The 53,486-nt window shown below is 64.9% G+C and carries 43 protein-coding genes; 36 read left to right on the top strand and 7 right to left on the bottom strand.

Going from position 1 to position 53,486, the window contains the following annotated elements:
* The 8 genes from IAE24_RS14925 to IAE24_RS14890 form a co-directional block, all read left to right on the top strand.
* Window positions 1–1,189, top strand: a 1,189-nt coding sequence (locus IAE24_RS14925; protein ID WP_325100533.1) for a secretin N-terminal domain-containing protein, incomplete at its 5' end; no start/stop codon positions are given.
* A 25-nt stretch (window positions 1,190–1,214) separates the two neighbouring features.
* Complete coding sequence (locus IAE24_RS14920) at window positions 1,215–1,652, top strand: hypothetical protein (RefSeq protein ID WP_233630770.1); 438 nt, start codon at window positions 1,215–1,217, stop codon at window positions 1,650–1,652.
* A 231-nt stretch (window positions 1,653–1,883) separates the two neighbouring features.
* Window positions 1,884–3,566 (top strand): cell surface protein, encoded by a 1,683-nt coding sequence (locus IAE24_RS14915; protein ID WP_199961756.1) that lies wholly within the window; start codon window positions 1,884–1,886, stop codon window positions 3,564–3,566.
* A gap of 179 nt (window positions 3,567–3,745) precedes the next feature.
* Window positions 3,746–4,600, top strand: coding sequence for a peptidylprolyl isomerase (locus tag IAE24_RS14910; protein WP_233626329.1), 855 nt, complete (start codon window positions 3,746–3,748; stop codon window positions 4,598–4,600).
* Between the two features lie 158 nt (window positions 4,601–4,758).
* Window positions 4,759–5,559, top strand: a complete 801-nt coding sequence (locus tag IAE24_RS14905) for an ABC transporter permease (RefSeq protein WP_199961758.1) — start codon at window positions 4,759–4,761, stop codon at window positions 5,557–5,559.
* Entirely contained in the window at window positions 5,556–6,845 is a 1,290-nt protein-coding gene (locus IAE24_RS14900; RefSeq protein WP_199961759.1) for an ABC transporter ATP-binding protein, read from the top strand. Before IAE24_RS14905 ends, IAE24_RS14900 begins: the two co-directional genes overlap by 4 nt.
* Before the next feature lie 54 nt (window positions 6,846–6,899).
* Window positions 6,900–7,796 carry a class I SAM-dependent methyltransferase gene (locus tag IAE24_RS14895; protein ID WP_199961760.1) on the top strand — a complete coding sequence of 299 codons (897 nt, stop codon included), beginning with the start codon at window positions 6,900–6,902 and terminating at the stop codon, window positions 7,794–7,796.
* 40 nt (window positions 7,797–7,836) lie between these two features.
* On the top strand, window positions 7,837–8,697 hold the full coding sequence (locus IAE24_RS14890) for a class I SAM-dependent methyltransferase (protein ID WP_199961761.1): 861 nt from the start codon (window positions 7,837–7,839) through the stop codon (window positions 8,695–8,697).
* A 26-nt stretch (window positions 8,698–8,723) separates the two neighbouring features.
* Here IAE24_RS14890 and IAE24_RS14885 read toward each other — a convergent pair whose 3' ends face one another.
* Together IAE24_RS14885 and IAE24_RS14880 are read right to left on the bottom strand one after the other, a co-directional pair.
* A complete protein-coding gene (locus IAE24_RS14885; RefSeq protein WP_199961762.1) occupies window positions 8,724–11,282 on the bottom strand; it encodes a DUF7657 domain-containing protein in 2,559 nt (852 codons plus the stop codon).
* A 136-nt stretch (window positions 11,283–11,418) separates the two neighbouring features.
* Window positions 11,419–15,243, bottom strand: a complete 3,825-nt coding sequence (locus tag IAE24_RS14880; RefSeq protein ID WP_199961763.1) for a methyltransferase domain-containing protein — start codon at window positions 15,241–15,243, stop codon at window positions 11,419–11,421.
* A gap of 344 nt (window positions 15,244–15,587) precedes the next feature.
* Here IAE24_RS14880 and IAE24_RS14875 point away from each other — a divergent pair, with 344 nt between their 5' ends.
* The 6 genes from IAE24_RS14875 to slmA all read left to right on the top strand — a co-directional run bounded on the left by IAE24_RS14875 (window position 15,588) and on the right by slmA (window position 21,615).
* Window positions 15,588–16,361, top strand: a complete 774-nt coding sequence (locus IAE24_RS14875) for a glycosyltransferase family 2 protein (protein WP_199961764.1) — start codon at window positions 15,588–15,590, stop codon at window positions 16,359–16,361.
* A gap of 5 nt (window positions 16,362–16,366) precedes the next feature.
* Window positions 16,367–17,470, top strand: coding sequence for a glycosyltransferase family 4 protein (locus IAE24_RS14870; protein WP_012203250.1), 1,104 nt, complete (start codon window positions 16,367–16,369; stop codon window positions 17,468–17,470).
* Window positions 17,471–17,580: 110 nt separating this feature from the next.
* Window positions 17,581–18,471 (top strand): acetylglutamate kinase, encoded by an 891-nt coding sequence (argB, locus tag IAE24_RS14865; RefSeq protein ID WP_012203251.1) that lies wholly within the window; start codon window positions 17,581–17,583, stop codon window positions 18,469–18,471.
* Between the two features lie 121 nt (window positions 18,472–18,592).
* Window positions 18,593–19,312 (top strand): response regulator transcription factor, encoded by a 720-nt coding sequence (locus IAE24_RS14860; RefSeq protein WP_012203252.1) that lies wholly within the window; start codon window positions 18,593–18,595, stop codon window positions 19,310–19,312.
* Between the two features lie 37 nt (window positions 19,313–19,349).
* Window positions 19,350–20,837: a sensor histidine kinase gene (locus IAE24_RS14855; protein ID WP_199961765.1), complete on the top strand. Its 1,488-nt coding sequence runs from the start codon at window positions 19,350–19,352 to the stop codon at window positions 20,835–20,837.
* An 82-nt stretch (window positions 20,838–20,919) separates the two neighbouring features.
* Window positions 20,920–21,615, top strand: a complete 696-nt coding sequence (slmA, locus tag IAE24_RS14850) for a nucleoid occlusion factor SlmA (RefSeq protein ID WP_012203254.1) — start codon at window positions 20,920–20,922, stop codon at window positions 21,613–21,615.
* 102 nt (window positions 21,616–21,717) lie between these two features.
* On the opposite strand, the gene IAE24_RS14845 is transcribed toward slmA, so the two are convergent.
* On the bottom strand, window positions 21,718–22,224 hold the full coding sequence (locus IAE24_RS14845; RefSeq protein WP_199961766.1) for a Mor transcription activator family protein: 507 nt from the start codon (window positions 22,222–22,224) through the stop codon (window positions 21,718–21,720).
* 146 nt (window positions 22,225–22,370) lie between these two features.
* Between IAE24_RS14845 and IAE24_RS14840 the strand changes: the two genes are divergently transcribed.
* The 18 genes from IAE24_RS14840 (at window position 22,371) to IAE24_RS14755 (ending at window position 44,173) form a co-directional block, all read left to right on the top strand.
* A complete protein-coding gene (locus IAE24_RS14840) occupies window positions 22,371–22,985 on the top strand; it encodes a S24 family peptidase (protein WP_013804208.1) in 615 nt (204 codons plus the stop codon).
* Window positions 22,986–23,425: 440 nt separating this feature from the next.
* Window positions 23,426–23,911: a hypothetical protein gene (locus tag IAE24_RS14835; protein WP_199961767.1), complete on the top strand. Its 486-nt coding sequence runs from the start codon at window positions 23,426–23,428 to the stop codon at window positions 23,909–23,911.
* A 129-nt stretch (window positions 23,912–24,040) separates the two neighbouring features.
* A complete protein-coding gene (locus tag IAE24_RS14830; protein WP_034390302.1) occupies window positions 24,041–24,967 on the top strand; it encodes a phage tail tube protein in 927 nt (308 codons plus the stop codon).
* A gap of 43 nt (window positions 24,968–25,010) precedes the next feature.
* Window positions 25,011–25,466 (top strand): hypothetical protein, encoded by a 456-nt coding sequence (locus tag IAE24_RS14825; protein ID WP_199961768.1) that lies wholly within the window; start codon window positions 25,011–25,013, stop codon window positions 25,464–25,466.
* Window positions 25,467–25,495: 29 nt separating this feature from the next.
* Window positions 25,496–25,786: a DUF1799 domain-containing protein gene (locus IAE24_RS14820; protein ID WP_012203260.1), complete on the top strand. Its 291-nt coding sequence runs from the start codon at window positions 25,496–25,498 to the stop codon at window positions 25,784–25,786.
* A gap of 70 nt (window positions 25,787–25,856) precedes the next feature.
* On the top strand, window positions 25,857–30,821 hold the full coding sequence (locus tag IAE24_RS14815; protein WP_199961769.1) for a tape measure protein: 4,965 nt from the start codon (window positions 25,857–25,859) through the stop codon (window positions 30,819–30,821).
* Window positions 30,821–31,528, top strand: coding sequence for a collagen-like protein (locus tag IAE24_RS14810; RefSeq protein ID WP_080736793.1), 708 nt, complete (start codon window positions 30,821–30,823; stop codon window positions 31,526–31,528). The genes IAE24_RS14815 and IAE24_RS14810 overlap by 1 nt, the downstream gene beginning before the upstream one ends.
* Before the next feature lie 7 nt (window positions 31,529–31,535).
* Window positions 31,536–32,453: a hypothetical protein gene (locus IAE24_RS14805; protein ID WP_199961770.1), complete on the top strand. Its 918-nt coding sequence runs from the start codon at window positions 31,536–31,538 to the stop codon at window positions 32,451–32,453.
* Window positions 32,453–33,133, top strand: a complete 681-nt coding sequence (locus IAE24_RS14800; RefSeq protein WP_034390312.1) for a hypothetical protein — start codon at window positions 32,453–32,455, stop codon at window positions 33,131–33,133. Before IAE24_RS14805 ends, IAE24_RS14800 begins: the two co-directional genes overlap by 1 nt.
* A gap of 970 nt (window positions 33,134–34,103) precedes the next feature.
* The gene (locus IAE24_RS14795; RefSeq protein ID WP_013804200.1) at window positions 34,104–34,811 is read left to right on the top strand and encodes a TetR/AcrR family transcriptional regulator; all 708 of its coding nucleotides are present in this window, start codon (window positions 34,104–34,106) and stop codon (window positions 34,809–34,811) included.
* A gap of 63 nt (window positions 34,812–34,874) precedes the next feature.
* The gene (locus IAE24_RS14790) at window positions 34,875–36,680 is read left to right on the top strand and encodes an acyl-CoA dehydrogenase C-terminal domain-containing protein (RefSeq protein WP_199961771.1); all 1,806 of its coding nucleotides are present in this window, start codon (window positions 34,875–34,877) and stop codon (window positions 36,678–36,680) included.
* Window positions 36,681–36,760: 80 nt separating this feature from the next.
* Window positions 36,761–37,201, top strand: a complete 441-nt coding sequence (locus tag IAE24_RS14785) for a DUF2147 domain-containing protein (protein WP_199961772.1) — start codon at window positions 36,761–36,763, stop codon at window positions 37,199–37,201.
* 53 nt (window positions 37,202–37,254) lie between these two features.
* Complete coding sequence (locus IAE24_RS14780; protein WP_199961773.1) at window positions 37,255–39,657, top strand: 3-hydroxyacyl-CoA dehydrogenase/enoyl-CoA hydratase family protein; 2,403 nt, start codon at window positions 37,255–37,257, stop codon at window positions 39,655–39,657.
* A gap of 139 nt (window positions 39,658–39,796) precedes the next feature.
* Window positions 39,797–40,993 (top strand): acetyl-CoA C-acyltransferase, encoded by a 1,197-nt coding sequence (locus tag IAE24_RS14775; protein WP_016446429.1) that lies wholly within the window; start codon window positions 39,797–39,799, stop codon window positions 40,991–40,993.
* Window positions 40,994–41,097: 104 nt separating this feature from the next.
* On the top strand, window positions 41,098–42,000 hold the full coding sequence (locus tag IAE24_RS14770; RefSeq protein WP_016451807.1) for an alpha/beta hydrolase family protein: 903 nt from the start codon (window positions 41,098–41,100) through the stop codon (window positions 41,998–42,000).
* Window positions 42,001–42,037: 37 nt separating this feature from the next.
* Window positions 42,038–42,868, top strand: coding sequence for an acyl-CoA thioesterase (locus tag IAE24_RS14765; RefSeq protein WP_034365068.1), 831 nt, complete (start codon window positions 42,038–42,040; stop codon window positions 42,866–42,868).
* A gap of 16 nt (window positions 42,869–42,884) precedes the next feature.
* Window positions 42,885–43,679 (top strand): enoyl-CoA hydratase, encoded by a 795-nt coding sequence (locus IAE24_RS14760; RefSeq protein ID WP_013804194.1) that lies wholly within the window; start codon window positions 42,885–42,887, stop codon window positions 43,677–43,679.
* Window positions 43,673–44,173, top strand: a complete 501-nt coding sequence (locus IAE24_RS14755; protein ID WP_012203274.1) for a thioesterase family protein — start codon at window positions 43,673–43,675, stop codon at window positions 44,171–44,173. Before IAE24_RS14760 ends, IAE24_RS14755 begins: the two co-directional genes overlap by 7 nt.
* Before the next feature lie 41 nt (window positions 44,174–44,214).
* On the opposite strand, the gene IAE24_RS14750 is transcribed toward IAE24_RS14755, so the two are convergent.
* Both IAE24_RS14750 and IAE24_RS14745 read right to left on the bottom strand, forming a co-directional pair.
* Window positions 44,215–45,594 (bottom strand): MATE family efflux transporter, encoded by a 1,380-nt coding sequence (locus tag IAE24_RS14750; protein ID WP_199961774.1) that lies wholly within the window; start codon window positions 45,592–45,594, stop codon window positions 44,215–44,217.
* Window positions 45,591–46,058, bottom strand: coding sequence for a MarR family winged helix-turn-helix transcriptional regulator (locus IAE24_RS14745; protein ID WP_199961775.1), 468 nt, complete (start codon window positions 46,056–46,058; stop codon window positions 45,591–45,593). Before IAE24_RS14745 ends, IAE24_RS14750 begins: the two co-directional genes overlap by 4 nt.
* Before the next feature lie 218 nt (window positions 46,059–46,276).
* Here IAE24_RS14745 and IAE24_RS14740 point away from each other — a divergent pair, with 218 nt between their 5' ends.
* On the top strand, window positions 46,277–46,942 hold the full coding sequence (locus IAE24_RS14740) for a bactofilin family protein (protein WP_012203277.1): 666 nt from the start codon (window positions 46,277–46,279) through the stop codon (window positions 46,940–46,942).
* 75 nt (window positions 46,943–47,017) lie between these two features.
* On the opposite strand, the gene IAE24_RS14735 is transcribed toward IAE24_RS14740, so the two are convergent.
* On the bottom strand, window positions 47,018–47,422 hold the full coding sequence (locus tag IAE24_RS14735) for an acyl-CoA thioesterase (protein ID WP_233630769.1): 405 nt from the start codon (window positions 47,420–47,422) through the stop codon (window positions 47,018–47,020).
* Window positions 47,423–47,463: 41 nt separating this feature from the next.
* Between IAE24_RS14735 and IAE24_RS14730 the strand changes: the two genes are divergently transcribed.
* Entirely contained in the window at window positions 47,464–49,290 is a 1,827-nt protein-coding gene (locus IAE24_RS14730) for an ABCB family ABC transporter ATP-binding protein/permease (protein ID WP_199961610.1), read from the top strand.
* A gap of 44 nt (window positions 49,291–49,334) precedes the next feature.
* On the opposite strand, the gene IAE24_RS14725 is transcribed toward IAE24_RS14730, so the two are convergent.
* Entirely contained in the window at window positions 49,335–51,227 is a 1,893-nt protein-coding gene (locus tag IAE24_RS14725; protein ID WP_199961638.1) for a S9 family peptidase, read from the bottom strand.
* A gap of 230 nt (window positions 51,228–51,457) precedes the next feature.
* On the opposite strand from IAE24_RS14725, the gene IAE24_RS14720 reads away from it, so the two are divergent.
* A complete protein-coding gene (locus IAE24_RS14720; protein WP_012203281.1) occupies window positions 51,458–52,216 on the top strand; it encodes a GntR family transcriptional regulator in 759 nt (252 codons plus the stop codon).
* Between the two features lie 105 nt (window positions 52,217–52,321).
* On the top strand, window positions 52,322–53,413 hold the full coding sequence (locus IAE24_RS14715; RefSeq protein ID WP_013804187.1) for an aromatic ring-hydroxylating oxygenase subunit alpha: 1,092 nt from the start codon (window positions 52,322–52,324) through the stop codon (window positions 53,411–53,413).
* Window positions 53,414–53,486: the final 73 nt, after the last annotated feature.

Below are 53,486 nucleotides of genomic sequence, written 5' to 3'. Positions count from 1 at the left end.
GTTCGGTAACAGCGGGTTCGGTAACAGCGGGTTCGGTAACAGCGGGTTCGGCAATAGTGGCTTCGGTAACAGCGGCTTCGGCAGTAATGCGGGCACCGGCCTTCGAGTGGGCGGCACGGGCTTTGGCCAGACCGGAACCACGGGGCAGGCGCAGGGCACGGGTTCCACGGTGGCCAATGTGGGCGGTATCCGCGTCATGGCCGATGAACTCAACAATTCGGTCTTGGTCTGGGGTACGCCTGCCGAGTTCGAGCGCATTGAAGCTGCGCTGAAGAAGCTGGATTTGCCGCCCACACAGGTGTTGATCGAAGCGAGCATAGTAGAGGTCACACTCAACGATACGCTGCGGTATGGCCTTCAATGGGCTTTTAGTGGCGATGTGGGCAACAAGGGATACTCGGGCAACGGGGGGGTGCTTGAAGCAGGGGGAACTAATGCTGGGCCTGGCGCTTCGTCAATGACGGATAGTGGGCTTGGCAGCGTTCTCCTGGGGCAGGGTTTCAACTACACCCTCAAGAATTCCCTGGGAAATATTAAGGCTGTTCTCACAGCCTTGGCAGGTAAGACCCAGGTCAAAGTGGTTGCCAGCCCCACTCTGATGGTGCTTGACAATCACCAAGCCGCGATTTCCGTGGGTACACAGCAGCCCTACCAGTCAGGTACTACGGTCGTAGGAACATCGGGTACTCCCATCAGCAACTATGCTTTCAAAGATACGGGTGTCAACCTTCAGGTCACACCATCGGTCAATGCTGGAAATCTTGTCACCATGACGGTCAATCAGTCGGTGACAGACGTGGGAGCAGAGGACAAGGTCACTGGCCAGCGCTCATTCTTGCAACGTCAAATAGCAAGTCGCTTGGCTGTGCGGTCGGGTGAGTCCATTGTCATGGGGGGGTTGATCCAGGAGAACTCCAGTTCTGGACGAGCCGGTATTCCTTACCTGTACGACATGCCAGTGATCGGAAATCTATTTGGTTCCACTAACAACTCTGGCGCACGTACCGAACTGATCGTCATCATCACGCCCCGCGTGGTGCGCACCGATGTGGACGTGCGCGAGGTCACGGAAGGATTGCGCGACTATATGCAGGCGCTCACTCCATTGTTGAAGTCTCCTTCGTCGTCAGCGCCTGCACCTTCGGGGGAACTTGCAGACGTTCCCGCGCGTCAGTCAACCCAGCCTTGAGGCCTGGACGTTTCAAGGCCTTGAGATGCAACCAACGGAAAAAAGTAAGATGAAACAATCAATAAATGTAAGATTTCATGGCGTTTGTGCGGTTTTGTTCGCTGCTGGGGTGCTTGCAGGTTGCGCCAGCATGGGGGATGCGCAGGCTCCCGAGGCGGCCGTGACCCAGCGTTCTGCCGACTACTGGAAGGCCCGCCTGTCGGGCGATGTGGACAAGGCCTATGCCCTGACCTCGCCGGGCTACCGGGCCATCAATGATCGCGAGAAGTATCGCCTGTCCTATGGGGCCGTGCCTGTGCTCCAGGGTGGCGAGGTGGTGACGCTCGAGTGTCAGCCAGACCGTTGTGACGTTCGCAAGAACTTTGTGACCTATGTCCCGCTGATGAAGGACACCCCTGTTCCCCTGATCGTCAAGGAGATCTGGATCAAGGACGAAGGTCAGTGGTGGCTGATGCCGCAGTGAGGCCGTGATTCCTTGCGCCAGGCCAAGTTCCCCTCTGCTGTGTCCAGGTGTACACTCGGCGCCCTGCATCAGAATCAGGCAGGGTGTTGTTTTTTTTCAAAAATGCTTGGCAGTCCCTTGGAAAGCGATGCAGGTGGACGAATAAGCTGTGCTACGATTCCTCGGCGATCTTTCGTGGTGGCGGCTTTAGATGAACAACGCCCCTTTCTTTTCTTTACTGGAGATAGTTTTATGAAGAAAAATGTTCTGGCCCTGAGCATTGCCGCCATGGTTGGTGGCCTGGGCTTCGCTGGCGCCGCTTCGGCTGCCGTGATCCCTGGTACCGGTGCTAACCTGACGGCTACCGACGCTACCGAACTGCAAGTCGACCCCTCCAACATGGGTCACATGCTGCTGGTGCCTTACTTCAATGCTCAAGCTGGCAACACGACCGTGTTCCACGTGGTCAACACCGACACCAAGAACGGCAAGGCCGTGAAGGTGCGTTTCCGCGGCGCTAGCAACTCCGACGATATTCTGGACTTCCAGCTGTTCCTGTCGCCTGGCGACGTGTGGACCGGCGCCGTGTCCGAAGGCGCCAGTGGCGTGGCCCAACTGGTGACCAACGACGGCACCTGCACGGCCCCCGCCATCGCCAAGGGCGCAGCTACGCCTTTCAACACCCAGCGCCTGAACAGCAGGCTCAGCACCGGTGAGAAGGCCAACCAGACCCGCGAAGGCTATCTGGAAATCTTCAACATGGCTGACATCCCGGCGACTGCCAGCGGGACCAAGGACCTGTACAACGCCATCAAGCACGTCAAGGGCAATGCTCCTTGCGCCGTGGACGGCTCGGATGCACGCAAGCTCCTGAACGGCATCGCTGTGCGTGACTTCTCGGTTGTGCCCGCAGGCAGCACCAACACGGTGGAGCAAGAAGCTCGTGCCGCTGGCTTTGATACGCCTACCGGTGGCCTGATGGGTGACTGGTACATCATGAACGTGGCCCAAACCACCACGTTCACTGGTGCTGCCACCGCTGTTGCTGCCAAGACCCCTGCTGGCGTGAATGGCCGCGGCAACTTCGTGCACTTCCCTCAAGCGAACTCGGTCATTGCCACCGGTAACATTGCTAACTACACGTCCGATCCGCTGCTGGCTGCTGGTTTCATCTATGATGCGACTGCGAGCACTTACTCGCCTAAGCCCTCTACGGCTACGGTTGTTGCTCGCAACTATGACCTGCCCGACATGTCCACCCCTTACACGGTGAGCGCTGGCACGTCTACCCCTGTGGTTCCTGCTGTGCAGGCTGACAACCTGACTTCGGCCATCGCCGTGACGTCGGTGACCAACCAGTACGCTATGGACACCGTGGTGTCGGCCAAGACTGACTGGGTGTTCTCCATGCCCACACGTCGCTACCAAGTTGCTGCCAACTACGAAGCTGCCACGAACGCTAACGCTTACCGCGTGTTCGCCAAGCAAATCGTTTCTCCCGCTGTGCCTGGCGCTACCAACTGGTTCCACGGTGCCAACACTTCGGTGGACACCGCCGGCAACATCTGCGTGAAGGCTGATGGCCAGCAGTTCTGGGACCGTGAGGAAAACACTCCGGAACCTGGTGCTGAAGAGCCCGTGTTCTCGCCTAGCACCCCCGGTGAAGCTGCTGTCGTCCGTTTCTGCGGCGAAGTCAGCGTGCTGACCTTCAAGGACGCTAACACCTCGGTGCTGGGCGCTGCGGTTGCCCGTCAGAACGTGGATGAAGGCCCGTACGAAAACGGCTGGGCTGTGGTCTCCACGGCCAACGGCACTGCTGGCCTGCCTATCCTGGGTAGCTCGTTCATCAAGCTGACGAACCCCCAAGCTGCTGCCGGCACCGTTGGTACCTACGGTATCACTTGGCCCCACCGTTTCACGCGCAACGTTCCTTAATTCGCGGGAAACTTAATCACGCCTAAGTGATCTCAAAAAGGCGGGAGGTAACTCCCGCCTTTTTTTATTGTTGATGTTGTGTGACCATGAGTAACTCCATTCGCCGATTTCGCCATCTGACCCTTGCGTCCCTGGTTGTGCTGACAAGCCAGTTGCTTCTGCCGGCTCATGCTACCCCCTTGATCCAAGGAGAGGGTGTTGCCGTTACGACCGATGACCTCAAGGCCGACGCCGTACTGCGCGTGCCCGAGCACATGCGTGCCGAGGTCTATTCCAAGCCCCAGTCCGTGGGGCAGATTGCCGGCAATCTGCATGTGCGGCGCGTCATGGCGGAGCAGGCCCTCAAGTCAGGCCTGGGCGACCGGCCGGAAGTGAAGGCCGCAATCCAGATCATGCGCGACAAGGTGCTGTCCGATGCAATGCTGGCGGACTTTGACCTCAAGCATGCGCCTTCGGAGCAGGATGCCGAGCGCCTTGCCCGCAATCTTTATGCCGCCCATCCCGAGCGTTTCAAGACGCAAGAGGAAGTTCGCGCACGCCATATCCTGGTGTCCGGCCAGGATGACGCAGCCAAGGCCAAGGCCGAGCAACTGCTCAAGCAACTGCGCGATGGCGCCGATTTCGCCAAGCTGGCAGAGCAGGAGTCCGCAGACAAGAGCAACGCCAGCAAGGGGGGTGATCTGGGCTTCTTTGGCAAGGGCAAGATGGTGCCTGCGTTCGAGAATGCCGCTTTCGACCTCAAGAACAAGGGTGACATCAGCGATGTGGTGGCCACCCAGTTCGGCTTTCACATCATCCAGTTGGAAGAGCGGCGTGCTGCCGGCACCAAGCCTTTTGAGGAAGTGCGCGCTGCCCTGGTGCGCGAGGTCCGTAGTTCCGCCCTGCGTGATGCCCGCCAGGATATGGTGCAGCGCATTCAGAAGGATGCCAAGCTGGATCAGGCCGCAGTCGATGCCTATGCGGCCGGTTTCCAGAAGCAGCTTGATGCTGCCAAGGCCGCTGCCGGCGCCGCAGCAGCAACAGCCAAGCCCTGAGTTGGGTACACTTGACAGTTTGCTTTGACCGGCTTCATGTGCCGGCTTGGCCTGTCTGTTGCTTGCTGAATTGACGGGCCCCGTGCCGCATATGCTTGCGGACGGGGCCTTTGTACTGCCCGAGTCTTTCTTCCTATCTTCAAGAATCGCAGGGACCGATGCGCTTTTTAGCCGATGAATTTGCGGCGCTGTGGCGTGCCCGCAGCCTGCTGTGGGTCATGACCCGGCGCGAGGTGGCCGCACGCCATGCCGGTACGGCCGCGGGCGTGCTCTGGCCCTATCTGCAGCCGCTGCTCACGGTGGCGGCCTACTACCTCGTGTTCGATGTGGTGTTTTCGATGCGCCTGGGCGACAACGCGCCCACGCATGCCGTGGGTGCCTTCCTCGTGGTGGGAGCTTTGCCCTGGATGGCATTCTGCGATGCCACAGCACGGGGCATGAACAGCCTGGTGGAGGCCGGCGGCATCCTGCAGAAGAATCCGCTGCCACCGGTGCTCTTTCCCCTGCGGGCCGTGCTGGCCAGCAGCGTGATCTTTGGCCCGCTGCTGCTGCTGGTGGCCTTGGCCTATCTGCCGCAGCATGGATTGAGCACGTCGCTGCTCGCCTTGGCGCCGCTGCTGTTGGGCCAGTTGCTGCTGTGCGCCCTGCTGGCCTACGTGCTGGCCATCCTGACGGCGGCGCTGCGCGATGTGGGCCAGTTGGTGACCTTTCTGCTGTCGGTGGGCATTTATCTGTCGCCCATTCTGTTTCCGCTGGCCTTGTTTCCCGAGCGCTGGCGTTGGGTGCTCTGGGCCAATCCCATGACCGCGCTGGTGCTGGGCTACCAGAATGTGCTGCTGCAGGGGCTGTGGCCCCAAGCCGCAGTATGGGTAGCGATCGGGGCCTGGGTGCTGGTGCTGGCCGTGCTGCTCAATGGTCTGGTGCGGCGCAGCCGCGATCAACTGGTGGACTGGCTATGAATGCCAAGCATGTGGAGCTGCCCGGCGACCTGGTCCTGCGTGTGCAGGGCCTGGGTAAGGAGTACAAGCTGTATCCGTCGCCACGCGCGCGCTTCAAGGCGCTGCTGACGGGTGCGGCCACGCACCGCAGCCACTGGGCGCTGCGCGATGTCTCTTTCGAACTGCACCGAGGCCAGTGCATTGGCGTGATCGGCGACAACGGTGCTGGCAAGAGTTCGCTGCTCAAGCTGTTGGCGGGGACCTTGCAACCCAGTTGCGGACAGATAGAACGCGTGGGCCGGGTGACGGCCATTCTGGAGCTGGGTGCGGGATTCCATCCCGATTTCAGTGGACGGGACAACCTGTATTTCGGCGGCAGCCTGATCGGCATCAGCCCTGAGCGCATGCGTGAACTCGAGCCCGAGATCGCGGCCTTTGCCGAACTGGGCGAAGCAATGGAGCGCCCGGTCAAAACCTATTCCTCAGGGATGACCGTGCGCCTGGCGTTTGCGCTGGTGACAGCCGTGCAGCCTGATGTACTGATCATCGATGAGGCACTGGCTGTGGGCGACCAGCATTTTCAGAAGAAGTGCATAGAGCGCATCATGGCGTTCCGCAACAGCGGCTGCACGATTTTGTTCTGCTCGCACAGTCCCTACCACATCCGCCATCTATGTGATGCCGCGCTGTGGCTGCGTGGGGGGCAGGTGGCGCAGTTCGGCGATACCGAGCAGGTGTTGGCGGCCTATGACCTGCATACGCGAGAGCGCCAGGAGCGCGAGCAGCAGGCCCTGGCCGGCGGCGGGGACTGCGCAGCCGAGGGCGAGACAGCGCAGTCGGCTCAGGCTGCGCCTGCCACCGATGTGCCGGCAGGGCCTGTGGCGGCTGTGGACAGCGGCTCGGCCTGCATTATTTCCGTGGATGTGAAGGATCTGGCCGAGCCTGTGGGTGACCAACCGGGCCTTTTGCAAAGCCAGGATTTGGTCGTGACGATCACCGCGCGCGGACGGGGGAGCGAGCGGCCCCATATCGGCTTCATGATCGAGCAGTCCAAGGGCGTGGGTATCACCTCCCTCGCCACGCATGAGGATGGAGCGGTCCCTCGCCAGTTGCCCGATGGAACCTGGCAGACCGTGCTGACGTTCCCGGAGCTGCCGCTCCACAGCGGCGACTACGTGATCAGCGCTTTCCTGTTCGATGAGACAGGGCTGGCCGTCTATGACGAGTGGTTCCAGTTCCTGCACCTGCGCTTCATCTTTCCCAAGCCCTTGCCGGGTTTGGTGCGGTTGCCCCACCACTGGAGCTGAGCCCGTACGGCGGGATACACGGCTGCCTGTCGTTGGCTCCATAATCCACACCCCATGACATCCGACAATTCTTCGAATCCCCTCGGTGAAGGGCAGCGATTGCTGCAGGAGGCTTTGCATCTCCTGGAGCGTGGCGATCGCGCAGGTGCTGCGCAGGTGCTGGTCCGTGCACGCGAAAACGACGACAGCCTGCTGCAGGCGCATGCACTTATAGAAGCCCATGGGCTTGTGGGCTCGTTCTCCAACATCATGGGACTGGACTGCAGAATTTCCCCGAAGGACGATATTTTTGGCTTCTTCCGAGGTCATCCGTCCAGCGTGAATCCGCTGCGCGACTACTTCGCCGACGGCTGGCGCACGCTGTCGGAACTCATGCTGCTGCTGGAGGCCGTGGACAAGCCGCTGTTGCGCACGGCCAGCATGCTGGAGTTCGCCAGCGGCCATGGCCGCTTCACGCGGCACTTGGTCAAGGCTCTGGGGGCTGAACGCGTCACGGTCTCGGACATCGTGGCCGATGCCGTGGATTTCTCGCAGCAGACATTCGGCGTGAAGGGCTTTGCGTCGGCCAGCGTGCCGGAGCAGGTACGCTGGCCCCAGCAGTACGAGCTGGTGTTCGTGCTGTCGCTGTTCAGCCATCTGCCGCGCTCGACCTGGACACGCTGGCTGAAGGTATTGCGCGATGCGGTGGCACCAGGCGGTTTGCTGGTGTTCAGCACGCATGGTGTGAAGGCGGCGGACTTCGATAGCGTGAAGCTCGATGATGATGGTTTTTTCTTCGCGCCATCCAGCGAGTCGAGCGCCATCGACGCCAATGAATACGGAACAGCTTTTACCTCTGAGCGCTTTGTGCTTGACCGCATTGCCGAGACCTGGGGCAGTGATGCGCTGCGCCATCGCTCGCTTGTGCATTTCTGGAATCACCAGGATGCCTATGTACTGCAGCGGTTGTAAACGTTATCTGGGCTAAAGAAAGAACAAAGAGGACGATCGCATGAGTTGGATGCTGCGTTTGCAGGAGCGACTGTTAGGCATTTCCCCGTGGAATGCCGACAAGATCACGGATGAATGGTTTCGTGCGCATTTCAACTATGCGGCTGATCTGGCCCATGACTGGCTGGGACGGTCGCTGAATCTGTCCCAGGCCAGATTGCTGAATTTCGGCTGTGGCGACGGCATCACCGACCTGGCTTTGGTATTGCGCCACGGCGCGACATCCATCCACGGCATAGATATTCGACAGGAGTATGCCAAGCTGCCCCGGATTGCACGAGAGCAATTGGGCATGTCGCGCATTCCCGCCGCGCTGAGCTTCGAGACCATAGTGCCAAACTCGCCGTTGGCGGGCAGGCATGCAGGCTACGATGGCTTGCTGAGCTGGTCCACCTTCGAGCATGTGCAGCGAGACAAGGTGCTTCCCATCCTGGCGGACCTGCATGCCTGTCTGCGGCCGGGTGGCGTCTTCTTCCTGCAGATAGAGCCCCTGTTCCACTCTCCCTGGGGCTCGCATCTGCGTCGCTATGATGATTTGCCCTGGCACCATTTGATGGCCTCGGAAGAGGAGTTGTGGAACACCATCGAAAAGCATGAGGGCCCTCTTGATGCCGCCGAGGTGGATTTTGGCTTTGCGGACTTCGGTGCGGATGGCTACAAGCGCTTCGTGTTCAAGGAATACCAGGCGCTGAACCGGCTCACTGCTGATGAACTGATCGATATCGCCCGGCAGGCCGGTTTCGAGGTGTTGCGTGAGGAGCGGCGCCATGTGGACATGCCCATTCCCGAGGCATTGCAGGGACGCTATCCCGAAGATTGGTTGCGCAACAACGAGATCCTGCTGCTGCTGGGCAAACCATAGCCGGGATCGGGCCTCAGGCCCGTCCATCAATCTATCGTGCGATAGAAGCTCCAGCTGCCCTCGGACTTCAGGTGCCGCAGGTGCGGATTCTGATTCAGGCCCTGCTCATGTCGTTGCGGTGCTGCGATGTGGGTGGCAGCAATCTTCGAGAAGTCGAAGCTGCGTGTATCCACACGCAGCAGCACATGGTCCAGGCTATGGAGGACGGGCTCGAAATCCATGCCTTGCAGTTCGGCGCCTTCTATGGTCAGGTGCTGATAGCGGTTGTAGGTGCCGAAGTATTTCTTTCCGGGGTCCAGCTTCTCCCAGAAAGCCAGAGGCGGGTGGTAGAAGATGCCGGAGCTGATCCTGAGACCGGATGCCGCCAGCGCCATGGCCTGGCGATGATCGTCCAGCACGACCCAGCGGGTATGGCCTGAGGTGGCATCGATGTCCAGCTGTCTCAAGACCTGTCCAGGCTCCACATGCGCAGGCGCCTGGAGCAGCGGGTTGAAGGACAGAGCCGTGCCCAGCATCCAGACCATGTAGATGGCCATCGCTGCAACGAATTGCCGGTTTGCCAGCAGCAGGGCCAGGATGGCGAAGGCAGCGGTCGTGATGACGGCTACGCCGGGACTGATAGTCTCAGAGATTGCCACAGGCAGCGTGGAATAGGTGAAGGCTGCCAACCAGGCGCAGGCTGCGGCACCCAGTGCCGCCAGTGTCGGCAACTGCCACGGCCTTGCCGTCAGCGGCTGGCTGGACTCCGGGATCCCGGGCTGGGCAGGCCATTGCTTGCCGAGCACGGTGGCCAGCAGCCAGGTCTGTGCCAGCAGCAGGCCGATATCCGTGCGGTAGACCGGGACCTTGGCCCATTGTGTCGCCCTAGCCAGCCAGAGAGGCACGCCATGGTATGAAAAGTACAGCGTCCAGCAGATGAAGGCCAGGCAGATGACTCCCATGAGATCCAATGGCAGTGGCGTGCGCTGCCGCATGCCTTGCGCTTGCTGCCAGGCAAACAGCAATGCTAGCGGAATGGCCAGGAAGATGTAGGAGGCGGCATCGCTGGGGACCAGCATGTCGGTGATGTGGAACATCTGGTCCGGGCCGAAAAGTCCCCGAGCCAGGTACCAGGGGTCCATATATCCCCCTGCCTCCATGCGCTTGCCCGGGTAGACGGTGGCGGCAATCGACGATACGGCGTCTGCAGCATGAAGCCACCATGCGTAGAGCAGGATGGCCGTCACAAGCGCCATGACCGCCGCGAGGAATGCCTGATGCCTGTTCCAGCGCCAGTCCTTGCGGCGCATGTACAGCCAGGCAATGGCCAGCGGCCCCAGCAAGCTGGCCACTACCACAAGCCAGGCCGGATACAGGGTGAGTGCAAAGCCGGCCAGCGCCCAGCCTGCCACCAGGGCTCGGGGCAGTACCTGCCGGATGGACTGCTTCGTCCAGGCGGTCAGGAACATGCCGAAGGCGAGCAGTGCGAAAAACAGGATGTAAACAGGCCAACCCGACCATCCCAAGGACATGGGTGACGCACTCAGGCTGAGTGCCAGAACGGCTGCAGGCTGCCAGCGCAGCTGTGCGATGCGTACCAGGACCCACAGGCAGGCCGCGAATCCGGCAAAGCAAGGGAACCACCAGTACCACGCCAGCGCCCTTTGCAAGTCGAGGGCAAAAAAGCCCCAGGTGGCTGGTCTGGCGAGCGCAGAAAGATTGGAGACAGGTACACCGCTCATGCCCACGGTGTTCATGTTGTGGCCGGCGCTGGAGAAAATCGTGCTGGTGTTCTCGAAGCGCTTCAGCAGGAACCCGGGAGCGGCGGCCTGGTATTGGCTGATGGCCATGGCGGTGATGACCTGCCATTCGTCGCTGCGAATGATCTGGGGGGAGCCAATCCAGGATTTCTCATCATGTATGACAAGTTCGTCATTCTGAAATAGCAGGGAGACGGAGGAGCCGGTCCATCCGCCTGCCACCAGAATGATGAAGGCCGCTGCGGTCGCTGAGCCAAAGACCCTTGCATCAATGCGTAGCCTGGATTGCCAGGCAGACATGGACAGCAGCAAGACCAGCGCGGGCAGCGCGAAGGCCGCAAATGCGCCTGCTCTGGATGGCGAGCTTGCCCGGGCGGGCTGGTGCAGCGTGATCTGCCGGGCCTTGTCCAGAACCGACAGATCAAAGTGCTGCCCATCCGTGGTCATGATTTTCATGCGGACGGCGTAGGTGCCGGATGCCATGTCCAGGTCGAGTGGGGCGCGGATGTGGAATCCTGAGTTGGCCCAGCCCGGGTTGCCTGTGGCCGCCACGACGTCCGGTCTGGGATAGGACAATGCGTTGAGCCGGCCTTGGTAGACCAGACGCTCGTCCAGGAAGATCGAGGCCTGGGTGGGAAAGGCCTGGCTGCGCGCTGACCCACTCCAGCCCTTGGCGACCAATTGCTGTTTGGCTGCGTCGAAATGGATCTCTTCCAGTACCCCCTGATCGTGGAGCAAAGCATCGGCCGCGGCCGCCGGCCACGAAAAGCAGCAGAGCACCATGGCACTCAGCAATGCTGCTATCTGATGAACGGTCCTGTAGAGTGACTGGCGTATGGGATACATGGCCGGAGCAGCGTTGTCAATCTGTGAGCGATCTGGACCTTGCCTCACGGCAACTGGCAAAGTCCAAGGCTGGATCGGTGGATTGGGTCGTAGCCCAGGGCAAGCTCCACCTAGGTGTCGCTTGTCCCGGTCAGGCTCAGGCCTGCAGCCAGTTTTTAACGCGCCGTTGCCAATGCGCGGGGATGTGCCTTGCCAAGCCGCGCAAGAGGGGCATTGAACGCAGCCTCACGAGGGTCGAAAGCGCCAGGGAGCTTGCCACATGTGCCTTGTGCTGCACCCGGTGGGTGGACAGGAAGGCAGGGGGAAGAGGCTGGAGCAGGGCTTGTTCCGAGGGCTGCAGGCCTTGCAGGTAGCTGTGCGAATAGAAGTCCTGCCCAGGCAGCGCCTGGGCAGTGCCGCCCGCGGGCCGAATATCCGGGGCCTGCTGGGGGATGAATTGCTCCAGACGCACCTTGGCGAAGAAGTCCAGCCATTGGGCGGCGCTGGCGTCCCAGGGCATGACCCAGGACCAGTCGCGGCCTGCCAGCCTTTCGGGGAAGGCCCCTATGTCGGGCGCGACGATGGGCAGTCCGGCGGCCAGGCAGGCGCTGAGCGTGTAGCTGTAGGTCTCCGGCCATTGGGCGGGGAACCAGGCCAGGTCGGGCTGCAACCACTGCAGCAGAGCAGGCAGTTCTTCTTCCTTGTAGCCGCCGTGCACGGTCAGGCGTGCGCGCGGCTGGGTCTGCAGGCTGCGGTAGCCATAGCCGAGCAGATGGAATTCCACAGGAGCTCCCCGCTTGGCGGCTTCGATCGCCACGGCTTCCAGTACGTCGGCGCCCTTGATGGCGCTCATGGCTCCCAGTACGACGATCTTGAGCGGGGCCGTGGCGGCCAGCGGGTGTGCCACCGGGGCCGGCAGCTGTGCCGGCAGGTCGGTGTGGGCAACCGCCTGGACGCGTGCACCGGGCACGAAACCGGCAATCCGGTTGGCCGTGTCCTGGCTGGGGGCCAGCACATGGCGAGCGTTGTTCAGCAGCAGCGCATTGCGGTGGCGCCACTGGGCCACGGTGCCGGCGTAGGGGGCTGTGTCCGTGGGTTCGCAGCAGCCGCACTCGCCCGCACGGGGCGGCTCGACGTAGCGGTTGTCTATGCCGGTCAGCGAGATGTTCTTGCAGTAGGTATAGAAATCATGGGCCGTGAAGTCGTGGGCAGCTCCCAGACGGGCGGGAAGGTCCAGGATGGCTTCGCTGTGGCCCAGCAGATGCTGGTAGTGCACGTGCACCACGCCCAGTTGGCGCAGGGCCTGCACCAGCTCCTCCATCTGGTCGTTGATGCGGAAGGCGAGCTCGAAGGCTTCCTTCTCTTCGGCACGGCGCAGGACCACGACTCCACCTGCGGCCGGGGACAGCATGAGGAACAGTGCCTTGCCTTGCAGGAACTGCGCCAGTTCGCGGACATGGCGCACGGTGCCGCCCGCCCGATCGTGGAGCACGGCCAGCACCACGGGCTGCTGCGCTGCCTCGGCCTGCAGGCGTGCCACATCCAGCGCCAGGCGTGCCGTGCGCGCAGGGTCGGCCTGGACGAAGGCCATGACATCGGCTTCGTAGCGCGGATGCAGCCTGCGCAGGGTTTCCATGGCGGCACGTTCACGCGGGCTCTTGCTTTCTCCGAAGCTCACGCCGCCTGTGTGCAGCACAAAGGTGTCCAGCAGATGCAGGTTGCGCCAGCCAGCGGCTGCGGCACGCTGGCAGAAGTCGTTTTCTTCGCCATAGCCCTTGCCGAAATGCTCGGTGTCGAACAGGCCGACGGCGTTCAGGCTGTCGCGGCGGATGTACATGCAAAAGCCCACGCCGGTCGGCACGTCCACCACCTGGCCGGGATTGGTGCGCGCGCACAGTGCGTCGATGGCGGCCGTGTCCATGCTGGGCGGCAGGTCGTTGCCTTCGCAAAAGCGCGGGTAGCTGCAGATGGTGGCGTTATTGGAAAACGGCGTGACGGAGGCGATGCGTACATCGCCGTAGGCGGCCTGGCGGATGCGGTCCAGCCAGTCATTGGCGACCACGGTGTCGCTGTTGAGCAGCAGCACGTCATGGGCGGTGTTCAGCGCCATGCCCCGGTTGACGGTACCGACGAAGCCGAGGTTTTCCTCGTTCTCCAGCAGGGTGATGCGGGGCTCCTGTGCCGCCTTCTCGCGCAGCCAGGCCGTGACTTCGGGCTCCGGGCTGGCATCGTTGATGACCACCAGTTGCCAGTGCGTGCGGCAGGGGCTGGCCAGAACGGATTCGATGCAGTTGCGCGTGTCGTCCAGGCCGCGGTACACGGGCACGATCACATCGACGGGCTGCTGGGGCATCGGCTGGGGTACGGGTGTATGGAGGACGGGGGCAGGCACGGGCGTGCGGCCCAGCAGGCGGTCAATGCGCATCTTGGCGTGGACGAGGGGGCGCGTGGCCCGGAAGACGGTGGAGTTCTCTATGTCGCGCAGGTGCTGTTCCAGCCGTGCGAAGTCCCGCTGCACGCGAGTGGCCTCCTGCTGCCAGATGGCGCGCTCCTTGCTTTGCGTCGCGTGGCTCTCTTCTAGCAGAGCATTGCGATGCGAAAGGCCCTTGATGGAGTCACTCTTGTGCTGAATCTCAACATTCAGCCCTTGAAGCTCATCGGTCAGCCGGCTAATGGTTTCCGCATGTTGCTGTTCATGCACCAAGTTCTGGGTGTGCAGTTGATCCTGCAGATCATTGGCCCTGCTGCGTTCCTGCGCGATCTGCCGCTCAAGCGGCTGCACGGCCCCGGCAAGCGCCAGATAGTCGGCCGACATGGGCCATCCCATCTCGATCTCCAGCGAGGCGCCACGCAGGGGGGCCAGGGTTTCTGCTGGAATGGGAAGTTCGAACCAGGGGTCATCGCCGGTCAGCAGCAGCATCAGCGCGAATGCGCCTGCCGGATGGGGCCCGTTCCACACCAGCTGATGGTGAGGGCGTTGCCCCAGCAAGGCGGCATCCGAATCCTCGGGACGCCATTGCCAGACGACGGCGCCTTGCCCATCCAGCAAGGCCAGCCGGTACAGGTGCACGAAGCCCGGCCGGTCGGCAAGGTCCAGGCGCAGATGGCTCAGCGAAGTGTTGTGGTCGGGCAGTGCAAAGCGCAATGTCTGACGTGCCTGGCCAATGATGCCGGTGGTGGAGAGCTTGCTCTCTTCCTCATAGCGGCCAGCGAGCGCCATGTAGAGCTGGGCCGTGAACAGCGCATGCCCCTGTGGGTAGTTCAGCGGCGGCTCGATGGGCAGCGCCTGGACGGCAGGCGCTGCACTGGCGATGAACTGGTAGGCCAGTGCATCGGGCGTGGCCAGCAGGTGGCGGGCAACGGCAGGGGGCAGGCTGTCGTAGGCGACGCGGAATTCGGATTCGGGTAGCGCCCGCTCGATGGTGTCGATGTCGTCCACCTGCCAGCCTTGCTCGGCCAGAAAGCGCGACAGCGAGCGCCGCGTGAAAAAGCGCAGGTGGGTGCGGTCCAGCAGGCCTTCTTCGCGGTAGCGGAATTCGCCGTGCAGCAGTTCTGCCACCAGGCCGCTGTAGCCTGCATTGGGCACGGAGATCAGCAGACGGCCTTCGGGTGTCAGCCGCTTGCGGCAGGCAGCCAGGATGCGCTCGGGCTGGCGCAGGTGCTCGAGCACGTCGGCGCAGACGATGTAGTCATAGCGCGCGTCGCCGAAGAGCTGGTCCAGGTCGCAGTCCTCCAGGTCGGCCACATGGACATGGCGGTAGAAGGGCGCGGCATGGCGGGCCTCTTCCTGGCTCAGGGTGACGCCGTCGCAGACGCATTGCTTGTGCTCGGCGAGGAAGGCGCCCAGCGCGCCGCTGCCGCAGCCCAGATCCAGTATGTGCGCCTGGGCCCGGACATGGCCGGCCAGCACGGACAGCGACGTGCGCTCGTTCAGATCGACGGTGCGCAGGTAGACGTGGGGATCGGGAATGGGTGTGGTCATAGGAAATGAGGTGCCAGGCGCGGTCCGGGCAGGGATCGATCGCCCGTCATATTCATCTGCGCCAGTCGACCGTGGCCGGTCCGCAGAGAGCGGCGGAGCACGCCCACGCCAGGCGCAAAAAATCCCGGAAGTCCGGGCGGCAGATTGTCGCGCATCATAATCCCGGCCACCGCAGTGATTGCATGGCATGGCGGGTTAATGACATTTTGTGCGGCTGTTGCATTTCCTTGCATCACGGCATACCCGCTGACGCCTTCCGGGCGCCTTCCGCTGAATACTCGGAGCCGCCGTTTTTTCGGCGCAGGTATGCGGGTTGGAATTTGAAGATCTGAAGGGCGGCATTGATGGGTTCATCGTTGGTCGTGTCGGTGGTGAGCCACGGACATGGCGCTCATATACAGAGGCTGCTTGAATGCCTGGGTTCGGCGCGCCTTGCGCCGATGTCCCGCGTGGTGCTGACGCTCAATATTCCCGAACCGGAGCCCCTGGCTCCTGCGACCGGCTGGCCTTTTGTCCTGGAGATCCGGCGCAATGCGCAACCCCTGGGTTTTGGCTGCAATCACAACCGGGCGCTGGCAAATGCCCGGGAGGCGTTTGTCTGCGTGATCAATCCTGACGTGTACTGGGGAGCGCAGGAAGAGCCGCTGCAAGAGCTTCTGGCGCTGGCGGCCCGGCCGGGGTTGGCCCTGGCCTATCCCCCGCAGATCGGCGAAGACGGCACGCTGCAGGATTTCGAGCGGGAGCTGCCATCTTTCTGGAATTTGCTGCGACGCAAGCTGCACGGGCGTGTGGAGCAGCGTGTGGAATGGGTCAATGCGGCCTGCCTGGTGCTGGGCCGGGATAGCTGGATGCGGCTGCGTGGGTTTGACGAAGGTTTCTATATGTATTGTGAGGATGTGGATCTGTGCCTTCGCCTGCGGGTGCTGGGCGGAGAGCTTCGGCGCGGTGAGTTGCCTGTCGTCCATGCGGGTCAAAGGGCGAGCCGGCGCAGCCTGCGCCATGGCGCATGGCACGTGGCCAGCCTGCTGCGGCTGTGGAGCCGTCCGGCCTACCGCAAGGCCCGAGACCTGCCGCAGGCAGCGCCCTCGCTGCGCAGCCTGCACGGGGAGCCATCGTGATCTGGATGGCGGTATTGGCCTTCATGGTGTCTTGCACCGGCTGTGCACTGCTGGTGCGCTGGGCCGGGCGGTCCTCGACGTCCTCTTACGGATACGACAAGCCGCAGCGCTTTCACATCGGCGAGGTACCCCGGCTTGGGGGCGTGCCGATGTATCTCGGGCTGGCTGTCTCCTGGGGTGTGGGCACTTGGCTGAGCATGCGCGGAGATCCTTCCTCGCTGCGCATGCAGCTGTGGGTGGTTGTGTGCCTGGCCGCCATGCTGCCGGCCGTGGTCGGCGGCGTCATCGAGGATGTATCGCAGCGCCTGAGCGTGCGTTACCGGCTGGTGCTCACCCTGCTGAGCGCCGTGCTGGCGGTTTTGCTGTGCGGCCTCACCGTGCCCCGGCTCGGCTGGCCCTGGCTGGAACAGGCACTGGGTCCGGCCATGCCCTGGCTGGGCATGGGCCTGGCCGTCCTGGCCCTGACGGGCCTGCCCCATGCCTTCAACATCATCGACGGCTACAACGGGCTGGCCGGCATGGTGGCCACCATCATCTGCCTGGCGCTGGCCCACGTGGCCCTGCAGGTGGGGGACCGAACCCTGGCCGCCATGCTGGTGACGCTGGCCGCCGCCACCTGCGGCTTCCTGGTCTGGAACTACCCGCGCGGCATGATGTTTGCAGGCGATGGCGGGGCCTATGTCTGGGGACTGGCGATTGCCCTGGCCAGCATTGCCCTGGTGCAGCGCAATTCCGCAGTCTCGCCATGGTTTCCCATGCTGCTGCTGATCTATCCGGTCTGGGAGACGGTGTTTTCCATTTACCGCAAGCTGATGCGCGGCATGTCGCCGGGCATGGCGGATGCCCTGCATTTCCACCAGTTGATCTACCGGCGCATCGTGCGCGGCGTGTTCGACGACGATCTTGCACGGCGCATGCTGCGTCGCAATAACCGGACTTCGCCCTACCTGTGGGCGTTCACGCTGCTGACCGTGGTGCCGGCATTGCTGTTCTGGAGCAACACGCCCGTTCTGGTGGGTTTTTGCCTGCTGTTTGTGGTCAGCTATGTGATCGCCTATCTGGCCATCGTGCGCTTCAAGCTGCCGGGCTGGATGCAGAACAATGGATGATGGTCGGGCGCCAGTGGGCGTTCCGTCATCCGGGCATGCAACACTGCCGCGCAGTTGCGGCACAATGCCCGCCTTGTTGTTGACTACTTCCACGCCCCAGGGCTAGCACCATGAACGATATCCTCTCGATTGCCCCCCGCGACAAGGCCGAAATCCTCGCCCAGGCCCTGCCCTACATCCGCAAGTTCCATGGCAAGACCATGGTCATCAAGTATGGCGGCAACGCCATGACCGATCCGGCCCTGCAGGCCGACTTCGCGGAAGACGTGGTGCTGCTGAAGTTGGTGGGCATGAATCCGGTGGTGGTGCATGGCGGCGGGCCGCAGATCGAGACGGCTCTCAACCGCCTGGGCAAGAAGGGCGAGTTCATCCAGGGCATGCGCGTGACCGACGCGGAAACCATGGAAGTCGTGGAATGGGTGCTGGCCGGCGAGGTGCAGCAGGACATCGTGGGCCTGATCCACCAGGCCGGTGGCAAGGCCGTGGGCCTGACAGGGCGCGATGGTGGCCTGATCCGCGCACGCAAGCTCAAGATGGTCGACAACAAGGACCCGAATATCGAGTACGACGTGGGCCAGGTGGGCGATATCGTCTCCATCGACCCCAGCGTGGTGCGCGCGCTGCAGGATGACGCCTTCATCCCCGTGATCAGCCCCATCGGCTTTGGCGAGGAAAACGAGAGCTACAACATCAACGCAGACGTGGTCGCCAGCAAGCTGGCCACGGTGCTGCAGGCCGAAAAGCTCGTGCTGCTGACCAACACCCCCGGCGTGCTGGACAAGGCCGGCAGCCTGCTGACCGACCTCACGGCACGCGAGATCGACGCCCTGTTCGCCGACGGCACCATCTCGGGCGGCATGCTGCCCAAGATCAGCGGCGCCCTGGATGCCGCCAAGGCCGGCGTCAATGCCGTGCACATCATCGACGGCCGCGTGCCGCATGCCATGCTGCTGGAAATCCTGACCGACCAGGCCTACGGCACCATGATCCGCAGCCATTGAGGCCCGATGGCGCGGACTTTGCGGTTCGCGTTACCATCGCGCATGGCCCGGGCGTGGTCTGACGGCCTGGGCCGGTTTGCTGCAAGCCGCCTTTGGGCGGCTTTTGTTTTTTAGGTTTGATATGCGTTTGCTTCTTGTGGAAGACGATGTGATGGTGGCCAGCGGCATCAAGCTGGGGCTGTCCGATGCGGGGTATGCCGTGGACTGGGTCGGCAGTGCCGAGCGCGCCCTGGAGGTGCTGGCCCAGGAAGCCTTCGACCTGGCCGTGATCGACATCGGCCTGCCGGGCATCGACGGGCTGGAACTCACACGCCGCCTGCGCAGCAGCGCGGTGGAGAGCTCGGCCATGCCCGTGCTGATCCTGACGGCGCGCGATGCGCTGCAGGACCGCGTGCAGGGCCTGGATCAGGGCGCCGACGACTACATGGTCAAGCCCTTCGAGCTTCCCGAACTGCTGGCCCGGCTGCGCGCGCTGCTGCGCCGCTCGCAGGCAGCCACATCCGCCGTCCTGAGCTTCGGTCCCATCGAGCTGGACACGGCAGGCCGCCGCGCCGGCGCGCGCCAGCCTGCGCAAGACGATGAGAGCGAGGGAAAGCTGCTGCCCATCGACCTGGGCCCGCGCGAGTGGACCGTGCTGGAGTACCTGCTGATCCACGCGCCCAAGCCCGCCAGCAAGGACAAGCTGCTGCAGGCGCTCACGGGCTGGGACCGCGAGATCACGCCCAATGCGGTCGAGGTCTATGTCTCTCGCCTGCGCAGCAAGCTGGAGCCGCATGGCGTGGCGCTTCGTTCCATCCGGGGCTTCGGCTATCGGCTGGAACTCTCGCATACCGCCGCCTGATGCGGACATGGCGCATGGCCCCAGGCGCTGACCGCCCATGACAGCCAATCTGCGCCTTCGCCTGCTGGTGCTGCTGGTGGTGCCGCTGACGCTGCTGGCGCTGATGGGCGGCTGGTTCGGCTATCGCTCGGCAGACGAAGCCTCCACCCAGCATGACCAGCGCCTTTTGCGCCTGCTGCCTGCGCTGGCCGATTCGGTGCTGGCGCCGTCGATCGCCGAGGGAACGCCGCCCCTGGTGGCGCTGACGCCCGCCATCGAGGACGTCTTGCGCCAGCGCGGCGACGACGTCGGATATGCCATAGGCGACTTGCAGGGACATGTGGTTGCCGGCGACACCTGGATCCGCTTCGATGTGCCTTCCACGCCGCTGGCCGAGTTCCACAGCCAGGAGCATGATGGCCTGACCTACCGCGTGGCCGTCATGCGCGCCGAAACCTATGGCGCCGGTGAAATGGTGCTGGTGCTGGCCGATGGCGGCGATGTGCGCCAGCAATGGGTGCGCCAGCTGCTGCTGCATGTGCTGCTGCCCAGCGTGCTGCTGATCGCGGGCGCTGGCATCGCCATCTACTGGTCGGTCAGCCGGGCCTTCCGGCCGCTGCTGACCCTGACCCAGGCTGTGGAGCGGCGCTCGCCGCGCGACCTCAGTCCCATCTCGGAGCACAGCTCGCCGGCCGAGGTCCGTCCGCTGGTGCGCTCGCTCAATCGCCTGTTTGCACTGGTCAACGCCCAGGCCGAAGGCCAGCGGCGCTTTGTGGCCGATGCGGCCCATCAATTGCGCACGCCGCTGGCGGCCTTGCAGGCCCAGGTAGAGGCCTGGGCGCTGAGCGCGCAGGCTGCCCAGGCCGAGGCGAGGCGCAAGGGCACCGAGGCCCAGGTGGTGCTCAGCGTGACGCAGATCGAGCAGTTGCGCGACGCCACGCGGCGCACCTCGCAGCTGGCACGCCAGCTGCTGGCGCTGTCACGTGCCGACGCCCGCAATGCCGAAGTCCAGCCGCTGCAGAAGGTGGACCTCAAGGACCTGTGCGAAAGCATGCTGGAAATGTTCTTCGACCAGGCCAGCGCCAAGGGGCTGGACTTCGGCCTTGACGTTGCTCAGGCCAGTGTCTGGGGCCACAGCTGGCTGCTGCGCGAACTGGTGTCCAACCTCGTGGACAACGCCATCAAGTACACGCCGCCCGGCGGCAGCGTCACGCTGCGCTGCGGCATGTACCATGGCGCGGCACAGTCTGCGGATGAGCCGCAAGGCTGGGCCTTCCTGGAGATCGAGGACGACGGCCCCGGCGTGCCCGAGGCCGAGCGCTCGCAGATCACGCAGCGCTTTTACCGCGCGCAGGGCGCGGCCGGCGACGGCACCGGGCTGGGGTTGGCCATTGCCGAAGAAATCGCCCTGCTGCACCAGGGCACTCTGGCCTTTGGCGCCGCAGCGCAAGGCAAGGGCCTGCTGGTACGCTTGGAGCTTCCATTGCAAATGCCGGCCATGCTCTCGGAAACAATAGCAGCGCAAGCAACAGGCAAGCGATCCTGACGGTTGCGCTCATGGGGACAGCTTTGTGCGGAGTTGCCGCCGAGGGCTGTGAGAGAATTACTTACAAATAGTTGATCTGCTTATGTCCGAGTCTGAAGTTCTGTCGCCTTTATCCGCTCCTGGCGCTGATGTCGTTTCCGACGAAGCCGCCTCCGCTTCCGCCCCTACGCCTGCGCGCAAACGCCCCAAACCCGGGGAGCGGCGCGAGCAGATCCTGCAGGCGCTTGCGGCCATGCTGGAGAAGCCGGGCGCAGAACGCATCACCACGGCAGCGCTGGCGGCCCATCTGGGCGTCAGCGAGGCAGCCCTGTACCGCCACTTCGCCAGCAAGGCCCAGATGTTCGAAGGCCTGATCGAGTTCATCGAGCAGTCCGTCTTCACGCTGGTGCAGCAGATCGTCGGGCGGGATGTGCCGGAGGAAGAGCGTCCCGCAGTGGATGGAATGCGCCAGGCCAGCCGCGTGATCTCCCTGGTTCTGCAGTTCGGCGAGCGCAACCCCGGCATGGTGCGCGTCATGGTGGGCGATGCCATCGTCTTCGAGCACGAGCGCCTGCAGGCCCGCATGAACCAGTTCTTCGACCGCATCGAATCCACGCTGCGCCAGTGCCTGCGCCCCGCCGCCGGTGCGCTGGGCTCCTCCGCCCCGACGGTCGATGCACAGGTGGCCGCCAGCGTGCTGACATCGTTTGCGCTGGGCCGACTGCAGCGCTACGCGCGCTCGGGTTTCCGCCGCCTGCCGACTGAGCATCTGGAAGCCAGCCTGGCCTTGATGGTCTGAACATGGCCCAGCGGACCCCAGGGTCCGCTTTGCAGCAAAGCCACCCGCTTGTGCCGGTGGCTTTTTTGCGACCAGGGCCTTGCTTCGTCGCGGTGGCTGTGCTCAGCCCACGAGATTGCGCCGCCGCCTGGCCGGTGCTGTCACGCCCAGCGCCGCAACGATGCGCCCCACCTGGCCTTCCGTAATCCCATGCTCGGCAGCCAGTTGCCGGGCCGTTTTGTCCGTGGCGTAGTCTGCAGCGATGCGCTGGTTGCGCAGTGCCTGCAGTGCACGCGCCGCCCTGGGCAGCTGGAAGTGGGGCAGGCCGCCATACTCACGGGCGAGCTGGAGCAAGGCTGGCACGCCGATGGTGGCCGCATAGGGATGCTCGGCTGTGACCTTGTCCGGCGTGGGAACGTAGATGCGCAGTCCACCCCAGCGCTGTACCAGGGCCATCGTGGGCTGCAGCCCGATCAGGCGCTCGAAGTCCTGCAGCAGGGGCGGAAGCAGATCGCTGCAAGTGCCATGGTGCAAGGCGGCTGACGCGGGCGTGTGCATGCCGATGGCGGGAGGCCGGGCAGCAGGCCGAAAGCCCTGGAAGGCGGGTGCCGGATGGTGTTCGGAATGCATTTTGGCTGTACGCTCTTGGTTCAAAAGGAAACGGTTCAATTTGAACCATATTCTTGGTCCGTAACGAACCACTGTCAAGATTCGCCATGCCTGCAAAACCTGTGACTGATGCGCTTACATCCAACGTTGATGAGGTACTGGCGCGCATGGCTGAAGCCTTGGGGCCCGACTGGATGGCGGGCATGGAGGTTCAGCCTGAAACGGTGCGGACCTGGCGCAAGCGCGGCGAAGTGCCAGCACGGCAACTGCTGCGGGCCTCGCAGCGAGCGGGCCGGCCGCTGGAGTATTTCAACGGCACGGGTGCAGCGAAGCCTGGGGCCCGGCATGGCGGGGCGGCCGAGGACGAGTTCACGCAGATCGAGATGCTCGATGCGCACGTCAGCGCAGGGCATGGGGCCGTCAACGGCCCCGACGAGGTGATAGGCCGCTTCGCCTTCCGTTCGTCCTGGCTGCAGTCCAAGGGACTGGGCAGGCACAACGCCAAGATCGTGCGTGCCCGTGGAAGATCCATGGCGGACCGCATCAACGACGGCGACATCCTGCTGGTCAACACCTCGGTCGATACGCTGACCCAGGATGGTGTCTATGTGATCGAGCTGGAGGGTGAGAACTACGTCAAGCTGCTGGAGCGCGACTTCAGCACGGGCGGTGTGCGCATCGTCAGCTACAACCCCGCCTATCCGCCCCAGGTTCTGGAAGGCGAAGCGGCCAACCGGCTGCGCATCTGCGGCCGGGTCCTCTGGCACGGCGGAGAACTCTAGCCCCCGGGCCGCGCCGCCCAGCATCGCTCCAGAGACTTTGCCGCAGGCCTGAGGCCAGCTTGCGCGCTTCCGTCTTCTCCCAGCCTTTCTCGTCCTCCTCTTTCGTGCGTCCGTGCCTGCCCGAGCGGCAGGACGTTTGCGCTTGCCTGGCCGTTGGGATGTGCCGGGCCAAGGCACATGTGCCTGGCATCCAGATCCGCTGCGCCTGAGAAGGCGCGCTCCTGCGGACGCTGAAACCGGGCCTGCATATGCAGGCCTTATTCATTTTTGCCTGCCTCGGCACAGTCACTCCATCGCAACGACGCATCTTTTTCTGCGTCCCCCACGGAGTGACCCATGTACGCCATCGCACAACTGTTCCTGCTCTTTGCCGCTCATCTGCGGCCCATCGTGGCCGAGGCTGCGGCGAGCGTGACGGCGGCCTTTCCGGTGCTGCGCTCATGAATGCACTGGCCCAGCATCGCAACGCCATCGTGGCCATCCTGGCCTCGGTGCCGCAGATCGGCGTTGTGCAGGACCGCGAACGCCATGCCGCCAGCGATGCCGAACTGGCCGCCCTGTTCACGTATACGCCGCCTGCAGCAGGCGCGGCCCATGTCCGCGGCTGGTGGCTGCGCAGAAGCAGCACGGCCGAGCACGGCAGCAGCACGGCCCGCACGGTAAGCGTGCACCAGTGGACGCTGCATGGCTACCTGGCCATCGCCGACGCCCAGGCCAGCGAGTTGCTGCTGGACGACCTGGTCGAGCAGTTCCGCGCCCTGGTGCGAGCCGATCCGACCCTGGGTGGCGTGTGCCAGCCCGGTCCCCTGGCAGGCAGCGACGACAGCACCGATGGCGTGCAGGTCATGCGTGCCGAGCCTGTGGATTTCGCGGGAGTGCGTTGCCACTCCGTTGTCCTGCAACTCAGAACCTGGAGCTACCTGTGACCTGCACACCACCGAACCGGGCCTAGACCGGATACCCGCAACTTTCCCGCAACCCCTGTGGTCCGCGGCGCTGGAGAACGGCGCCCAAGGCCGCGAAACCTCTCTTCATCTCTTCAAAGGATTTTCCAAATGGCAGCAAAGATCATGCGCAAGATGGCCCTCCTGGCCCTGGTTGAAACCGTTGTCGGCACGGCCGTCGTACCGCTGGCGGCCAATGCCATGCTGGTCAGCGACGTGACCCTCACCCCCATCGAGGGCGATGTGGTCGAGCGCAACAACATCCGTCCCTTCTTCGGCTCCAGCGGCAGTACCCTGGTCACCGAATACCAGAAGGTGGCGTTCTCCGTGGAATTCGCGGGTGTGGCCGCAGCGGGCGAGCGTCCCGGCGTGACCGACCTGTTGCGTGCGTGTGCCGCCAGCGCCAGCACCGAGACTGGCGTGAAGACGGTCTTCGCTCCCGTGACCGACGGCATCCAGAGCGTGACCATCTACGGCAACGTGGACGGCACCCTCTACAAGATGCATGGCGCACGCGGCGAGGTGGAGTTCAGCACCGATGCCAAGGCCATTCCCAAGTGGAAGTTCGAGTTCACGGGCTCCTTCGTCCCCGCCGTGGATGAGGCCCTGCCGGCAGTGGACTACAGCGACTTCGTCGCTCCCCTGGGCGTCAACAAGACCAACACCCAACTGACCCTCGACGGCCTGGCGGTGGCCTGCAGCGCCTTCAGCTTCAAGTGCGGCAACCAGGTGGTCAAGCGCGACCTGATGAACGTGGACACCGTGGAAATCACGGACCGCAAGTCCACGGGCAGCGTCACCTTCGAGAACACCAGCGTGGCCACCAAGGACTGGATCGGCCTGGCGCGCGCCAGCGCCATCGTGCCCGTCACGCTCAAGCACGGCCCAGGCGCCACCAACACCGTCAGTTTCAAGAGCGCGCGCGCCCAGATCGGCAAGCCGACCTACAGCGACAGCGATGGCGTGCAGATGATCACGATCCCCCTGTCGTTCATTCCCTCCGACGCGGGCAACGACGAATGGTCCATCGAGATCTGACGCCTCACCTCCCTGCCTGACAACTACACATCCAAGGATCACCATGGCCGTCAAGATTTCCGGGCTCAAGCCCACCATCTCCGTTCCCGCAACGCTGTACCTGCCCGTCGATGAGGGCAGGTTCGGAGCCCATCACTTTGCCGTCGTGTTCAAGCGCATGGGCAAGGCGCGGCGAGATGAGATTAATGAACTCATCGTCGTCGGCAAGCCCGCCACGCAGCCCGATGGCTCGCAGGAGGTACGGCGCATGACCATCCCTGAACTGCTCGACGAAGTGGTTGTGGGCTGGGAGGGGATGCTGGGCGACGAAGGAACACCCGTGCCCTACAGCCGCGACGAGCGCCTGGCGGCCGAGGAGTCCTACCCGGGACTGGAGCAGGCCATGGCCGTTGCCTGGTTCGACGGACTCAACGTGCACCAGCGGGATGCCGCCACAAAAAACTCCGTGGCGCTGTCCGGCATCACCTCGGCCTCGACGGCGCAGACCGCTATCTCGTAGACGACGAGCTGCGCGCCCAGTGCGCGCAGATGGGGATCGACCCCGACCGGATGGTGCCCGGCGATCTGCAACGCCAGCACCCCGAGGACTACGAACTGTGGCCGGAGCATGCGATGGCCTGGAGCGTGTACCTCGGCTGCTCCACCCAGTGGCGCAGGACGGCCACGCCCTGGGGCCAGTGGCACTGGGACGGGCTGGACTACGCCGGGGCCGAGATCGTGATGCGCCGCTACGCGGTGCCCGCCGCGCAGCGCGGCGAGGTCTTCGCGCAGTTGCAGGTACTGGAGGCGCAGGCGCTGCGCCAGCTCAACCGGGGCTGAGGCATAGGGGCCTCGGCTCCGGCCTCTCAAGACAAACACAAGCGGTCAAGCATACCGAACAGAGATCAGCATGAGTACAGCGGTCAAAAGCATAGGCATCGCCGAGACGCCCAGCCTGAGCGAGCTGCGTGCGCAGAATGCCCAGTTCTCCCAGGAGCTCGACAAACTCCACGGCAAGCTGCAGCAGGCGTATGCCGGCATGTCGCAATTCGCAGGTGCCTCAACGGATACGGGACTTGTATCGGCGCGTGCCAGCGTCGATGTCGAGAGCCTGTCTACTTCCATGGGCAAGATTGCAGGCCGCGCCAATGCCCTGCTGGAGGTGGCGGGTTCGGCGGCCAAGGTGGGAGAGGCGCTCTACACGGCCAGTGCCCAGACAGAGAATCTGCGTACGCGGCTGGACCTTGCCACCGGCGGCAAGGGCGCGCAGGAACTGGCCTATGTCACGGCCCTGGCTGATCGGCTGGGCCTGCAGCTCAATGCCACCGGCCAGGCCTACGCCGACTTCGCCACCAAGGCGCGTGGTACGGCGCTGGAAGGCGCGCAGGTGCAGACCATCTTCACGGGGATTGCCTCGGCCAACGCGGCCATGGGCCTTTCCGTGGAGCAGGGCAATGCCTCGTTGGCAGCCGTACTCGACCTGATGGGCAAGGGGACGATAGGCGCGTCGGACTTCAGCGAGAAACTGGGACATATCCCGGATGCGGCGCTGATCGGCGCTCAGGCCCTGGGTGTGACACAGGAGCGGTTCTCCCAGATGCTGCAGACCGGCGAGGTCGTGACGCAGGACTTTCTGCCCCGTTTCTCGCAGGCGCTGCAAAGCTCCCTGGGAGAGGGGACGGACAAGGCGGCGGACAGGCTGGATGCCGGCACCCAACGCATGGCCAACGCCTGGGACAAGCTCAAGTCCGCCGTGGGAGATTCCGGCATCAGCCAGATGATCTCCTTTGGCATGAATGCAGCGGCCAACGACATGAACGCCTTTTCGGAGTCCATGTCGCGCGCGCGTGACAACGGGTCGGGCTTCCTGGGCCAGATCAGCAGCGGGCTGGGAAACATCGCCGGGCGCGCGGTGGGCTTGCAATACATCAGCACGGCCTTCCAGTCGAATGCGGAAAAGGCAGCCTATCTGGCCAAGGAGCTTCCGCGCGCCAGGGCTGAATTGGAGATGTTGCAGGCCAAGGGGGCAGCGACATCGCGCAACGTATGGGTGCGCACGGCCCATGACGATGCCCAGCGCCTAGTCGAAAAATTGCAGCAGGTGCAGCGCGAATTGATGGTGGCACAGGGTCAGCGCAATGCAGGCGGCGGCCGCGGGTTCATCAATCCGCCGCTGGTGGGACAGCCACAGCCGCAGGAGCAAAGCAAGAAAACCGATGCGCCTGCGCAGAAGAAAGAGCCGCCTGCGGTACCCCGCACCGTCAGCTACGCGCCACCGGCCGTGCCAGCCAGAACGCAGCAGGACAATGAGGAGCTCAAGCGCGATCAGGAACTGCAGAAAAGGCAGCAGGAGGTGGCGCAGCTCGTCAAGGAACACCAGGCCAAGGCCGAACTGGCCGAAAAGAATCTGGACCTCGCCCGGCAGGAGACCCTCGCGATCGGTCTGACTGGCGATGCGTTGGGACAGCTGCGGCAGGAGCAGGTCGAAAAGACCATCGCGGAACTGCAAGACAACGCAGCCAAGCAAGAGAGCGTCCGATGCTCGAAGGACGTCGCCGAGGCCGTGGGCAAAGAGGCCGATGCCACGCGCGAACTCGCCAGGGTCAAAGGCTATAACGACTCGGCACGCATGGTGGCCGAGTACGCGCAAAGCGTGAAGGAGGCCAACGAGGCGACCCAGTTCGAGCAGTCCCTGGCCGCCATGTCGCAGCGCGATCGGGAGATCGCCCTGGCGCAGTACAGGATCGAGATAGATCTCCAGAAAAAGCTGCAGGACATCGCGGCCAAGAATCCCTCGGATGCCGCTGCCGCCCAGAAGCTCAAGGAAGACGCCACGGCCGCTGCGAACCAGGCCAAGGCCAATGTCGCCGAGCGCACCCGCATGCAGGAAACCCAGAAGTCCGTTGACCAGATGGACGAGATGTTCCGCAAGGGCTTCACGGACATGCTGGCCAACGGTACGGAAGGCTGGCGCACGTTCACCAAGAACCTGAGCGCGACGTTCAAGGCCACGGTGGCCGATGAGATGTACAAGGCGTTCGCGCGGCCGCTTGTCATGCCTGTGATAGCGCAACTGCAAGGATTCATCGGCAACCTTGGCGCGGCGCTGGGGCTAGGCGGGGCAGGTTCAGGCGGCTTGCTCGGGTTGGCCGGCAACGCAGGCAACTTTTTGTCTCTGGCTGGCAGCGGCGGAATGCTAGGCAGTCTGGCGGGAACCGTTGGGGGATGGCTTGGCTTCGGCGGTTCGACAGCAGCTGCATCAGGTCTTGGGTTGACCGCTGGAGGCGGTTTAGGCCTTACGGCTGGAGGCGGGCTGGGCTTGACTGCCTCCGGGGCAGGTGCGAGCTCCATTGGCGCTGGGCTGGGCTCCGGAACCGCGGGTAGCGCAATGGGGTTGGGTGCTGCGATGCCATGGATCGCTGGGGGCTTGGCACTGTATTCGCTGCTCAGCAGCGATGTTTTCGGCTCCCGCGGCCCCAACCACGCCGGTGCCGCCTACAGCACCGCTGGCGTCGGCAACGACAAGGCTGCCGAACAGCTGTTCGGCCGTGCGGCCGGAGACTGGTATGACGATCTGACGCAGCGCCACAGCGATGCCGTCGAAAAGCAGCTCAAGACCAGCCTGGATGGCCTGGCCTCGGTCTATGAGTCCCTCAGCAAATACACGACGGGTAGCGCGCGCGGCATTGACTTGGTCGGCGGCTTTGCCGTCAACGGAAAGTACACCGACGAGGATGCCTACGGCTATGCCAAGATCATCGACAAGGTGACGGGCACAGTGCTGGCCGGCTTCGAAAACCGCTCGCTGGGCAACAACCCGGAAGAGGCCTACAAGGCCTTCCTGGGCCAGACCGGTTCCCTGCTGGTGTCCGAACTCAAGAAGGCGGACCTGCCCAGCTGGATGCGCACCACGCTGGACTCGCTGGGCGAAGCACCCAATGTCGAGGCGTTGCAGGCCGCCTTCCAGACCATCGACCTGATCGGCCGCTCCTTCGAGGAACTGGGCAAGAAGATCACGGGCTTTGCCGACCTGACCGACCTGGCCTTCGAGTCCCTGATCAAGGCTTCGGGCGGCATCGAGGCGCTGAATGCCAACGCGGGCAGCTTCTACCAGAACTTCTACAGCGAGGACGAGCGCAAGACCATCGCCAAGCGCGAGATGGGCAGCAAGCTCAAGGACTTGGGCGTGGACATCGACCTGGATGCCGACGACGCCCAGGCCCGGTTCCGCAAGCTGGTGGAGGACAAGCTCAAGGCAGCCAACTCCGAGGAGGCGAATGCCAAGGTATTGAAGGACGCCATCTCGAAGGTCCAGGGCACGCAAGGCCTCAAGGACATGGCCAAGACTGGCGCCTTCAAGGACTGGGCCAGCACCACCCTGGGAGAAGGTTCGGGCGATATCGGAAAACTCGCGGCCGATCTCGAGAACCTGGCGAACACCAGCACGTCGCTGGCCGACTTCACTGCCGGTATGGACAAGCTGATCGGCAATATCGGCGGCACCGGCAAGTCTTCGGCCGAGACCGCTGCCGAGCTGCTCAAGCTCAACGACACGTTCAAGGCCGTTACCAAGACGTCCGAGGATGCGGCGGCGGCTTCTGCCAAACAGGCCGAGGAAGCCAAGCGCAAGCAGGAGGAGCAGGCGCAGGAGGCGAAGAAAAAGAACGAGGCCGATACGGATGCGGCGTGGAGCCTGCTGCAGCGTTCCGTCGATGCGGAGCGCACCCTGGCTCAGGCGCGTCTGGATGCCGCCCGCGAGCAGGTCGAGCTTGCACGTGGTGTGGTGGACCTGGCGCGCGGTGCCGCACGTGATCTCTGGGGTGAGGTCGATACGGTTGCCGCAATGGATGCATCGTTGGCTGGACGGTTCATCCAGGATGCAGTCTCGGCTGTCCGCAATACCGGCTACCTGCCAGAGCAAAAAGCACTCGACGAAGCCATCACTGCGGCGCGCGATGGCCTTTCACGTACCGCCTACGCCAGTCGTATCGATGAGGAGCGGGCAAGGCGAGCGCTGGCCGCAGATCTGGAACAACTCGGTGAGAAGGGGCAGGAGCAGTTGTCCGTGGCCGAACAGCAATTGGCGGCCGAAGAGACTTCCTTGGCGCGGTTGGATGAACTGATCCTCTCCGCCAAGCAGCAACTGGACGCTGCTCGTGGCATAGACACCAGCGTGCGCAGCGTCGATGAAGCGGTGCGTGATTTCCAGGCAAAGCTGCTGGAGGAGAAGAGCGGCGGAAAGTCCGGCCCTGGGGGAGGCGATGTGGCCGTACTGGGGCCTGGGGGGGCGCCTTCGCCTGGAGCGGGCCAGGATGCGCGTTACCGCCGGGCACGCGCGGATGGTTCGGGTGGCACCTGGTATGAGCCAGTCACTGACAAGGATCGTGTAGCGCATCTGGACAAGTACAACGATGGCTATCACGCCTTCGACGGAACCGGGGACGCCAGCGGACTGAACCAGTGGATCAAGGACAACAAGCTGACCGCCGCAGATCTGGCGGAGCTTTCCGGTCTTTATGAATCCGATTGGCGCAGGTGGTTCGAAGGCGCTGGTATTCCGGCCTTCGCGAAAGGTGGCCTGCACGGTGGCGGCTTGCGCATGGTGGGTGAAAGCGGTTGGGAGATCGAAGCCACCGGACCGGCGCGCCTTTGGAACCAGAGCCAACTGGGACAGGCGCTGATCGGTGGTGCGGATGCTGCTGGCACTCCCTTGCTTTTGGCCATCGAGCGCCTGATTCGCGCTATCGAACAGCAGGATCCTGCCTTGCAGGACATCAAACAGCATGTGCGCGATACGGCCGAGGTGCTGTTGCGTGTAACGCGTGGCGGCGTGGCCATGCAATCGGCTGGCGGCAGCGCCGTATTGGAGCTCTGATGCCAACGATCGATCAACTCGAGCAGGCGGCATCGTTGATGCCGGGCGACCTGACACTGCTGCGCCGGACGGGTCGCACGTATGCCATCGCTGCGGCGGCCATCGCCGGCCCTCAGGGACCGAAGGGTGATCCGGGCGCTGCGGGAGCAACAGGTCCGCGTGGAGCGACAGGTCCTCAAGGCGAGGCCGGCGTGCAAGGCCTGCAGGGGCAGCAAGGACTTCAGGGGCCTGCCGGGCCCAAGGGGGATGTGGGGGCTCAGGGACTGCAGGGGCCGCAGGGAGCAACAGGACCCCAGGGTCTACCGGGCACGGCAGGTGCCAAGGGAGATGCCGGCGTTCCCGGACCCCAGGGCCCGGTGGCCATTCCAACCCTGGCGTGGGGTCGCGAATTGGCAAGAGCCGGCTATCTGCGCGAGGCCAATGGTGGCGTGCTTCAGCTCGGGGGGCGCTATGCCATCTGGACGGGTGGCGGCGCGATCACCATGCATCTGCCCAAGAAGAGCGAGGTTGCGCTCGGCGATTTCGTCGAGTTCACGAATCTTCACCTCACCTGGCCTGCGTCCGCGCAGTTCACCGTTGCCCGGCAGGAGTCGGGCACCTACATCCATGGCCACGACAGCCATCTCGTCTGCGACGTGGCCGTGGGTGGCTTTCGGCTGGTGTGCGTCTGGAAGGACGGCACCAACATCTGGTGGAACATCGTTTGAGGAAACCATGATAGTTGTCCCTCCCATGCCTATCACGGCGGCTGGCCTGATCGACTGCAGTGTTCCGGAGGTGGACGCCTCTGCAGGCGAGAAACTGTGGTCGCCAACAACCCACTATGAACGTGGCGCGCAGGTTCTGCGGCTGGAGACGCAGATGCGCTATGAGAACAGCATTGCGGGAGTCGATGCGACGCCTCCCGAACAGGACTCCAGGCGCTGGATGCCCCTGCGTCCCAGCAATCGCTGGGCCATGTTCCGCCATCTCACGAACGATGCCACCGAAGCCCCTGCGACGTTGAGCTTCACCCTGCGCCCAGGCAAGCGCTTCGACACCCTGTTCATGCGGGGGGTACAGGCCGACAAGGTGGTGATGCAGGTCAAGTCCGTGGGCGCCGTCGTCGCCCAACGCGAGCGCAAGCTGAACGCGCGCGCCACGCGCACCTGGTCAGGCTATTTCTTTGGCGAATTTCCGCTGATTCCCACGGTTCTGATATCGGACCTGCCTCCATTCACCGGAGCGGAAATCGTGGTCACGCTGGTGCGTGCAGGTGGCCGCCCGGTACGTGTGGAGCATGCGGCACTAGGCATGAAGAGCTGGATTGGCGATGCGGAATGGGCGCCGCGCAATGACGCGCTGAATTTCTCGGTGGTCGATCGCGACAAGTACGGCGGCATCAAGTTGCAGCCTGTGCGTAGCGTTCCCACGCTCTCGGTCAAGGTCCGCATCCCCAAGGACAACGTCGATACCGCACTGCGCCTGCGCAGGGAACTGGATGCGGCCCCGGCACTGTGGGCTGCACTGGATGACGACACCACCGATGGATATGCCGAAGCCGCGTCGATCTTCGGCCCTTACCGGCGCTTTCCCATCGACCTCAACAACGCGAAAGACTCGTACAGCCAAATTGATTTGGAGTCCATGTAATGCCTATTGTCAAACCACCTCTGATTGCACAACTTCCCGTCGCTCCCTATGTCGGAGATCCCGATTTCGACGCGCATGCCGATGCCCTGCTGGGGCAGCTCGAATCGCATCGCCAGCAGATCAACGCCACGAACGATGCGACGTATACCAATGCCTTGCACGTGGAGGAACGCGCCGGATCTGCGGAGGGCGCCGCGCGCGGTGCCTCGCAGTCCGAGGCCGCCGCCGCGCAAAGCGCCATAGCTGCTGCGGCAGCCGCTGGTGCAGTGAAATGGACTGCGGGCACAGCCTATGCGGAGGGCGCCGTGGTCTGGAGTCCGGCCAATGGCCTCAACTACCGCCGCAAGCTTGCCGGCAGCGGTGGCAATGACCCCAGCTCCGACGCCGCCAACTGGTGGGTGATGGGGGCGCCCATGTCGGCCCCCATCCAGCGCATCAGCTCCGACACGCTGGCACAGACACGCATGCATTACGTGATCGAGGCAGCACTCACGCTCACTTTGCCGGCAGCGCCCGCATTGAGCGATGTGGTCCAGATCACGGACCTGTCCGATTCGATGGCCGTGGCCATCCATCCCAATGGCGCTCTCATCCGCGGAGCGAGCGGCGTGATGACTCTCGATGTTCTGCGGGCAGCCGGCTCGCTTGTGTATTCCGGCTCAGCGAAAGGATGGGTGTAAGAAATGCCGAATTTTTCTCAGCTTTTTGGGGGTGGGAGTGTGGTCAAAGGTGTTCAGCGAGGGGTTACAGAATCGCAGTATGGTGCTTATGCAAATTACACAATAAAGGTGCCTATTTCTGCTGTTAATCCAGCAAAGACATTAGTAAATATATTGACTCAGTACAGCAGTGGTGCAGAGGGATGGGAAACAACAATTTCGGCACGGCTTCTAAATGCGACAACCTTGGAGATATACGCTATACGGTCGAGTCCAGGTGGCATGTTTGGTCCCGCTATCTCGTGGGAGGTTATCGAGTTTGGTTAACAAGGTATGCTAATGAATTAAAGCGTGCATATTGGAATAAATGGCATTGGATATCTGATGCGGCAGGCCTTTGAAAACATTGAACTGCCGCATATAATCATTCGTCAGGCATATCATGAGATTGAACGGTATAGCGTTTGGATGCTATCGGGTTCGGGGTCTTTGAGACTGCACCGAAGAACCCGAGATCATCATCACCAGCTTCACAGTAGATCGTGAGGCTTTGTGAATACACCCACTTCACCGATTCGACGGTGCCTGTGGGTGCCACGCTGGTCCTATCTGCCGAACTGCCGAACTGCCGAACTGCCGGCAGGCGCGCAGGTCTTGGCGAAGGAGGGCGGCTTCCGACTGCCCCTCCGGTTGTGCGATGGCTGCGAGCGCGTGGTGCTGGCCTCCATGGCCGAGGGCATCATCCGCTTCTCTGTCCACTTCGAGGACAGTCGGGTCTGGGAAGTGACCGAAACCATGGTCAATTCCTGCGCTTCAAGGGCTTCAAGATATTTGCCGTGGGACTTGTCCTGAGGCGTGACAAACAACCAAGCCGGCACCTGCCGGCTTTTTTGCGCCTGCCCACAAGCTAGGTGTTTTCCCCCGCATGTCTTCGCCGCGACAAGCTTTCCATGCAAAATAGCACGAACGTTCGTTTTAACAAGAATTTCGCATGTCCAGCGTTTCCGCCCCACGCCGCACCACCCGTTTGACCGCTGACGCCACGGCCGATCCCAAGGCGGGCTCTTCCGTGCACGAAGCTGCCGCACCGGCGCCGCGCCGCGCGCTGCACAAGGGGCAGCAGACCAAGGCCACCATTGTGGAGGCTGCCCTCAACCTGGCCACGCACATCGGGCTTGAGGGCCTGTCCATCGGCGCTCTGGCCGAGCTGACGGGCATGAGCAAGTCGGGCGTGTTCGCGCATTTTGGCTCGCGCGAGGAGCTGCAGATTTCCGTGGTGCATGAGTACCACGACCGTTTCGAGCAGGAAGTGTTCTTTCCCGCGCTGGAGGCGCCACGCGGCGTGGCGCGTCTGCGGGCGCTGTTCGACAACTGGATGAAGCGCACTTCGATCGAGCTGGACTCGGGCTGCATCTATATCAGCGGCGCCGTGGAGTTCGACGACCGCACGGGGCCGGTGCGCGACGCGCTGACGGCCTCGGTCCAGACCTGGCACGCAGCCATGCGCCGCACCATCGTGCAGTGCCGCGAAAGCGGCGACCTGCGTGCCGACCTGGACGAGAACCAACTGCTGTTCGAGATCCACGGCCTGATCCTGGCCCTGCACTACGAGGCGCGCTTTCTGCGCAACGAAGGCTCCATGCAGCGCGCCATCGACGGCTTCGAGAGCATCCTGGCGCGCTACGCCAGCCCGGCCTGATTTTTTCGCTTCCACCGTTTTCACCGCATCCACCGCAAACCCCGCCATCACAGGAGAAGATAAATGCCCAGCTACAACCCGCCCCTGCGCGACATGCAATTCCTCATGCACGAGGTGTTCAAGGTCACGGACGACTACCAGCAGATGACGGCGCATGCCGAGGTCGATGCCGACACCATCAATGCCGTGCTCGAAGAGGCGGGCAAGTTCGCGGCCAATGTGACGTTTCCGCTGAACATCAGCGGCGATGCCGAGGGCTGCGTGCTGAACAAGGAAACCCATGAGGTCACCACGCCCAAGGGCTTCAAGGAGGCCTACCAGAAGTATGTGGAAGGCGGCTGGCCTTCGCTGTCCTGCGATACGGCCTACGGCGGCCAGGGCCTGCCCTTTGCGGTGAACTCGGCGGTGTACGAGATGCTCAACAGCGCCAACCAGGCCTGGACCATGTACCCGGGCCTGTCGCACGGCGCCTACGAGGCCCTGCATGTGCACGGCACGGAAGAGCAAAAGAAGCTGTACCTGCCCAAGCTGACCAGCGGCGAGTGGACCGGCACCATGTGCCTTACCGAGCCCCATTGCGGCACCGACCTGGGCCTGCTGCGCACCAAGGCCGAGCCCGTGGCCGGCGCGCCCGAGGGCACCTGCAAGATCACCGGCAACAAGATCTTCATCAGCGCGGGCGAGCACGATTTCACCGACAACATCGTCCACCTGGTGCTGGCCCGCCTGCCCGATGCGCCGGTCGGCTCCAAGGGCATCAGCCTGTTCGTGGTGCCCAAGTTCGTGGTCAAGGCCGATGGTTCGCTGGGCGAGCGCAATCCCATCTTCTGCGGCGCGCTGGAGCACAAGATGGGCATCCATGGCAATGCCACGGCACAGATCAATATCGACGGCGCCATCGGCACCCTGGTGGGCCAGCCGAACAAGGGCCTGCAGGCCATGTTCGTGATGATGAATGCCGCCCGCCTGGGCGTGGGCAACCAGTCGCTGGGCCTGACCGAGGTGGCCTACCAGAACGCCCTGGCCTATGCCAAGGACCGCCTGCAGATGCGCAGCCTGTCGGGCACCAAGGCCAAGGACAAGCCGGCCGACCCCATCATCGTCCACCCCGATGTGCGCCGCATGCTGCTGACGGCCAAGGCCTATGCCGAGGGTGGCCGTGCACTGGTCACCTACTGCGCCTTCCTGATCGACAAGGAGTTCAACCACCCCGACGAAAAGGTGCGCAAGGACAGCGCCGAGCTGGTGGCGCTGCTGACACCCATCGTCAAGGCCTTCATCACCGACAACGGCTGGACGGCCACCACCATGAGCCAGCAGGTCTATGGCGGCCATGGCTTCATCACCGAATGGGGCATGGAGCAGTTCGTGCGCGATGCGCGCATCAACATGATCTATGAAGGCACGAACGGCATCCAGGCGCTGGACCTGCTGGGCCGCAAGGTGCTGGGCAACCAGGGCGCATCGCTCAAGAAGTTCGGCAAGCTGGTGGCGCAGCTGGTGGAGGAAGAGGGCGTCAACGAGAAGATGGCCGAGTTCATCAACCCCATCGCCTACCTGGGCGACCAGATGACCAAGTTCACCACCGAGATCGGCTTCAAGGGCATGCAAAACCCCGACGAGGTGGGTGCCGCGTCCGTGGACTACCTGCGTGTGGCGGGCCACCTGGTGTTCGGCTACTTCTTCGCCCGCATGGCCCAGGTGGCGCTGCGCGAAATCGCCAAGGGCAACACCGACCCGTTCTACCAGGCCAAGCTGCAGACCGCGCGTTTCTACTTCGCCAAGCTGCTGCCCGAGACCGCCACGCTGATGCGCACGGCCCGCGCGGGCAGCAAGTCGCTGATGGACACGGACGCAGCGCTGGCCTGAACGGCTTCACTCCAACATGGGAGCGCGGGCTGTGCGCATCAGCCTGGCCTGCGCACCTTTCTAGGCGAAGGGGGTTTGAAATGAAGGCATATCAAGCACTGGCAGCAATGGTCCTGGGCCTCACGGCTGCCGCAGCGCAGGCGCAGATGACGCCCGTGGGCCTGTGGAAGAGCGTGGACGACAAGAGCGGCGAAGCCAAGTCCGAGATCCGCGTGGCCGAGAACGACGGCGTGGTCACGGGCCGCATCGAGCAGATCCTGCGCAAGGGTGCCGATCCGGCCGCCACCTGCACCGAATGCTCGGACGACCGCAAGGGCCAGCCGCTCAAGGGGCTGGAGGTCATCCGCGGCGCCAAGAAGGCCGAGGGCAAGGACGTCTGGGAAGGCGGCAAGATCCTCGACCCCGAAAACGGCAAGACCTACACGCTGCGCCTGACGCCCATCGAAGGCGGCGCCAAGCTCGAGGTGCGCGGCTCCATCGGCCCCTTCGGCCGCACCCAGACCTGGGTGCGCGTGCAGTAACCATTCCGGAGGGCGGCCACAGCGGCCGCCTTCCTCCCACTTGTGGAACATCCATGTCCCGATTCAATGTGAAGAAAGTCGCCGTGCTCGGCGCTGGCGTGATGGGAGCGCAGATCGCGGCCCATCTGGTCAATGTCAAGGTGCCCGTGGTGCTGTTCGACCTGCCTGCCAAGGAAGGCCCGAAAAGCGGCATCGCCGAGCGCGCCATCGCCAACCTCAAGAAGCTCAAGCCTTCGCCCATCGGCGTGGCCGAGGACGCGGACCTGATCCAGCCCGCCAACTACGAGGAGCACCTCAAGCTGCTCAAGGGCTGCGACCTGATCATCGAGGCCATTGCCGAGCGCATGGACTGGAAGCTCGACCTGTACACCAAGATCGCGCCCCATGTGGCCAAGCACGCCATCGTGGCGTCCAACACCTCGGGCCTGTCCATCACCAAGCTGTCCGAGGCGCTGCCCGACGCGATCAAGCCGCGCTTTTGCGGCATCCACTTCTTCAACCCGCCGCGCTACATGCCGCTGGTGGAGCTGATCGCCACGCCGACCACGCAGCCCGTGGTGCTGGACCAGCTCGAAGCCTTCGTCACCAGCGGCCTGGGCAAGGGCGTGGTGCGCGCCAAGGACACGCCCAACTTCATCGCCAACCGCATCGGCATCGCCGGCATGCTGGCCACCATGAAGGAGGTCGAGAACTTCGGCCTGACCTTCGACGTGGTCGATGATCTCACCGGCAAGAAGCTGGGCCGCGCATCCAGCGGCACCTTCCGCACGGCCGACGTGGTGGGCCTGGACACCATGGCCCATGTGATCAAGACGCTGCAGGACAACCTCAGCGCCGAGACCGATCCCTTCTACGGCAGCTTCGGCACGCCGCCCGTGCTGGCCAAGCTGATCGAGCTGGGCAACCTCGGCCAGAAGGCGAAGAAGGGCTTCTACAAGAAGGTCGGCCGCGACATCCTGCAGTTCGAACTGGACAGCGAGGACTACGTGCCCGCAGGCGGCAAGGCCGACGAGGTCTATGGCCGCATGCTCAAGAAGCCCGCGGCCGAGCGCCTGAAGCTGCTGCGCAATGCCGAGGGCGCGCAAGGCCGCTTCCTGTGGGCCATCCTGCGCAACAGCTTCCACTACGCGGCCATCCACCTGGAGAGCATTGCGGAGTCTGCCCGCGACGTGGACCAGGCCATGCGCTGGGGCTTCGGCATGAAGCAGGGCCCCTTCGAGCTGTGGCAGGAAGCCGGCTGGCTGGAAGTGGCGAAGATGGTCCAGGAGGACATCGATGCCGGCAAGGCATTGAGCCAAGCACCTCTGCCCAAGTGGGTCTTCGAAGGCCCGGCGGCCGAGGCCGGTGGCGTGCACACGGCGCAGGGCTCGTGGAGCCCTGCCAAGGGCCAATTCGTGCCCCGCCGCGTGCTGCCCGTCTACGAACGCCAGATCTTCCCCGAGAAGCTGCTGGGCGAAGACAGCCTGCCCGACTGGAAGACGGCCGGCACCACGATCGCCGAATCCAAGGCGCTGCGCACCTGGACGCTGGACGGCCAGATCCTGATCGCCAGCATCAAGAACAAGATGCACGCCATCAGCCCCGAAGTCATGGAAGCGCTGATGGAAGCCGTGGACGTGGCCGAGACCGACTTCCAGGGCATGGTCATCTGGTCGGGCGATGCGCCGTTCAGCGTGGGCGCCGACCTGGAAGCCACCATGCCGGCCTTCGTGATCGGTGGCGCCGACGCCATCGAAAGCGTGGAGCAGGAGCTGCAAAACCTGATGCTGCGCATCCGCTACGCCCAGGTGCCCGTGGTTGCGGCCATCCATGGCATGGCGCTGGGCGGCGGCTGCGAGCTGGCCGTCTACAGCGCGCGCCGCGTGGCGCACATGGAAAGCTACATCGGCCTGGTGGAAGTCGGCGTGGGCCTGGTGCCCGGCGCGGGCGGCCTGACCTATATCGCGCGCCGCGCGGCAGAGAACGCCGCCACCAGCACGGGCAAGGACCTGCTGCCCTTCCTGACCGAAGGCTTCACGGCCGCGGCCATGGCCAAGGTGGGCACCAGTGCCATCGAGTCGCGCAAGCTGGGCTACCTGCTGGACAGCGACCTCATCGTGCCGCACAAGGACGAGCTGCTCTTCGTCGCCATCAACGAGGCCAAATCCATGGCCGCAGGCGGCTGGCGCGCGCCGCTGCCGCGCAGCTTCCCCGTGGCGGGACGCAGCGGCGTGGCCACCATCAAGGGCTCGCTGGTCAACATGCGTGACGGCGGCTTCATCAGCGAGTTCGACCAGCATGTGGCCAGCCTGATCGCCAACGTGGTCTGCGGCGGCGACGTGGATGCGGGCACCCTGGTGGACGAGGCCTATCTGATGAAGCTCGAACGCAAGGCGTTCTGCCACCTGATCGGCCATCCGAAGACCCATGAACGCATTCTCGGAATGCTGAACACCGGCAAGCCCGTCCGGAATTGATATGTCCCCCCTGAGTCGCTTCGCGCCTTCCCCCAGGGGGACGACAGCCTCGCGGCGGGGCGGCCCTTGCTCGCTGTCCCTGACTTGGGACATGCCTGCGTTGCGGGCCGCGAATAACTGAGATCTAGGAGCAATCTCCATGAAACAAATCCAAGACGCCTACATCGTCGCCGCCACGCGCACGCCCATCGGCAAGTCGCACAAGGGCTTTTTCCGCAACTACCGTCCCGACGACCTGCTGGCGACCACGCTGAAGGCCGCGCTGGCCCAGGTGCCGGGGCTGGACCCGGCTGCCATCGAGGACATCATCTGCGGCTGCGCCATCCCCGAGGCCCAGCAGGGCCTGAACGTGGCGCGCATCAGCGCCGTGCTGGCGGGCCTGCCCACCAGCGTGGGCGGCATCACCGTGAACCGCTTCTGCGCCTCGGGCCTGTCGGCCGTGGCCATGGCGGCGGACCGCATCCGCGTGGGCGAGGCCGACGTGATGATCGCGGCCGGCGTCGAGAGCATGAGCATGGTGCCCATGATGGGCAACGCGCCCTCGCTGTCGCCGTCCATCTTCGAGCGTGATGGCGACGTGGGCATTGCCTATGGCATGGGCCTGACGGCCGAGAAGGTGGCCCAGCAGTGGAAGGTCTCGCGCGATGCGCAGGACGCCTTTGCGCTGGAGTCGCACCGCCGTGCCCTGGCCGCGCAGCAGGCCGGCGAGTTCAAGGACGAGATCACGCCCATCGAGGTCACCGACCGGGGCCTGGACCTGGCCAAGGGCGAGCCCGTGGTGCGCACGCGCACCGTGGAGCTGGACGAGGGCGCGCGCCCCGACACCAGCCTGGAAGGCCTGGGCAAGCTGCGCACCGTGTTCGCGGCGCGCGGCTCGGTGACGGCCGGCAACAGCTCGCAGACCAGCGATGGCGCAGGCGCGCTGATCCTGGCCAGCGGCGCCGCCGTGCAGCGCTTCGGCCTCACGCCGCTGGCGCGCTTCGTGAGCTATGCCAGCAAGGGCGTGCCGCCGGCCATCATGGGCATCGGCCCCATCGAGGCTATCCCGGCTGCACTGCGCTATGCGGGCCTCAAGCAGGACGACATCGACTGGTTCGAGCTCAACGAAGCCTTTGCCGCCCAGTCGCTGGCCGTGGTCAACACGCTGGGTCTGGACCCCGCCAAGGTCAATCCCATGGGCGGCGCGATTGCCCTGGGCCACCCGCTGGGCGCCACGGGCGCCATCCGCTCGGCCACCGTGGTGCATGCGCTGCGCCGCAAGCAATTGCGCTACGGCATGGTGACCATGTGCGTCGGGATGGGCCAGGGCGCCGCCGGTATCTTCGAGCGGGTCTGACCGTTGCTCAAGGCCCCGTTCGCGGGGCTTTGTCTTTTTCGCTCATCCCATTCTTTCCCATCCATGCGAGCCGGCACAGAAACGGCACCGACCAGGAGACAGCCATGGAACAACACCAACTCAGCAGCGATGGCGCCACGCTGGCGCTGCGCGTCTATACGCCCGCTGGCCCGCCGCGCGCCAGCGTGGTCATCGGCGGGGCCATGGGGGTGCGCCAGGCCTTCTACGAGGCCTTTGCCACCTGGCTTGCTGGCCAGGGCTATCGGGTGACCAGCTTTGACTACCGGGGCCATGGCGATTCCCTGCAAGGCTCTTTGCGCCAGGTGCGTGCCGACCTGTGCGACTGGGCGCGCGACTACGAGGCAGTCATCGCCCATGCCAAGGCGCAGTTGCCGGACCAGCCGCTGTTCCTGATCGGCCACAGCCTGGGCGCCCAGCTGCCGGGCCTGCTGCGCTCCCCGCAGCTGGTGGACGGCCTTTTGAGCATTGCGGCCGGCAGCGGCTACTGGCGCGACAATGCGCCCCGCCTCAAGCGCATGGTTCCCTATTTCTGGCATGTGCTGGTGCCCGTGGCCACGCGCCTGTGCGGCTACTTTCCGGGCCGGCGCCTGCGCAAGGTGGGCGACCTGCCGGCCGGCGTCATGCTGCAGTGGCGCCGCTGGTGCCTGAACCCGCGCTACAGCGTGGGTGCCGAGGGCGAGGCCGCCGCGCGCAGCTACGCCGCCGTGCGCTTTCCGGTGATGGCGCTGTCCATGAGCGACGACGAACTCATGACCTGGCGCGGCACCGAGCACCTGTTCGCGCTCTACGCCAATGCCCCCAGCCGCATCGAGCGCATCGAACCCAAGGCCCTGCAACTGCGGCGCATAGGGCATTTCGGCTTCTTCCGCGCCGATATGCGCGACGCGCTCTGGGGCCGGGCCGTGGACGTGTTCTCGGGCTGGACCAAGGCGCCGGCCGCCGCGGCCCACCCGCGCTTTCCCTCACCCGCAGAGTCGCCGGCTTGACGGACGCGGGCGACGCTTGCCATCACACTCGTTTGCCATGAGCACAGACATCCATCCTCTCGACCAGGCCGTGGCGCTCACGCCCACCGGCGCCGTTGGCCACTACCAGGGCCAGACCACGCAGGACTACTGGAACATGGTGGGCCCGTACGGCGGCATCACCGCCGCCGCGCTGGTGCAGGCCATCCAGCAGCATCCGCTGTGCCTGGGCGATCCGCTGTCCATCACCGTCAACTACGCAGCTGCGCTGGGCGCGGGGCGCTTCGATATCGAGGCCCGCCCCGTTCGCACCAACCGCTCCACCCAGCACTGGCTGCTGACCATCACCCAGCCCGACCAGGATGGTGATGCCCAGGTCGTCACCACGGCCACGGCCGTCACGGCCGTGCGGCGCAGCACCTGGGGCGGTACCGACCTGGCCATGCCCGAGGTGCCGTCGCCTGCCGCCGTGCCGCGCGTGCCGCCGCTGGGCGGCGTGGAATGGCTCAACCGCTACGACATGCGCTTTCTCGACGGCATCATTCCCCAGACCTGGGATGGCCGCGAGACCGACAGCCTCACGCGCCTGTGGGTGCGCGACGAGCCGCCGCGCGCACTGGATTTTTGCGCGCTGGCCGGCCTGGCTGACGTATTCTTCCCGCGCGTGTGGCTGCGCCGCGCACAGCGCACCCCGGCGGGCACGGTGTCCATCACCGTCTACTTCCATGCGGGGCGTGAGGAACTGGCCGCCGCAGGCACGGGCCACCTGCTGGCCCAGGCGCGCGGCCAGGAATTTCGCAACGGCTTCTTCGACCAGAGCGCCCAGCTGTGGAGCGAGGCCGGCGTGATGCTGGCGAGCAGCCACCAGATCGTGTATTTCAAGGAATAAGCAAGGCAAGACCATCATGAGCGAAACCACCCAGGACATCCTCGTGCACACCGAAGCCGGTGTCTGCACCATCACCTTCAACCGCGCAGACAAGAAGAACTCCATTACCGAGGCCATGTACGCCAGCATGGCCGATGCGCTGGCCCAGGCCGGCGAAGACGCCGCCGTGCGCTGCGTGGTCTTCCAGGGCGACATGGCCATCTTCAGCGCGGGCAACGACATTGCCGACTTCCTCAAGCAGTCGGCCGGCGGCGCCGCCAGGCCGGAGGGCGAGCAGCGCCCCGTCTGGCGCTTCCTGCACAACATCGCCGCCTTTCCCAAGCCCGTGATCGCCGCCGTCTGCGGCCCGGCCGTGGGTATCGGCACTACCTTGCTGCTGCACTGCGACTTGGTCTATGCGGGCGACAACGCGGCCTTCTCGCTGCCCTTCGTGAACTTGGGCCTGTGCCCCGAAGCGGCCTCCAGCCTGCTGCTGCCCCAGATGCTCGGCTACCACCGCGCGGCCGAGGCCCTGCTGCTGGGCGAGCCCTTCCTGGCTGAAGCCGCACTGGAAGTGGGCCTGGTCAACCGCGTCGTGCCGCCCAGCGAATGCAATGCACTGGCTCAGGCCCAGGCCAGGAAGCTGGCGGCCAAGCCGCTGTCGGCCCTGATCGAGACCAAGCGCCTCATGAAGGCCGGCCAGTCCGGCCTGGTGCGCGAGCGCATGGCCGAGGAGGGAGCGAGCTTCGGCAAGCTGATGGGCGGGCCTGCTGCCAAGGAGGCGTTCACCGCGTTCATGGAGAAGCGCAAGCCGGACTTCAGCCAGTGCTGAAATCCACGAAGGCCTCCGAGGCCTCCGAGGCGCCCGTGCAGTTCGAGCCCGAGTTCATCGCCGGGCTGCGCGAAGTGTTCGAGCGCCAGATCGCCTTCAACCAGGTGCTGGGCCTGCGCATCACCGAAGTGCTGCCCGAGCGGGTTGAAGGCCGCATCACCATGCGGCCCGAGCTCATAGGCCACGCCGCCTACCAGCGCATCCACGGCGGCGTGATCAGCGCCGGCCTGGACTCCATGGGCGGCCTGGCCGTCATGGCCGCCATCGGCGCCAAGCACATGGACGATGCGCCGCTGCAGCGCCTGCACCGCTTCTCGCGCCTGGGCACCATCGACCTGCGCGTGGACTACCTGCGCCCCGGCATAGGCAGCGAATTCATCCTGCGCGCCGAGGTGCTGCGGCTGGGCTCGCGCGTGGCCAATACGCGCATGGAATTCCTGGGGGCCGATGGCAGCTTGCTGTCCACGGGGACGGCGGCGTACATCGTTTCTTGAAGCATGGCCCGCTGACTGCGGGCCTTCTTTTTTGCGTGTCTTCACCCCCAGCGCGCGCGCCACACGGCCCAGGCCGTGCCCGCGCCATAGGCGGCCATGGCCACGGCGACCAGGATGAACAGCGACTGGGCGCTGCCCAGGCCGCTGGACATGAGCCAGCCGCCGCCCACCACCACGATCAGCAGGCGCACCGTGCCGGCCAGCACGGGAGCCCAGACGCGGCCTGCGCCCAGGGAGGCGAAGTACAGCACCAGTCCCAGGCCGAACAGCCCGAAGGCCGGGCCCACGGTGCGCAGGTAGAGGTCGGCATAGGCGCGCACGGCCGGGTCGCCGGTGAAGATGCCTGACCACAGCTGCGGCCAGACCATGACCACCAGCCCCAGCACGCCCAGCAGGGCGGCGGCCATGGCGCCGCCCGACCATGCCACGCGGCGGGCGCGTGCCACCTGGCCTGCGCCCATGGCCATGCCCACCATGGGCACGGCGGCCATGCCCACGCCGAAGGCCATGGGGATCAGCAGGAACTCCAGCCGCTGGCCTATGCCGTAGCCGGCCAGGGCCAGCGGGCCCAGGCGGGCGACCATGCCTGTCAGCAGCAGCGCGGCCAGCGCCGTTTGCACGGGGGACAGGCAGGCCAGGGCGCCCACGCGCAGGATGTCGCGGAACATGGGCCAGGCCAGGCGCGGCGTGCGCCAGTCCAGCTGCAGGCGCTGCTGGCCCCATTGCAGGTAGGCCAGAAAGGCCGCCACGGCCAGCACCATGGCCACGATGTTGCCCACGGCCACGCCCGGCATGCCCCAGCGCGGCATGGGCCCCAGGCCCAGCCCCAGCGTGCCGCCCACCACGATCTGCACCAGCGAGGCCGCAAAGATCACGGCCGACGGCATGCGCATATTGCCCGTGCCCCGCACCACCGAGGCCAGCGTATTGCACAGCCACACCAGGATGGCGCCGCTGAACAGCACGGCGCCAAAGCCCGTGGCCGCCGCCAGCACCTCGCCGCGCCCACCCAGCCAGCCGTAGAAGGTGGCGCCGCAGAGCACGAAGATGAGCGAGTACAGCAGGCCTGCGATGGTGCCGATCACGATGGCGTGCAGGGCCAGTGCCGAGGCACGCGCGCCGTCGCCCGCACCCAGCGCGCGGCTGATGGCCGAGGACACGCCGCTGCCCATGGCACCGTTGCTCATCATCTGCGTGAGCATGGCCAGCGGAAACACCAGGGCCATGGCCGCCAGCGATACGGTTCCCAGCTGCCCCACGTAGTAGGTCTCGGCCACGGCGACCAGCACCGACATGCTCAGCGCCACCATGTTGGGCACGGCCAGACGCATCAGGGTGGAAGCGATGGGGCCGCTGACCAACGGATGCGCGGACCCGCTGGCCGCAGCGCCAGGGGCTGCGGAGGGCAGGGCGGCGCTCATTCCGCGCTCTCCTGCGTGGCGGTTTCCAGCACGGGCAGCATGCCCAGCACCAGGCTTTCCAGCGCGCCGATCTGCTCGCTGCCGCACAGCTCGCGCACGCGCTGCTGGGCCTGGCGCCACAGGGCGGCAGCCTCGCGGATGCGGGCGCGGCCTTCGGGCGTGACCACCACGCAGCGGCTGCGCGCATCCGCGCCGGGAACCAGGTCGATGAAGCCGGCCTGCTGCAGCGTGCGCAGGTTGCGCGTCATCGTCGTGCGGTCGGTGTGCAACTGCTCGGCCAGGGCCGAGACCGTGGGCGGGCCGTCGGGCGCATTGCGTGCCTGCACCAGCAGGCTGAACTGCGTGCCGCGCAGGCCGCTGGGCGCCAGCGTGTCGTCATAGAGCTGCGAGATCTTGCGCGACAGGCTGCGCACCATGAAGCAGGTGCAGACCGGACTGGCGGTGCTTGAGGTGGAGGAGGTCATGGGGTGTGGGGCAGGTGGCCTGGAATGGAAATGAGTGTATATGCACCTATTGATTTGCGCATGTCCGCTGCGCGACCTGCGCATGCGCGGTGTGTGATCGAGAAAGGCTTGCAAGCACATGAAACGGGAGAACCATCTCGTTACCGTTCTTGCGAGATGCCGGCATTTGTTGCCAGTTCGTGTGCGTAGCATCGGATTTTTCCGAAGGAGACCCACCCATGGCTGTTCAGAACCCGTTCTTTGGCAAGCGCGACAACGATGCTTTCACCTCCCGCAACACCCTGGGCAGCGGCACAGGCGCCGCCAGCACGGGCGGCAGCCCTTCGGGAGCCGTCATGCCCAGCTCCAGCGTGAGCAGCCCGGCATCCACCCAGCGCCAGGCCTCGCCTGTGTCGCAGGACTCTCCGGGCAGCAAGCTCACCGTGGGCCCCAACATCAAGCTCAAGGGCGTGGAGATCACCGATTGCGACACGCTGGTGGTCGAAGGCACGGTGGAGGCCACCATGGACTCGCGCGTGATCCAGATCGCCGAGCAGGGCGCCTTCCATGGCACGGCCGAGATCGATATCGCCGAGATCCATGGCGTGTTCGACGGCACGCTGACCGTGCGCGAGAAGCTGGTCATCTACGGCACGGGCAAGGTCAGCGGCAAGATCCGCTACGGCAAGGTGGTGATCGAAGAGGGCGGCGAGCTCACGGGCCAGATCGAGGCCGGTTCCTCGCCGCGTTCATCTTCGGGTTCGGCCGTGGCGTCCAGCGCCTCCAGCCTGTCCTCTTCCTCGTCGGCCGTCTCCAGCGACAGCGCCGCCAGCAGTTCCGCTGCCCTGGCTGCGGCCACCGCAGCGGCTTCGCTGCAGCCGCGCGTCACGCCGTCGCTGGCATGAGCCATCTCTGCTGCCGGAAATGAAAAAGCGACCTGCGAAGGTCGCTTTTTTCATGGCTGCAGAGGTGGGGCGGGTTCAGCCGGCCTGCTGCTGCTTGCGTTCTGCATTGCGCTCGGCCGTTGCGCGCCAGGAACGCACCTGGTCGTTGTCCGGCAGTGACTGGGGCTTGCCCTGGCCGTCGATGGCCACGTAGGTCAGCAGGGCTTCGGTCACCTTGACGAAGCGGCCCTGGTCGGCAAAGCGCTCGGCATAGACCTCGACATCGACCGTGACCGAGGTGCGGCCCACGCGCTGCACGCTGGAGTAGAACGACAGGATGTCGCCCACGCGCACGGGCTGCTTGAAGATGAACTCGTTCACGGCCACGGTGACCATGCGGCTCTGGCCCAGGCGCGAGGGCAGCACGGAACCTGCCAGATCGACCTGCGCCATGACCCAGCCGCCGAAGATGTCGCCATTGGCGTTGACATCGGCGGGCATGGGCACAATCGGGTCAATATAACAACCGAGAATTGTCTTTCATGCGACGCGAGAGCGCTTCCCCTACGGATTTACCCTTAGTCCCAACCCCGGCACCGTCGCGGGACTGGAACGCGCTGCGGCGCCTGCTGCCCTACCTGTGGCAATACAAGTGGCGCGTGCTGGCGGCGCTGGGCTTCATGATCGGGGCCAAGCTCGCCAACGTGGGCGTGCCGGTGCTGCTCAAGCACCTGGTCGATGCGCTGGATCTGAAGGCCGGCGACGCCCGCGCGGTGCTCGTCGTGCCCGTGGCCCTGTTGCTGGCGTACGGGCTGCTGCGCTTTTCCAGTTCGCTGTTCACCGAGCTGCGCGACCTGGTCTTTGCCAAGGCCACGCAGGGCGCCTCGCGGGCGATTGCGCTGTCCACCTTCGAGCACCTGCATGCGCTGAGCCTGCGCTTTCACCTGGAGCGCCAGACCGGCGGCATGACGCGCGACATCGAGCGCGGCGTGCGCAGCACCGAGTCGCTGATCTCGTATTCGCTCTACAGCATCCTGCCCACCTTCATCGAGATGGCGCTGGTGCTGGGTATCCTGGCGCTGCGCTTCGACATCTGGTTCGCGGTCATCACGCTGGCGGCGCTGGTGTTCTACATCACGTTCACCGTCACGGTGACCGAGTGGCGCACGCGCTTTCGGCGCGAGGCCAATGCCCAGGAGTCGGCGGCGCACACCAAGGCCATCGACTCGCTGCTGAACTACGAGACCGTCAAGTACTTCGGCAACGAGGGCTTCGAGGCGCGGCGCTATGACGAGAACCTGGAGGCGCTGCGCCGCGTGCGCCTCAAGAGCCAGACCACGCTGAGCATGCTCAACTGCGGGCAGCAGCTGATCATCGCCACGGCCCTGGTCGCCATCCTCTGGCGCGCCACGCAGGGTGTGGTGGACGGGCGGCTGTCGCTGGGCGACCTGGTCATGGTCAATGCCTTCATGATCCAGCTCTACATCCCGCTGGGCTTTCTGGGCGTGATCTACCGCGAGATCAAGCAGAGCCTGACCGACCTGGAGCGCATGTTCACCCTCATGGACAAGGAGCGCGAGGTGGCCGATGCGCCCGGCGCCCGGCCCCTGCCGGCCGACGGCGCGCCGCCCGAGCTGCGCTTCGAGCATGTGGACTTTGCCTATGACCCCGAGCGGCCCATCCTCAAGGACGTGAGCTTCACCATTCCGGCCGGCAAGACCGTGGCCGTGGTCGGCCCTTCGGGCTCGGGCAAGAGCACGCTGGCGCGGCTGATCTTCCGCTTCTACGACGTGCAGTCCGGCCATGTGCGCATTGCCGGGTGCGACCTGCGCGAGCTGACCCAGGACAGCGTGCGCGGCGCCGTGGGCATCGTGCCGCAGGACACGGTGCTGTTCAACGACACGGTGGAATACAACATCGCCTACGGCCGCCCCGGCGCCAGCCGCGACCAGGTGGTGGCCGCCGCGCGCGCCGCGCGCATCCACGACTTCATCGAGGCCACGCCCCAGGGCTATGCCACGCGCGTGGGCGAGCGCGGCCTCAAGCTGTCGGGCGGCGAAAAGCAGCGCGTGGCGATTGCGCGCACCCTGCTCAAGGACCCGCCCATCCTGATCTTTGACGAGGCGACCTCGGCGCTGGACTCGGCCAATGAACGCGCCATCCAAGCCGAGCTGCAAAGCGCCGCGCGCAACAAGACGGCGCTGGTGATTGCCCACCGCCTGTCCACCGTGGTCGATGCGCACGAGATCCTGGTCATGGATGCGGGCCGCATCGTCGAGCGCGGCACCCACGCCCATCTGGTCGCGGCGGGCGGGCGCTATGCGGACATGTGGGCGCTGCAGCAAAGCGGGGAGCCCGCCGTGCTGTAGCGCGGGGCGACCGGGCGGCCGGGTGGCCTGGCGCCTGGACGGCTTCAGGGCTTGAGGTGCGTGACCAGGAACTGCTCCATGGCCTCGTAGAACTCGAACTTGTTCTCGTCGTTGTGAAAGCCGTGGCCCTCGTTGTCCTTGACCATGTACTGCACCTCGACGCCGCGCTCGCGCAGCGCCTTCACCACCTGGTCGCTCTCGTCCTTGTTCACGCGCGGATCGCGCGCGCCCTGGGCGATGAACAGCGGGGCCTTGATGCGGTCCACATGCAGGGCCGGCGAGGTGGCGGCCAGGCGCTCCCTGTCGCGCTCGGGATCGCCCACCATGGCGTGCATCTGGTCCAGCAGCGGCTTCCAGTAGGGTGGAATGGTCTTCATGAAGGTGAACAGGTTGGACACGCCCACATAGTCCACGGCCGCCGCATACAGGTCGGGCGTGAAGGCCACGCCGGCCAGCGTGGCATAGCCGCCATAGCTGCCGCCGTAGATGCCGATGCGCGCAGGGTCGGCAATGCCCTGGTCGATCAGCCATTGCACGCCGTCCGTGATGTCGTCCTGCATCTTCAGGCCCCATTGGCCGAATCCCGCTTCCCAGAACGCGCGGCCATAGCCCGTGGAGCCCCGGAAGTTCACCTGCAGCACGCAGAACCCCCGGTTGGCGAGGAACTGCACCTCGGGGTTGTAGCCCCAGCCGTCGCGGGCCCAGGGGCCGCCGTGCGGGTTGATGATGCAGGCCAGGTTCCTGGGCTCGCGGCCGGCCGGCAAGGTCAGGTAGCCGTGGATGGTCAGGCCGTCGCGGCTGGTGTAGCTGACGGGCTGCACGCGCGACATGGCGGACTCGGGAATGGCCGGGTTGATGTCGGCCAGCTTGGTCAGCGCATCGGCGGCCGCGTCGTAGATGTAGCGCGCGCCCGGCGTGCGGTCGTTGAAGGCGGCGACGATGAACTTGTCCTCGGCGCGGTTGGCGCCCTGGATGGCGAAGTCGTAGCCCGGCAGCTGCGCGGCCAGCCGGCCGTACAGGGCTTCGGTCTCGGCATCGAAGAAGCGGTACTGCGGCTTGTCGGTCTGGTAGGCGGCCAGGGTCAGCACGCGGCGCTTGCGCGAATAGGCGGCTGCGCCCAGATCGACTTCCTCGGGCACGAAGATTTCCTCTTCCTCGTCGGGCCGGGCCGGGTCGATGACCACCAGGGCCAGCTTGTCGCGGCCCCGGTTGGACAGGGCGTAGAGCTTTTGGTCGTCGAAGGTGAAGAAGGCCGGGCTGACGCTGGTGCGGTAGTCGGTGGTGATCAGGGGCTGGAACTCGCCGGCCTCGTCGTCGCGGTAGAGCAGGGCGCTGTTCAGGCCGTCGCTGGCCACGGCGGCCCGCACGCGGCCCGCATGGTCGGTCTGCCAGCCGACGATGTTGCCGGGGTTCTGCGCCACCAGTTGCGCCGCGCCCGTGTGCACATTCACGCGGTACACGTCGAAGACCTCGGCATCGCGCTGGTTGTGGCTGATCAGCACATGGTCGGGGTCGTCTTCCAGGTCGTCCTCGATGCTGGCGCGCACGCCGTCCCAGGGCGTCAGGTCGGTGGCTTCGCCGCTGCGCGCGTTGACCGCCAGCACGTGGAAGTTCTCGTCGCCGCCGAAGTCCTTCTGGTAGAGCACCACATCCGAGCCCTTCCAGAAGAAGTTGCTGATGTCGCGCTCGGTCTCGGCCGTGATGCGGCGCGGCTCGCCCACAGGGGTGCTGCCCTCCAGCGCCTGCACATGGATGTTCATGCGCGCCGGATGGCCGTCCACGCTGACGGGCTGCATGAAGCCCAGCATGCTTCCGTCATCGGCCAGACGGAAGAAGCCGCGCTCCGGATTGCGGAAGAAGTCCTTGATCGGATAGGCCTGCGGAGCCTGTGCATCGGCGCTGGCATCCCGTGCCAGGTTGAGGATGTGGGCGGCCATGGCGGGGTGTCGGGAAAACGTCGGCAAGGGTGACCTCCTGGGTTGCAGCGGCAGGGGAAAAAGGGAGCCGGCCATGATGCCATGGCGATGTATACAAACAGGCGGGTCACTGTCTTTGCTGGGATTGGTTGTATACATTTGATTGGTGTTTTCCCGTGTTTTTGCGGAAAAATACACCATGAATCGCCTTGGATGTATACATTCACGCCATTCCATCCAGACAAAGCCCCATGAGCCCCCAGCTTGCCCCCGCCGCCTCCGAAGCGGAAAGCCACTCCCAGGTCATCAAGGCCCAGCTGCAACTGCGCGAGATGATTCTTGCGGGCGAACTGCCCGCAGGCGAGCGCATCGCCGAGCTGACCGTGGTGCAGCGCCTGGGCATCTCGCGCACGCCGGTGCGCGCCGCGCTGATGCGGCTGGAGCAGGAAGGCCTGCTCGAAGCCATGGCCGGCGGGCGCGGCTACCGCGTGCGGCTGTTCTCCGAAGCCGATGTGGCCGATGCCATCGAGCTGCGCGGCACGCTGGAAGGCCTGGCCGCGCGCTGGGCGGCCGAGCGCGGCGTGGCCGAGCCGCTGCTGGCGCAGGCCGGCCGCTGCCTGGATGCCATCGACCGTGTGCTGGAGACGGCCGACTGGGGCGATGAGGCCTTCTCGCGCTATGTGGCGCTGAACTCCGAATTCCACGACCTGCTGCACTCCATGGCCGGCAGCAGCGTCATGCAGCGCGAGCTGGAGCGCGTGGTGCGCATGCCCTTCGCCTCGCCTTCGGGTTTTGTGCTGGCGCGGGCCGAATCGCCGCGTGCGCGCCACAGCCTGATGGTGGCCCAGGACCAGCACCGCCAGGTGCTGGACGCCATTGCCGCACGCGAAGGCGCCCGGGCCGAGGCGCTGATGAAGGAGCACTCGCGCATTGCGCGCCGCAACCTGCGCGAGGCCGTGAGCGAGCCCGGCAGCCATGCGGTTCCTGGCGTGCAGTTGATCCGAGCCTGATTCGAGTCTGATCCGCGCTTGATGTGCGCCGGCGGCCTCGGCCGCCCGTGCCCCAGCCACCGCAGCGCCAAGGACTGCGGACCCCACCCATAAAGGAGACCCCCCATGAGCACATTTCCCAAGAACACCTGGTACGTGGCGGCCACGTCCGACGAGATCCAGGACAAGCCGCTGGGCCGTCGCATCTGCGGCGAGCGCATCGCGTTCTACCGCGCGCAGCACGGCGTTGCCGCCGTGGAGGATTTCTGCCCGCACCGCGGCGCGCCCCTGTCGCTGGGCTTTGTCTGCGAGGGCAAGCTGGTCTGCGGCTACCACGGGCTGGAGATGGGCTGCGACGGCAAGACCATTGCCATGCCGGGCCAGCGCGTGCGCGGCTTCCCCGAGATCCGCAGCTATCCCGTCGAGGAGCGCCACGGCTTCATCTGGGTCTGGCCTGGCGACAAGGCGCTGGCCGATGCCGCCCTGATTCCGAAGCTGCCCTGGCACGACAACCCCGAATGGGCCTACGGCGGAGGCATGTTCCACATCCAGGCCGACTACCGGCTGATGATCGACAACCTCATGGACCTGACGCACGAGACCTATGTGCACGCCAGCTCCATCGGCCAGGCCGAGATCGACGAGACGCCCTGCAAGACCGAGACGCGTGGCGAGGGCGCCGATGTCGAGGTCGTCACCAGCCGCTTCATGAACGACATCCCCGCCCCCCCGTTCTGGAAGATGGCGCTGCGCAGCAACGGCCTGGCCGACGAGGTGCCCGTGGACCGCTGGCAGGTCTGCCGCTTCACCCCGCCCAGCCATGTGCTGATCGAGGTCGGCGTGGCCCATGCAGGCCACGGTGGCTACGACGCGCCCGACGAGCACAAGGTCTACAGCATGGTGGTGGACTTCATCACGCCGGAGACCGAGGAGTCCATGTGGTACTTCTGGGGCATGGCGCGCCGCTTCAATCCGGGCGATGCCGAAGTCACCGACCGCATCCGCGAGGGCCAGCACAAGATCTTCAGCGAAGACCTGCAGATGCTGGAGCTGCAGCAGCGCAACCTCAGTGCCCACCCCGACCGCAAGCTGCTCAAGCTCAACATCGATGCGGGCGGCGTGCAGTCGCGCAAGGTCATCGACAAATGGATTGCGCAGGAGCAGCAGGCGGCGGCGGTGGCCGCAGCAGCGGCCCAGCCTGCCGCCGCCGTGGCCTGAGGCTGCCGGCATGGCCAGGCCAGCAGGCGCGGGCGGCGCCGGGGATGGGGTAACCTCGGCGGGCTTCAACCCC

This window comes from Delftia sp. S65 (assembly GCF_016516495.1).
Taxonomy (GTDB): Bacteria; Pseudomonadota; Gammaproteobacteria; order Burkholderiales; family Burkholderiaceae_C; genus Comamonas; species Comamonas acidovorans.
Note: the sequence above shows the minus strand (reverse complement) of the source record. Positions and strands in the feature narration are given on the sequence as shown.

Bases quoted from the DNA above. Each gene is read 5' to 3' on its own strand.
- IAE24_RS14920 (WP_233630770.1), top strand. From the start codon at position 1,215: ATGCAACCAACGGAAAAAAGTAAGATGAAACAATCAATAAATGTAAGA.
- IAE24_RS14915 (WP_199961756.1), top strand. From the start codon at position 1,884: ATGAAGAAAAATGTTCTGGCCCTGAGCATTGCCGCCATGGTTGGTGGC.
- IAE24_RS14905 (WP_199961758.1), top strand. From the start codon at position 4,759: ATGCGCTTTTTAGCCGATGAATTTGCGGCGCTGTGGCGTGCCCGCAGC.
- IAE24_RS14900 (WP_199961759.1), top strand. From the start codon at position 5,556: ATGAATGCCAAGCATGTGGAGCTGCCCGGCGACCTGGTCCTGCGTGTG.
- IAE24_RS14895 (WP_199961760.1), top strand. From the start codon at position 6,900: ATGACATCCGACAATTCTTCGAATCCCCTCGGTGAAGGGCAGCGATTG.
- IAE24_RS14890 (WP_199961761.1), top strand. From the start codon at position 7,837: ATGAGTTGGATGCTGCGTTTGCAGGAGCGACTGTTAGGCATTTCCCCG.
- IAE24_RS14885 (WP_199961762.1), bottom strand. From the start codon at position 11,282: ATGTATCCCATACGCCAGTCACTCTACAGGACCGTTCATCAGATAGCA.
- IAE24_RS14880 (WP_199961763.1), bottom strand. From the start codon at position 15,243: ATGACCACACCCATTCCCGATCCCCACGTCTACCTGCGCACCGTCGAT.
- IAE24_RS14875 (WP_199961764.1), top strand. From the start codon at position 15,588: ATGGGTTCATCGTTGGTCGTGTCGGTGGTGAGCCACGGACATGGCGCT.
- IAE24_RS14870 (WP_012203250.1), top strand. From the start codon at position 16,367: ATGGCGGTATTGGCCTTCATGGTGTCTTGCACCGGCTGTGCACTGCTG.
- argB (WP_012203251.1), top strand. From the start codon at position 17,581: ATGAACGATATCCTCTCGATTGCCCCCCGCGACAAGGCCGAAATCCTC.
- IAE24_RS14860 (WP_012203252.1), top strand. From the start codon at position 18,593: ATGCGTTTGCTTCTTGTGGAAGACGATGTGATGGTGGCCAGCGGCATC.
- IAE24_RS14855 (WP_199961765.1), top strand. From the start codon at position 19,350: ATGACAGCCAATCTGCGCCTTCGCCTGCTGGTGCTGCTGGTGGTGCCG.
- slmA (WP_012203254.1), top strand. From the start codon at position 20,920: ATGTCCGAGTCTGAAGTTCTGTCGCCTTTATCCGCTCCTGGCGCTGAT.
- IAE24_RS14845 (WP_199961766.1), bottom strand. From the start codon at position 22,224: ATGCATTCCGAACACCATCCGGCACCCGCCTTCCAGGGCTTTCGGCCT.
- IAE24_RS14840 (WP_013804208.1), top strand. From the start codon at position 22,371: ATGGCTGAAGCCTTGGGGCCCGACTGGATGGCGGGCATGGAGGTTCAG.
- IAE24_RS14835 (WP_199961767.1), top strand. From the start codon at position 23,426: ATGAATGCACTGGCCCAGCATCGCAACGCCATCGTGGCCATCCTGGCC.
- IAE24_RS14830 (WP_034390302.1), top strand. From the start codon at position 24,041: ATGGCAGCAAAGATCATGCGCAAGATGGCCCTCCTGGCCCTGGTTGAA.
- IAE24_RS14825 (WP_199961768.1), top strand. From the start codon at position 25,011: ATGGCCGTCAAGATTTCCGGGCTCAAGCCCACCATCTCCGTTCCCGCA.
- IAE24_RS14820 (WP_012203260.1), top strand. From the start codon at position 25,496: ATGGGGATCGACCCCGACCGGATGGTGCCCGGCGATCTGCAACGCCAG.
- IAE24_RS14815 (WP_199961769.1), top strand. From the start codon at position 25,857: ATGAGTACAGCGGTCAAAAGCATAGGCATCGCCGAGACGCCCAGCCTG.
- IAE24_RS14810 (WP_080736793.1), top strand. From the start codon at position 30,821: ATGCCAACGATCGATCAACTCGAGCAGGCGGCATCGTTGATGCCGGGC.
- IAE24_RS14805 (WP_199961770.1), top strand. From the start codon at position 31,536: ATGATAGTTGTCCCTCCCATGCCTATCACGGCGGCTGGCCTGATCGAC.
- IAE24_RS14800 (WP_034390312.1), top strand. From the start codon at position 32,453: ATGCCTATTGTCAAACCACCTCTGATTGCACAACTTCCCGTCGCTCCC.
- IAE24_RS14795 (WP_013804200.1), top strand. From the start codon at position 34,104: ATGTCCAGCGTTTCCGCCCCACGCCGCACCACCCGTTTGACCGCTGAC.
- IAE24_RS14790 (WP_199961771.1), top strand. From the start codon at position 34,875: ATGCCCAGCTACAACCCGCCCCTGCGCGACATGCAATTCCTCATGCAC.
- IAE24_RS14785 (WP_199961772.1), top strand. From the start codon at position 36,761: ATGAAGGCATATCAAGCACTGGCAGCAATGGTCCTGGGCCTCACGGCT.
- IAE24_RS14780 (WP_199961773.1), top strand. From the start codon at position 37,255: ATGTCCCGATTCAATGTGAAGAAAGTCGCCGTGCTCGGCGCTGGCGTG.
- IAE24_RS14775 (WP_016446429.1), top strand. From the start codon at position 39,797: ATGAAACAAATCCAAGACGCCTACATCGTCGCCGCCACGCGCACGCCC.
- IAE24_RS14770 (WP_016451807.1), top strand. From the start codon at position 41,098: ATGGAACAACACCAACTCAGCAGCGATGGCGCCACGCTGGCGCTGCGC.
- IAE24_RS14765 (WP_034365068.1), top strand. From the start codon at position 42,038: ATGAGCACAGACATCCATCCTCTCGACCAGGCCGTGGCGCTCACGCCC.
- IAE24_RS14760 (WP_013804194.1), top strand. From the start codon at position 42,885: ATGAGCGAAACCACCCAGGACATCCTCGTGCACACCGAAGCCGGTGTC.
- IAE24_RS14750 (WP_199961774.1), bottom strand. From the start codon at position 45,594: ATGAGCGCCGCCCTGCCCTCCGCAGCCCCTGGCGCTGCGGCCAGCGGG.
- IAE24_RS14745 (WP_199961775.1), bottom strand. From the start codon at position 46,058: ATGACCTCCTCCACCTCAAGCACCGCCAGTCCGGTCTGCACCTGCTTC.
- IAE24_RS14740 (WP_012203277.1), top strand. From the start codon at position 46,277: ATGGCTGTTCAGAACCCGTTCTTTGGCAAGCGCGACAACGATGCTTTC.
- IAE24_RS14735 (WP_233630769.1), bottom strand. From the start codon at position 47,422: ATGCCCGCCGATGTCAACGCCAATGGCGACATCTTCGGCGGCTGGGTC.
- IAE24_RS14730 (WP_199961610.1), top strand. From the start codon at position 47,464: ATGCGACGCGAGAGCGCTTCCCCTACGGATTTACCCTTAGTCCCAACC.
- IAE24_RS14725 (WP_199961638.1), bottom strand. From the start codon at position 51,227: ATGGCCGCCCACATCCTCAACCTGGCACGGGATGCCAGCGCCGATGCA.
- IAE24_RS14720 (WP_012203281.1), top strand. From the start codon at position 51,458: ATGAGCCCCCAGCTTGCCCCCGCCGCCTCCGAAGCGGAAAGCCACTCC.
- IAE24_RS14715 (WP_013804187.1), top strand. From the start codon at position 52,322: ATGAGCACATTTCCCAAGAACACCTGGTACGTGGCGGCCACGTCCGAC.